Consider the following 57,671-nt stretch of genomic DNA (forward strand, 5'->3'; position numbering starts at 1 on the left):
GAACTCCCTATAATGCGCCTCCACTGACCGGGAACAACGACTGACAAGCCGCCGGGTCAGCGAGAAGAAAGCGAAATAAACGCTTGACTCTCCGGGCGAAAAGCGTAGTATACGCAGCCCGCGCCGATGAGTTTCTCGGCACTGCTCTTTAACAATTTATCAGACAATCTGTGTGGGCACTCCACAAGACGATATCCAGCATCTTCGGATGCAAAAAAATATCAAGTCTTGAAGAGTGACTAACTGAAGTAAAATTCATGCAGTAAATCTTTGAGCATCGCTTCTCGAGTGGAAGCAAATCAAGCTTTTAATTGAAGAGTTTGATCATGGCTCAGATTGAACGCTGGCGGCAGGCTTAACACATGCAAGTCGAGCGGTAGCACAGGGGAGCTTGCTCCCCGGGTGACGAGCGGCGGACGGGTGAGTAATGTCTGGGAAACTGCCTGATGGAGGGGGATAACTACTGGAAACGGTAGCTAATACCGCATAACGTCGCAAGACCAAAGAGGGGGACCTTCGGGCCTCTTGCCATCAGATGTGCCCAGATGGGATTAGCTAGTAGGTGGGGTAATGGCTCACCTAGGCGACGATCCCTAGCTGGTCTGAGAGGATGACCAGCCACACTGGAACTGAGACACGGTCCAGACTCCTACGGGAGGCAGCAGTGGGGAATATTGCACAATGGGCGCAAGCCTGATGCAGCCATGCCGCGTGTGTGAAGAAGGCCTTCGGGTTGTAAAGCACTTTCAGCGAGGAGGAAGGTGGTGAGCTTAATACGTTCATCAATTGACGTTACTCGCAGAAGAAGCACCGGCTAACTCCGTGCCAGCAGCCGCGGTAATACGGAGGGTGCAAGCGTTAATCGGAATTACTGGGCGTAAAGCGCACGCAGGCGGTTTGTTAAGTCAGATGTGAAATCCCCGGGCTCAACCTGGGAACTGCATTTGAAACTGGCAAGCTAGAGTCTCGTAGAGGGGGGTAGAATTCCAGGTGTAGCGGTGAAATGCGTAGAGATCTGGAGGAATACCGGTGGCGAAGGCGGCCCCCTGGACGAAGACTGACGCTCAGGTGCGAAAGCGTGGGGAGCAAACAGGATTAGATACCCTGGTAGTCCACGCTGTAAACGATGTCGATTTGGAGGTTGTGCCCTTGAGGCGTGGCTTCCGGAGCTAACGCGTTAAATCGACCGCCTGGGGAGTACGGCCGCAAGGTTAAAACTCAAATGAATTGACGGGGGCCCGCACAAGCGGTGGAGCATGTGGTTTAATTCGATGCAACGCGAAGAACCTTACCTACTCTTGACATCCAGAGAACTTTCCAGAGATGGATTGGTGCCTTCGGGAACTCTGAGACAGGTGCTGCATGGCTGTCGTCAGCTCGTGTTGTGAAATGTTGGGTTAAGTCCCGCAACGAGCGCAACCCTTATCCTTTGTTGCCAGCGGTTCGGCCGGGAACTCAAAGGAGACTGCCAGTGATAAACTGGAGGAAGGTGGGGATGACGTCAAGTCATCATGGCCCTTACGAGTAGGGCTACACACGTGCTACAATGGCATATACAAAGAGAAGCGACCTCGCGAGAGCAAGCGGACCTCATAAAGTATGTCGTAGTCCGGATTGGAGTCTGCAACTCGACTCCATGAAGTCGGAATCGCTAGTAATCGTAGATCAGAATGCTACGGTGAATACGTTCCCGGGCCTTGTACACACCGCCCGTCACACCATGGGAGTGGGTTGCAAAAGAAGTAGGTAGCTTAACCTTCGGGAGGGCGCTTACCACTTTGTGATTCATGACTGGGGTGAAGTCGTAACAAGGTAACCGTAGGGGAACCTGCGGTTGGATCACCTCCTTACCTAAAGATATTAGTTCGAGTGGCGTGCTCACACAGATTGTCTGATAGAAAGTAACGAGCAGAAATACCTTTATAGGCTTGTAGCTCAGGTGGTTAGAGCGCACCCCTGATAAGGGTGAGGTCGGTGGTTCAAGTCCACTCAGGCCTACCACTTCTCGGAAGTGGAAAAGGTACTGCGCGTGACTGTATGGGGCTATAGCTCAGCTGGGAGAGCGCCTGCCTTGCACGCAGGAGGTCAGCGGTTCGATCCCGCTTAGCTCCACCATATAGTCCGGTATTTCAATACTTCAGAGTATATTGGCGACAGTATGCTGCGAAGTATTTTGCTCTTTAACAATCTGGAACAAGCTGAAAATTGAAACATGACGGCTGAAATTTATCCCTCCGTAGAAGTACTGGGATGAAGAGTAACCTGTCATAGAGTCTCTCAAATGTTTGCAGCGCGAACGATGGAAACATCTTCGGGTTGTGAGGTTAAGTGACTAAGCGTACACGGTGGATGCCTAGGCAGTCAGAGGCGATGAAGGGCGTGCTAATCTGCGAAAAGCGTCGGTAAGGTGATATGAACCGTTACAACCGGCGATACCCGAATGGGGAAACCCAGTGTGTTTCGACACACTATCATGTCATGAATACATAGTGGCATGAGGCGAACCGGGGGAACTGAAACATCTAAGTACCCCGAGGAAAAGAAATCAACCGAGATTCCCCCAGTAGCGGCGAGCGAACGGGGAGGAGCCCAGAACCTGAATCGGCTTGTGTGTTAGTGGAAGCGTCTGGAAAGTCGCGCAGCAAAGGGTGATAGCCCCGTACACTAAAATGCACAGGTCGTGAGTTCGATGAGTAGGGCGGGACACGTGACATCCTGTCTGAATATGGGGGGACCATCCTCCAAGGCTAAATACTCCTGACTGACCGATAGTGAACCAGTACCGTGAGGGAAAGGCGAAAAGAACCCCGGCGAGGGGAGTGAAATAGAACCTGAAACCGTGTACGTACAAGCAGTGGGAGCACCTTCGTGGTGTGACTGCGTACCTTTTGTATAATGGGTCAGCGACTTATATTTTGTAGCAAGGTTAACCGTATAGGGGAGCCGTAGGGAAACCGAGTCTTAACTGGGCGATTAGTTGCAAGGTATAGACCCGAAACCCGGTGATCTAGCCATGGGCAGGTTGAAGGTTGGGTAACACTAACTGGAGGACCGAACCGACTAATGTTGAAAAATTAGCGGATGACTTGTGGCTGGGGGTGAAAGGCCAATCAAACCGGGAGATAGCTGGTTCTCCCCGAAAGCTATTTAGGTAGCGCCTCGTGAACTCATCTTCGGGGGTAGAGCACTGTTTCGGCTAGGGGGCCATCCCGGCTTACCAAACCGATGCAAACTCCGAATACCGAAGAATGTTATCACGGGAGACACACGGCGGGTGCTAACGTCCGTCGTGAAGAGGGAAACAACCCAGACCGCCAGCTAAGGTCCCAAAGTCATGGTTAAGTGGGAAACGATGTGGGAAGGCATAGACAGCCAGGATGTTGGCTTAGAAGCAGCCATCATTTAAAGAAAGCGTAATAGCTCACTGGTCGAGTCGGCCTGCGCGGAAGATGTAACGGGGCTAAACCATGCACCGAAGCTGCGGCAGCGACGCTTAGGCGTTGTTGGGTAGGGGAGCGTTCTGTAAGCCGTTGAAGGTGGCCTGTGAGGGTTGCTGGAGGTATCAGAAGTGCGAATGCTGACATAAGTAACGATAAAGCGGGTGAAAAGCCCGCTCGCCGGAAGACCAAGGGTTCCTGTCCAACGTTAATCGGGGCAGGGTGAGTCGACCCCTAAGGCGAGGCTGAAAAGCGTAGTCGATGGGAAACAGGTTAATATTCCTGTACTTGGTGTTACTGCGAAGGGGGGACGGAGAAGGCTAGGCTAGCCGGGCGACGGTTGTCCCGGTTTAAGCGTGTAGGGGGTGTGACCTGGTAAATCCGGTTGCATATCAACCCTGAGGCGTGATGACGATGCACTACGGTGCAGAAGTAGTTGATGCCCTGCTTCCAGGAAAATCCTCTAAGCATCAGGTAACATTAAATCGTACCCCAAACCGACACAGGTGGTCAGGTAGAGAATACCAAGGCGCTTGAGAGAACTCGGGTGAAGGAACTAGGCAAAATGGTGCCGTAACTTCGGGAGAAGGCACGCTGGCATGTAGGTGAAGTCCCTCGCGGATGGAGCTGAAGCCAGTCGAAGATACCAGCTGGCTGCAACTGTTTAATAAAAACACAGCACTGTGCAAACACGAAAGTGGACGTATACGGTGTGACGCCTGCCCGGTGCTGGAAGGTTAATTGATGGGGTCAGCCGCAAGGCGAAGCTCTTGATCGAAGCCCCAGTAAACGGCGGCCGTAACTATAACGGTCCTAAGGTAGCGAAATTCCTTGTCGGGTAAGTTCCGACCTGCACGAATGGCGTAATGATGGCCAGGCTGTCTCCACCCGAGACTCAGTGAAATTGAACTCGCTGTGAAGATGCAGTGTACCCGCGGCAAGACGGAAAGACCCCGTGAACCTTTACTATAGCTTGACACTGAACATTGAGCCTTGATGTGTAGGATAGGTGGGAGGCTTTGAAGCGTGGACGCCAGTCTGCGTGGAGCCATCCTTGAAATACCACCCTTTAATGTTTGATGTTCTAACTCGGCCCCGTGATCCGGGGTGAGGACAGTGTCTGGTGGGTAGTTTGACTGGGGCGGTCTCCTCCCAAAGAGTAACGGAGGAGCACGAAGGTTAGCTAATCACGGTCGGACATCGTGAGGTTAGTGCAAAGGCATAAGCTAGCTTGACTGCGAGAGTGACGGCTCGAGCAGGTACGAAAGTAGGTCTTAGTGATCCGGTGGTTCTGAATGGAAGGGCCATCGCTCAACGGATAAAAGGTACTCCGGGGATAACAGGCTGATACCGCCCAAGAGTTCATATCGACGGCGGTGTTTGGCACCTCGATGTCGGCTCATCACATCCTGGGGCTGAAGTAGGTCCCAAGGGTATGGCTGTTCGCCATTTAAAGTGGTACGCGAGCTGGGTTTAGAACGTCGTGAGACAGTTCGGTCCCTATCTGCCGTGGGCGTTGGAAGATTGAGAGGGGTTGCTCCTAGTACGAGAGGACCGGAGTGAACGCACCACTGGTGTTCGGGTTGTCATGCCAATGGCATTGCCCGGTAGCTAAGTGCGGAAAAGATAAGCGCTGAAAGCATCTAAGCGCGAAACTTGCCTCAAGATGAGTCTTCCCTGGGCCTTTAAGGCCCCTGAAGGAACGTTTAAGACTAAGACGTTGATAGGCTGGGTGTGTAAGTGCAGCGATGCATTGAGCTAACCAGTACTAATGATCCGTGAGGCTTAACCTTACAACACCGAAGGTGTTTTTAGAGAGATTTTCAGCGAAGTTCCGAGATTGGTTCTGATGGCGACACGAGAGTGAAGCGGTTGGAATGAAACAGAATTTGCCTGGCGGCAATAGCGCGGTGGTCCCACCTGACCCCATGCCGAACTCAGAAGTGAAACGCCGTAGCGCCGATGGTAGTGTGGGGTCTCCCCATGCGAGAGTAGGACACTGCCAGGCATCAAATAAACGTTATCAGTGTGACGACTGGTAATGCGCAAATCGCAGAATGCGATATTGCCGGCATCGAAAGATGCAACGTAAAAGAATCGGTGGAGCGGTAGTTCAGTTGGTTAGAATACCTGCCTGTCACGCAGGGGGTCGCGGGTTCGAGCCCCGTCCGTTCCGCCACTTATTTAATTATGCCTGCTTTATTAGCAGGCATAATGTTAAGCGAGATTTAGGGGCGTAGCTCAGTTGGTAGAGCACCGGTCTCCAAAACCGGGTGTCGCGAGTTCGAGTCTCTCCGCCCCTGCCATATTAAGAACCCTTTGCGAAAGCAAAGGGTTTTTTTTTGCCTATTATCCCGATCATTAAAGCGTTATCGTTTGGGAAAAGAGCGCATCGACTGCTCTATGCTGATGCTTATCTGATCCGAGTTGCTCCATAGCCTTTCGATCTTTACCCCCGCAGACCTCCTGATTCTCCTACCATTTTGCATTTTCTTCTCTCAGAAGGCGATGGGCGGCTTTTGGCATGATAGACAGCCAAGACCACGGTGGCGGCTTTTAAGGCCGCCATGGCGCTTTAGGCTGCGGTATTTAAAGGTATTTTAAGTAATTGCCGAATCAAAGGTTGTTGATCGCTGTTTTGCAACCAGACGGCATACAGTGGGCGGATAATCGGCGGGATCTCGGTGGCGGCCACCAGCTGTGGGTACTCTTTTTCCCAATGGCTGGGCAGGAAAGCGCATCCGCCCGTGGTTTCCAACAGCTGACGCGTCAGGTGAGCGGAGGTGGTGGTAAGCACCGGTACGTTATCACCTTCCAACATGCGGTTTTCTTGTTGGTGGAAGTCGGCTCCCCATTCCAGCTTGATGTAGGGCATTGGGGCCTGTTTGTCACGATAAGCGGATGAGAACAGGCGTAATGAGAAATTGCTCAGTTGCTGGCTGGCCAACTCATCCATCTTCGGCGGTTCAGTGGTGATCAGTAAATCGAGCTGCCTTTCATGCAGTTGTTTTACCAAAGAGTGCCTTAATGCCACCCTGGCTTCTAGCTGCAGCGCCTCGCGTTGTTGATAGAGTGCTTGCAACCAGGGAGTCAGATAGGCCTCCCACAACGAAGCGGTAGCGCCGATCGACAACTCGGTGTGTTGCAGCGAACGCACGACTTCCTTCTTCGCCAACTGCCAGGTGTTCATCAGGCTCTCGGCATAGGGCAGAAGCCGCTCGCCGGCAGGCGTCAGGCGGATGTTATTGCGATGACGGGTAAATAAATTGGCGCCCAACTGGTTTTCTAGCTGACGGATGCGGAAACTGACCGCGGACTGCGTTAAGTACAAAGATTCTGCGGCTCTGCCAAAGTGACGCGTTCTACTGACCTCCAAAAAGGTTTTCAGTAATTCGGTATCCACACCTATCTCCAAAAAAATTTGTCGTTAAGATTTAAATGTTTTGTTTTACACGCTGTCAAGCCTATCTAATACTCCGCGCCATAAACAGCACGGCCATAAGAGAATTAGGAGCGTGTCAGATGGCGGATAGCTTCACCACGACCAATCGTTTTTTTGATAATAAACATTACCCTCGCGGGTTCTCCCGTCACGGCGATTTCACCATTAAAGAGGCGCAATTGCTAGAGCGCTTCGGCTACGCGTTTAACGAGTTGGACTCGGGTAAACGCCAGCCGGCCACTGAAGAAGAACAGCTGTTCGTCGCAGTGTGCCGCGGTGAGCGCGAAGCGGCTACCGAGCAGGAAAAAGTATGGGCTAAATATCTGGCGCGCACACGTCGCCCGAAGAAATTCCATACTCTGTCCGGCGGTAAACCGCAGGCTGACGCAGTAGAAGATTACAGCGACAGCGAAGACTAAAGACGATGGGGCCTGCGGGCCCCATTTTCATTCCAGACTGCGATGCAGTTGTAACAGCAGACGGTCCATACTGCGATAGCCCAGCGCTTCGCTGAGGTGGCGCCTGTCGAGCTCAGCATCTCCCGCCAAATCCGCCAGCGTGCGCGCCACTTTCAAGATGCGCTGCCAGGCGCGGACCGATAACCCCAGCGTGTTTAATGTCGCTTCCAAAAACTCGGCGTCTGCCGCCTGCAAAACGCAATCTCGTTCCACTTCACGGTTGCTCAACAGCGCGTTGACTTTACCGGCGCGTTCGAGCTGCCGGGCGCGTGCCTGCTGCACCCTTTTCCGTACTTGTTCGCTGCTTTCTCCATGGGTTTTCCGATGACTGAGCGTACCCGGCGGCAACAATGGCACTTCGATAGACAGATCGAAACGGTCGAGAAAAGGCCCTGACAGCCGGGCCAGATAGCGCAACACCTGCTGCGGTGAGGCGCGATTGTGCAACCCCTGATAATGCCCTGTCGGACTGGGGTTCATTGCCGCGATCAGTTGCACCCTGGCGGGGAAACAGACCTTGGCGTTGGCACGTGAAATCACGATCTCGCCGGATTCCAACGGCTCACGCAGCGCATCCAGTACCTTACGCTCGAATTCCGGCAGTTCATCCAGAAACAGCACGCCGTTATGCGCCATCGAGATCTCGCCCGGTCGCGGCAGTGAGCCGCCGCCGACCAATGCCGCCATCGAGGCGCTGTGGTGCGGCGCGCGAAACGGCCTCTGGCGCCATGGTAGCGCGGCGGGAATGTGATGCTGCAAGCTGGCGATCGCCAGGCTTTCCAGCGCCTCAGCCTCCGTCAGCGGCGGCAGCAAGCCCGTGAGACGGCTGGCCAGCATGGTTTTACCGGTGCCCGGTGGCCCAATCAACAGCAGGTTATGCCCGCCGGCGGCGGCGATCTCTAATGCCCGCTTGGCCTGTTCCTGACCGATGATGTCGCGCAGGTCGGCGTTTTCGCACGCGTTGTCCGCATCGGGGGGCGTGGCCGCTACCGGCAGTTCGCCTTGGCCGAGCAAAAAAGCGCAGACTTCCAGCAGGTGTTGGGCGGTATGGGAGCGCGACTGCGCGATCAGGCCGACTTCGGCGGCGTTGTCCATCGAGAGGATCAGTTGCCGCCCGGCATCAGCCGCCGCCAGTGCCGCCGGGATCGCTCCCCTGACCGCGCGCAGTGAGCCAGACAGCGCGAGCTCGCCAAGAAACTCGTAGCGCGCCAACGGCGCGAGGGGCAATTGCTCGGAGGCGGCGAGGATCGCCAGCGCTATCGGCAGATCGTAACGCCCGCCTTCTTTTGGCAGATCGGCGGGCGCCAAATTGACGGTGATGCGCCGGGCGGGAAAGGTGAAACCGCTGTTGATCAGGGCGCTGCGCACCCGATCGCGCGCCTCTTTTACCGTGGTTTCCGGCAGGCCGACCAGCGTCAGGCCGGGCAGGCCATTGCTGATATGCACCTCCACCGTTACGGAAGGGGCCTGAACGCCGATGATGGCGCGGCTATAGATTAACGCCAGTGACATATCGCTCTCCTTGCTGAGGACGACATGATGCGAGGTTCATCCAGGCATTGCGCGGCGTTATTGGTAGTTTTTCTATGGGTTTCGCAGCGTAATTGCTCATTTTCATCGAAGTAAAGAGATTGTGCGAGCCGCCTCGCAACCTGCGGCAATACCCATTAACAATTCGCTGAAGGCTGCAACACATTAGCGGCCCATACGCATTGCAATCATAGGGTTAACGGGTGTATTTAACAATTGATTAAAAGAAAAATCACTTCTTTAACAAGCTCCGACCGCCGCCGCATTCTGCCCGGCAGCCGCTAAACCTCCTGACTTCGTACTCTACGGTAGGGATAACACTATGTTTGGTTGGACCCCGCTGCAACGCAACGCGGCAATCGCCAGCTTTTCAAGCTGGACGCTCGACGCTTTCGATTTTTTCGTGCTGGTATTCTTACTCAGCGACATCGCGCAATCCTTTCACGTCGGTCTGGAACAGGTCACGTTGGCGATTCTGCTCACGCTGGCGGTGCGCCCGATTGGCGCGCTGATCTTCGGGCGTGCGGCGGAAAAGTATGGCCGCAAACCGATCCTGATGTTGAATATCGTCTTTTTCTCGGTGTTTGAGCTGCTCTCCGCCGCCGCGCCCTCGCTGACGGTCTTCTTGCTGTTGCGGGTGTTGTACGGTATCGCGATGGGCGGCATCTGGGGCGTGGCGTCGTCGTTGGCGATGGAAACCATACCGGACCGCTCACGCGGCCTGATGTCGGGTATTTTCCAGGCCGGCTATCCGTTTGGTTATCTGCTGGCGGCGGTGGTGTACGGCTTGCTGTTCGAAACGGTCGGCTGGCGCGGCATGTTCGTCATCGGCGCGGCGCCGATCCTGCTGCTGCCGTTTATTTATTATTGCGTGCAGGAGTCGCCGGTGTGGCTGGCGGCGCGTGAACGCAAAGAGAGCACCGCCTTGCTGCCGGTGTTGAAGAGCCACTGGAAGCTGTGCTGCTATCTGGTGCTGCTGATGGCGGCGTTCAATTTCTTCTCCCACGGCACGCAGGATCTGTATCCGGTGTTTCTGAAAGTTCAGCACGGTTTCGACCCTAAAACCGTCAGTATCATCGCCATTAGCTACAATATCGCGTCAATTATCGGCGGTGTTTTCTTCGGTTCGTTGTCGGAAAAGATCGGCCGCAAAAAAGCGATCATCATTGCCGCGCTGCTGGCGCTGCCGGTGATCCCGCTGTGGGCGTTTTCCAGCGGTTCGCTGATGTTGGGGATCGGCGCTTTCCTGATGCAGTTCATGGTGCAGGGCGCCTGGGGCGTGGTGCCGACCTACCTGACCGAGTTGGTGCCGGCCAATACCCGCGCGGTGCTGCCGGGGTTTGTGTACCAACTGGGTAACCTGATCGCTTCGGTCAACGCCACGCTGCAAGCCACCATCGCCGAGCATCATGGGCATAATTACGGCCTGGCGATGGCGATCGTCGCCGGTACGGTGGCGGTGGCGATCGCCCTGTTGGTGTTCTTCGGCAAGGATACGCGCGGCAAGGCGATCACCGACGCGGTAGAAAATCCGGGTATGCGCGCCAACGTGTGAAAGATGGGCGATTCGCGTGAGGTATGACCAGATTGCGCCGAATAATAACGCAAAAAAAGTGTTGTCATGCCGCGCGCGACTATGATACCTCTGTAAGCATTAGTTCTGAATGAGCACAGTGAACAAACCCATTATGAAAGCCTTTGCCCAAGTGATTAGCCTAGTCGTGATTAGCGTGGTGGTGATTATTATCCCACCGTGCGGGGCTGCACTTGGACGAAGAAAGGCTTAGCAAACAAGCCGGAATCGCAAGAGAACCCCCGCACCGTCAGGTCCGGGGGTTTTTTATTGGCAAGAGAAAAGTGGAGCAAGGGGCAGAACATGAAAAACAGAACAAAATCCTGCAGTTGTCGAAGTAAGGCGGGGAAATAACCATGAATGGCGCTCAGTGGGTAGTTCAAGCGTTGCGTGCGCAGGGGGTGGATACCGTATTCGGCTATCCGGGCGGGGCAATCATGCCGGTGTACGATGCGTTGTATGACGGCGGCGTGGAACACCTGCTGTGCCGCCATGAACAGGGCGCCGCCATGGCCGCCATCGGCTACGCCCGCGCCACCGGCAAAGTCGGCGTTTGCATCGCCACTTCCGGCCCCGGCGCCACCAACCTGATCACCGGCCTGGCTGATGCGCTGCTCGATTCTGTTCCCGTTGTCGCCATCACCGGTCAGGTGGGTTCCGCGCTGATCGGCACCGATGCCTTTCAGGAGATCGATGTTCTCGGCCTGTCTCTGGCCTGCACCAAGCACAGCTTCCTGGTGGAGTCGCTGGACGCCTTGCCGGGCATCATGGCGGAAGCGTTCGCCATCGCCGCCGGCGGCCGTCCCGGTCCGGTGCTGATCGATATCCCGAAAGACATCCAGCTGGCGCAGGGCGACTTGCACCCGCATCTGATGCCGGTCGACGAAGCGCCGGCGTTCCCGGCGGCGGCGTTGGCCGAGGCGGCTGAGCTGCTGGCGCAGGCGCATAAACCGATGCTGTACGTCGGCGGCGGCGTGGGCATGGCGCAGGCGGTGCCGGCGCTGCGCGAGTTCATCGCCGTGACCCGCATGCCGAACGTCGCCACCCTGAAGGGGCTGGGCGCGCCGGATGCGCAAGATCCGCTGTACCTCGGCATGCTGGGCATGCACGGCACCAAGGCCGCTAACCTGGCGGTGCAGGAGTGCGATTTGCTGATCGCCGTCGGCGCGCGTTTCGATGACCGCGTGACCGGCAAACTGAACGCCTTCGCGCCGCACGCCAAAGTGATCCACATGGATATCGACCCGGCGGAAATGAGCAAGCTGCGCCAGGCGCATGTGGCCCTGCAGGGCGATTTGAAAACGTTGCTGCCGGCGTTGCAGCGCCCGCTGAACATCGCCGCCTGGCAGCAGCAGGTGACGGCGCTGAAAGCCGAGCACGCCTGCCGCTACGATCACCCCGGCCAGCCGATCTACGCGCCGCTGTTCTTGCGCCAGCTGTCCGCCCGCAAGCCGGCCAACAGCGTGGTGACCACCGACGTCGGTCAGCACCAGATGTGGAGCGCGCAACACATGACGTTCGAGCGCCCGGAGAATTTCATCACCTCCAGCGGTCTCGGCACCATGGGGTTCGGCGTGCCGGCGGCGGTAGGGGCCCAAATTGCCCGCCCGCAAGATACGGTGATCTGCGTCTCGGGCGATGGTTCCTTCATGATGAACGTGCAGGAACTGGGCACTATCAAGCGCAAACAGCTGCCGCTGAAGATCGTGCTGCTGGACAACCAGCGTCTCGGGATGGTGCGCCAATGGCAGCAGCTGTTCTTCGACGGCCGCTACAGCGAAACCAACCTGTCCGATAACCCCGACTTCCTGATGCTGGCCGCCGCCTTCGGCATTCCCGGCCAGCGCATCAGCCGCAAGGATCAGGTGGAGGGCGCGCTCGAGGCGCTGTTCAACACCGAAGGCCCTTATCTGCTGCAGGTCTCTATCGACGAACTCGAAAACGTCTGGCCGCTGGTGCCGCCGGGCGCCGGTAACGAAACCATGTTGGAGGAAATATCATGATGCAGCATCAACTCTCGATCCAGGCGCGTTTTCGCCCCGAAATGTTAGAGCGCGTATTGCGGGTCGTGCGTCATCGCGGCTTTCAGGTTTGTGCTATGAATATGGTTTCCCCGGCCAACGCCGACAGCATCAATATCGAATTGACCGTTGCCAGCCCGCGCCCGGTCGCCCTGTTGTCATCTCAATTAAGCAAACTGATGGACGTCTCCTGCGTCGAGATCCAGCAGCCAACATCACAACAAATACGCGCCTGAGGCGCCGAGAAGGATAAATAACAATGACAAAGAAAGCCGATTACATTTGGTTCAATGGTGAGATGGTTCCTTGGGCCGAGGCCAAAGTGCACGTGATGTCGCACGCGTTGCATTACGGCACGTCGGTGTTTGAAGGGGTGCGCTGCTACGACTCGCACTTGGGGCCGGTGGTATTCCGTCATCGCGAGCATATGCAGCGCCTGCACGATTCGGCGAAAATCTACCGCATGCCGGTGTCGCAAAGCGTCGACGAGCTGATGGAAGCTTGCCGCGCTACGCTGCGCAAGAACAACCTGGTCAGCGCGTACATTCGCCCGCTGGTGTTCGTCGGCGATGTCGGCATGGGCGTCAACCCGCCGGCCGGTTATAAAACGGACGTGATTATCGCGGCGTTTCCTTGGGGCGCTTACCTGGGTGAAGAAGCGCTGGATCAAGGCATCGATGCGATGGTCTCCTCCTGGCACCGCGTCGCACCAAACACGATCCCCACTGCGGCCAAGGCCGGCGGCAATTATCTTTCCTCCCTGCTGGTGGGCAGCGAAGCGCGTCGCCACGGCTATCAGGAAGGCATTGCGCTCGACGTGCACGGTTACATTTCCGAAGGGGCGGGCGAAAACCTGTTTGAAGTGAAAGACGGCGTGCTCTATACCCCGCCATTCACCTCTTCGGCGCTGCCGGGCATTACCCGCGACGCGATCATCAAGCTGGCGAAAGACATGGGCTTCGAGGTGCGCGAGCAGGTGCTGTCGCGCGAATCGCTGTACCTGGCCGACGAAGTGTTCATGTCCGGCACCGCGGCGGAGATCACGCCGGTGCGCAGCGTGGACGGCATTCAGGTCGGCATCGGCAAATGCGGCCCGGTGACCAAACAGATCCAACAGGCGTTCTTCGGCCTGTTCAGCGGCAAGACCGAAGACAAATACGGTTGGCTGGATCCGGTCAATCCGTAACGATAAGGTTCGCCGCGCAGCGTGGCGGACGACAAGACAGACAAGATAAGAATATCCAGGCGGTTCGTTCGCCGCCTGTCATAAATACATTTGGAGTGAAAAGAGCATGCCTAAGTACCGTTCCGCCACCACCACCCACGGCCGCAATATGGCGGGTGCCCGCGCATTGTGGCGCGCGACCGGGATGACCGACGCCGATTTCGGCAAGCCAATCATCGCAGTGGTCAACTCCTTTACCCAGTTCGTGCCTGGCCATGTGCATCTGCGCGATCTGGGCAAACTGGTCGCCGAACAGATCGAAGCCTCCGGCGGCGTGGCCAAAGAGTTCAACACCATTGCGGTGGATGACGGCATTGCCATGGGCCACGGCGGCATGCTCTATTCCCTGCCGTCGCGCGAACTGATCGCCGACTCGGTCGAATACATGGTGAACGCCCACTGCGCCGATGCGATGGTGTGCATCTCCAACTGTGACAAGATCACACCGGGCATGCTGATGGCGGCGTTGCGCCTGAATATTCCGGTGATCTTCGTCTCCGGCGGTCCGATGGAAGCCGGCAAGACCAAACTCTCCAACCAGATCATCAAGCTGGATCTGGTGGACGCGATGATCCAGGGCGCGAACCCGAACGTCAGCGACGCCGACAGCGAGCAGATCGAGCGTTCCGCCTGCCCGACCTGCGGCTCTTGCTCCGGCATGTTCACCGCCAACTCAATGAACTGCCTGACCGAAGCGCTGGGCCTGTCGCAGCCGGGCAACGGTTCGCTGCTGGCCACCCACGCCGATCGCAAGGAACTGTTCCTCAACGCCGGCAAGCGCATCGTCGAGCTGACCAAACGCTATTACGAGCAGGACGACGAGAGCGCGCTGCCGCGCAATATCGCCAACAAGGCGGCATTTGAAAACGCCATGACGCTGGACATCGCCATGGGCGGCTCGACCAACACCGTGCTGCACCTGCTGGCTTCGGCGCAGGAAGGCGAGGTGGACTTCACCATGGAGGACATCGATCGCCTGTCGCGCAAAGTGCCGCACCTGTGCAAGGTGGCACCGAGCACGCAGAAATATCACATGGAAGACGTGCACCGCGCCGGCGGCGTGATCGGCATCCTCGGCGAGCTGGATCGCGCCGGCTTGCTGAACCGCGAGGTGAACAACGTATTGGGGCTGACCCTGCCGCAGACGCTGGAAGCCTACGACGTGATGCTGACCCGCGACGAAAGCGTCAAGAAAATGTACTCCGCCGGGCCGGCCGGTATCCGCACCACGCAGGCATTCTCTCAGGATTGCCGTTGGGATTCGCTGGACACCGACCGCAAGGAAGGCTGCATCCGCACCCGTGAGCACGCCTACAGTCAGGACGGCGGGTTGGCGGTGCTGTACGGCAACCTGGCGGAAAACGGCTGCATCGTCAAAACCGCCGGCGTCGACAAGGAAATCCTCACCTTCCGCGGCCCGGCCAAAGTGTATGAAAGCCAGGACGACGCGGTAGAAGCGATCCTCGGCGGTAAAGTGGTAGCGGGCGACGTAGTGGTGATTCGCTACGAAGGGCCGAAAGGCGGGCCGGGCATGCAGGAAATGCTTTACCCAACCACCTACCTGAAATCGATGGGACTGGGCAAGGCGTGCGCGCTGATCACCGACGGGCGTTTCTCCGGCGGCACCTCCGGGTTGTCTATCGGCCACGCTTCGCCGGAAGCGGCCAGCGGCGGCCTGATCGCCCTGGTGCAGGACGGCGACATGATCGCGATCGACATTCCTCATCGCGGCATCCAGCTGGATGTCAGCGAGCAGGAGTTGGCGGCGCGGCATGAGGCGGAACTGGCGCGCGGCGACGCGGCCTGGACGCCGAAAAATCGTGAACGTCAGGTGTCCTTCGCGCTGCGCGCCTACGCCTCGTTGGCCACCAGCGCCGACAAAGGCGCGGTGCGCGACAAGAGCAAACTGGGGGGATAAGCAGCATGGCGGTCTCTCAACCCCTACCCAGCGCCCCCTGCGGCGCGGAATATCTGCGAGCGGTACTGCGCTCGCCGGTCTACGAGGTGGCGCAGGTCACCCCGTTGCAGGCCATGAGCAAAATCTCTTCGCGCCTCGGCAACACCATTTTGGTGAAGCGCGAAGATCGCCAACCGGTGCACAGCTTCAAGCTGCGCGGGGCCTATGCGATGATCGCCGGGCTGGACGAAGAGCAGAAGGCGCGCGGCGTCGTGACGGCTTCGGCCGGCAACCACGCGCAGGGCGTCGCCTTCTCCGGTAAACGGCTGGGCATCAAAACGCTGATCGTGATGCCGGTGTCCACCGCGGACATCAAGGTGGATGCGGTGCGCGGTTTCGGCGGCGAAGTGTTGCTGCACGGCGCCAATTTCGACGAGGCCAAGGCAAAGGCGATTGAACTTTCCCAACAGCAGGGCATGACCTTCGTGCCGCCGTTCGATCACCCGACGGTGATCGCCGGGCAGGGCACGCTGGCGATGGAGCTGCTGCAGCAAGACGCGCATCTGGATCGGGTCTTCGTGCCGGTCGGCGGCGGCGGCCTGGCCGCCGGGGTGGCGGTGCTGATCAAACAGCTGATGCCGCAGATCAAAGTGATCGGCGTCGAAGCGGAAGACTCCGCCTGCCTGCGCGCGGCGCTGGATGCCGGCCATCCGGTGGATCTGGCGCGCGTCGGGCTGTTCGCCGAAGGCGTGGCGGTGAAACGCATCGGCGACGAAACCTTCCGCCTGTGCCGTGAGTATCTGGACGACGTGATCACCGTGGACAGCGACGCCATCTGCGCGGCGGTCAAAGATCTGTTCGAGGACGTGCGCGCCATCGCCGAACCTTCCGGCGCGCTGGCGCTGGCGGGGCTGAAAAAGTACGTCCAGCAGCACAACATTCAGGGCGAGCGTCTGGCGCACGTGCTGTCCGGCGCCAACCTCAACTTCCATGGGCTGCGCTACGTTTCCGAGCGCTGCGAACTGGGCGAACAACGCGAAGCGCTGCTGGCGGTGACCATTCCGGAACAACAGGGCAGCTTCCTCAAGTTCTGCCAACTGCTGGGCGGGCGCTCGGTGACCGAATTCAACTACCGCTACGCCGATGCCGACAACGCCTGCATTTTCGTCGGCGTGCGTCTGACGCGCGGCCACGCCGAACGACGGGAGATCATCGACGAACTCAACGCCGGCGGTTATCAGGTGGTGGATCTGTCGGACGATGAGATGGCCAAGCTGCACGTGCGCTACATGGTGGGCGGGCGTCCGTCGAAGCCGCTGCGCGAACGGCTGTACAGCTTTGAGTTTCCGGAGTCGCCGGGCGCGCTGCTGAAGTTCCTGCAAACGCTGGGCACGCACTGGAACATCTCGTTGTTCCACTATCGCAGCCACGGCACCGACTTCGGCCGGGTGCTGGCGGCCTTTGAACTGGCGCAAAGCGAGCCGGAATTCGAGCGGCACCTGCAGGCGCTGGGCTACGATTGCCACGACGAAACCGACAACCCGGCGTTCCGCTTCTTTTTGCAGGGGTGAGCCGGATTGATAAGCAACCGTGACGCGTTAGTCAGTTTATAGGTTGCATGGTTGTGATTTTGTCGTGCATTTTTATACTGCCAAGACTTCTGACGTATAGGGATGCACGACAATGAAAACCGCTTTTTCTACGCCGTTCGGTTCTCCCGAAGACGATTTGACCAACGCCGAATTTGCCCGCTTGTTGGGCAATGCCGGGGTACAAGAGTTCTATCGCGATATTAATCTGCAAGCCTTGCAGGACTCGCTGGACTGCAGCCTCGCTTTTCATGGCGTGGGAATTATTTTTTCCGACGGGCAAAACTCATTTTTAGTCCGCCCGACGCAGCACACCGGTTATTCGAACGCTTCGCAGGTCACCCACGTGGTCATCAGCAAAACGGTGGCTCATACCTCGCGCGTTGCCGCGACCAATACGCTGTCGGAAGCGTTGAGCAAACCCAGCGTCAGCAAAGAGTTGGCCTCGGCCGCGCTGTCGTGCGGAACGCTGCTGGTATCGGTATTTTTACTGGCGTCGGGCAGCGTCGCCGTGCCGTTTACCGGCGGCACCAGCTCAGCGGTGGCTTATCTGGGCTATGCCGGCATGGCCGCCAGCGCGCTGCAGTGCGGCAATGGGCTATACCGCGTCAACAAGCTTTATGACGGAAAAGGCGATGAATTGGCTCAGCTCGACTCTGAGCAGTGGTATATCGCCACCAGCACCGTACTCGATGTGATCTCGCTGGCCAGCGCGGGGGCCGCCCTGAAGGAAGCGACGATGACCTACCGCGCCATGCGCCGCATTTCGGCGCGCAAGGCGACGGAATGGCTGAAAAGCATGCCCCGCAGCGAAAGGAAGCGGCTGACCGAAAACATCATTCGGGCGGAAAACCCGGGGATTTCCAATAACGTCTTGAAAGAGATGGTGAAGAACGGCTTATACCCGAAGCGCTATCCGACGGAAGCGATCCAAAACGGGCTGCGTCAGCAACTGCATTCGGCGCTCAATAACTCATTGACGTTCGTGGGCAGCGGCATCAGCGGCACCCTGTCTGCGCCGGTGAATGTGAAAACCACCGGGCAGTATTTTGTGGGCATTATGCAGAAATTGCCGCAGATGGTGAGGTAATGGCGGATTGGATGATTAAACGCCTGATCGTGCAGGGCCGGGAGATGGAAAGCCAAATCGCGGCGCGCGATCGTGCGCTTTTCGCCGGCGTGGATGCGCAGCTTGAGCAGCATTTCCTGACGCCGGGCCAGCGGCTGTCGCCGCCGGGCGTCGGCAATGTCATGTTGCTGATGGTATGCCTGACGCTGGGGCTGGCGGGCGTGATGGGCCTGGCCACGGACGTGGCGGCCGCCTGGAGCGGCAAGACTTCTGCCGCCGTTCTAATGGGCAGCGGCGCGATCGTGGCGGTGTGGATGACGCTGATCCTGTTCCAACTGGTGCAGGGTAAAAACAGCGGGGTGGTATTGCTGCAATATTACCTTGGCATGCTCGGTCTGTGTTGCCTCGGCGCCGCGGCGGCGTGGGCGGCGGGCATGACCGGCATCGCCACCGGCGCCCTGCTGCTGGGGGGCGCGGTTGGCGGGGCGCTGTTCAGCAACCGGGCGGCGTTCTACCTGTATGTCGCTTATTTCCGCACGCGTCGGCGCGTGTTTATCAAACGCCGTTGGCAGAGGGAAGATCTGCGCAACACCCGATAAACCGTCAGAACGGAAAAACTTATGACGCAACCTTTCTCCGGCTTTAGCCAGCAGGGCCTGAATTTCCTGCAGCAGGTGCGGATCGAGAACGATAAGGCGTGGTTCGACGGCAACCGCGACATCTACGATCGCGAGCTGCTGGCGCCGTTTCGCGCGCTGGTGGAGCAGTTGGCTCCCGGCATGCTGGCGATCGATCCGCAGTTCGAGACTCGCCCGGCGATCGGCAAAACGCTGTCGCGCATTCATCGCGATACGCGGTTTTCTCACGACAAGTCGCGCTACCGCAGCCGCATGTGGCTGACGTTCAAGCGCCCGAGCAAAGACTGGAAAGATGCGCCGGTCTACTTTTTCGAACTGGGGCCGGACATGCTGCGCTATGGGCTCGGCTACTACAGCGCCAACAAGCCGACCATGGATCTGTTCCGCCATACGCTGAAACAACGGCCGCAGCCTTTCCTGGAGGTGGCCGCCTGCTGCCGGACGCCGTTCGAGCTGGTGGGCGAAAGCTACAAGCGCCCGCTGGTGAAGGAGCAGGCGGCGGAGATCGCCACCTGGTACAACCGCAAGTCGTTTGCGGTGATGGTGACGGACAGCGAAGTGGAAAAGCTGTTCAACGCCGATCTGGCGCCGCTGCTGGCCGGGGCGTTTTTGCAGCTTGAGCCGCTCTACCACTGGCTGATGCAGGTAGAGGCGATGAAGCAGATCGATCCGGCAGACCTTTGAAACCCCGCGTCAGCGGGGATGCAGCAACCGCCAAAAGGCGTCGATCAACGGATCGCTGAGGCGTTTTTTCTGAACGCAGACCCCCAGTTCGAAGGGTTCGACCATCGAGATGTTATCCAGCTGCGAGATGCGGTTGCGCACCGGCTCCGGGCTGTTGTCCACCACCACGCTTGGGATCAGCGCGATGCCGCAGCCCAGGGCCACCATCGACACGATGGCCTCGTGGCCGCCGACGGTAGCGTAAATCAGCGGATTGCTGATGCGGTGGCGGCGGAACCACAGTTCGATACGTTTTCGCGAAGGGCCGTGCTCCGGCAAGATGAACGGGATCTCGGCCCAGTCGGGCTTGTCGGCGAACGCCTGGCTGCGCACCGCGCAGGGCAGCGCCGGCGCGATCAGCACCAGCGGAATTTCGCCGATTTTGGTGAACGCCACGCTGGCGGGCAGCGTTTCCGGCCGGCCGGCGATGCCGAGATCGGCCTCGTTGGATTGCACCTTGTCGACCGCGTCGGCGGCATCGCCGGTGGTCAGCTTGATCTCTACCAGCGGGTGCTGCGCACGGAAGCGATCGAGGATCGGCGGCAGGTGGCTGTACGCCGCGGTCACCGAGCAGAACAGCCGCAGTTCGCCGCTCAGCGAAGGGCCGTGCTGGCCGAGCGAGTGTTTCAGCTGCTGATACTGCAGCAACGTCTGTTGGGCGAATTCTTTCAGCTGTTCACCGGCGTCGGTGAGCTGCACGGTGCGGTTATCGCGCAGGAACAGCGGCTGCCCGAGGATCTCTTCCAGCCGCTGGATCTGGCGGGAGAGCGTCGACGGGCTGACGTGCATCGCCTTGGCGGTGCGCCCGAAGTGATGGCTTTCGGCCAGATGCAGGAACAGCTTTAAATCACGTAAATCCATATCGATACGCTCGCAGTGAGAGTGTTGCAAAAATTGCAATGTCACGTTCTCAATATATCAATTTAAGCAACGCATTTCCTGTTATACATTGAGTTTAACGAATCTCCGCACAGACAGGGCGGGGAATGAAAATAACAATGCAAGACAACATCAAACCGGAGTACCACCATGGCTAACTATTTCAACACATTGAACCTGCGTCAGCAGTTGGCGCAATTGGGTAAATGCCGCTTTATGGCGCGCGACGAATTTGCTGACGAAGCCGGCTACCTGAAAGGTAAAAAAGTGGTGATTGTCGGCTGTGGCGCCCAGGGGCTGAACCAGGGGCTGAACATGCGCGATTCCGGTCTGGATGTCGCCTATGCCCTGCGCAAAGAAGCGATTGACGAGAAGCGCGCTTCCTGGCGCAAGGCGACCGAAAACGGCTTTAAGGTCGGCACCTACGAAGATTTGATCCCGCAGGCGGATCTGGTGGTTAACCTGACCCCGGACAAGCAGCACTCTTCCGTGGTGCGTGCGGTGCAGCCGCTGATGAAAGACGGCGCGGCGCTGGGTTACTCCCACGGCTTCAACATCGTTGAAGTGGGCGAGCAGGTGCGCAAAGACCTCACCGTGGTGATGGTCGCGCCGAAGTGCCCGGGCACCGAAGTGCGCGAAGAGTACAAGCGCGGCTTCGGCGTGCCGACCCTGATTGCGGTTCACCCGGAAAACGATCCGAAAGGCGAAGGCATGGCGATCGCCAAGGCCTGGGCGGCGGCGACCGGCGGCCACCGCGCCGGCGTGCTGGAATCCTCCTTCGTCGCTGAAGTGAAATCTGACCTGATGGGCGAGCAGACCATTCTGTGCGGCATGCTGCAGGCGGGTTCTCTGCTGTGCTTCGACAAGCTGGTTGCTGAAGGCGCCGATCCGGCTTACGCCGAGAAACTGATTCAGTTCGGCTGGGAAACCATCACCGAAGCGCTGAAGCAGGGCGGCATCACGCTGATGATGGATCGCCTGTCCAACCCGGCCAAGCTGCGCGCCTATGCGCTGTCCGAACAGCTGAAAACCATCATGGCGCCGCTGTTCCAGAAGCACATGGACGACATCATCTCCGGCGCTTTCTCCAGCGGCATGATGGCCGACTGGGCGGAAGACGACGTGAAACTGCTGACCTGGCGCGAAGAGACCGGCAAAACCGCGTTCGAGAATGCGCCGCAGTTTGAAGGCAAAATCAGCGAGCAAGAGTACTTCGATCACGGCGTGCTGATGGTGGCGATGGTGAAAGCGGGCGTTGAGCTGGCGTTCGAAACCATGGTCGATGCCGGCATCATCGAAGAATCGGCTTACTACGAGTCGCTGCACGAGCTGCCGTTGATCGCCAACACCATTGCGCGTAAGCGTCTGTATGAAATGAACGTGGTCATCTCCGATACCGCGGAGTACGGCAACTACCTGTTTGCCAACGCGGCGGTGCCGTTGCTGAAGGATTTCATGACCACCCTGCAGGCGGGCGATTTGGGCAAAGCCGTGGCGGGTACGGCGGTGGACAACGCGCAGCTGCGCGACGTGAACGAAGCGGTGCGCAGCCATCCAATCGAAACCGTCGGCCGCAAACTGCGCGGCTACATGACCGACATGAAACGTATCGCCGTTGCGGGCTGATTTTCCGCAAGATAAAAAACAAAAAGCCGGCTGCAATGCCGGCTTTTTTATGCCTGAGGCGGCGCGATCAGTTGCCGTTCAAGGCCGCGCCGGATCGCGTGTTTGGCGTTGGCGACCCCCAGCTTCCGCACCGCATTGCCGATGTGAAACTTCACCGTGCCGGTTTTGATCCCCAGGATCAGCGCGATCTCATTATAGGTTTTGCCCTGGCTGGCCCAATAGAGAATTTCCCCTTCGCGCGGCGAGAGCCGATCCTTTCGGCTCGCCTCGGCGCTGGCCAACGCAAGCGCGTGCTGGTGGGTATCGACCAAGACGATCTGCAGGCTGGCCCTTTCTTCCTCCATTAGCTGCCGCAGTTCGGCGTCATCGGCCGCCGTCGCGCTGATCGACAAGATCGCCAGATTGTTGTCGTGATCGTGCAAAACAAAGCTGCAACCGTGCACGATGTCGTACTCCCGCGCCTGGCTGAAGATCTTCCGGTAATGCCGATCCTCAGTGGTGAGGGCGGTGTCGTGCCACATAAAGGGCGCACAGCGGTTATGGGCGGCGCGCACGACGGGATCGATGTGCTGATAGCGATTGGCACTGTAGATGTCCAGCCATTCTTGCGGATAGCTCGATACCAGCAGATGGCGGTCGGGATGGTGTTTATTGAAGGTCAAGTAAGCGTATTTGAATTGGCTGAAGGCCTGTAGCCGGCCATCAAGATGCAGTCTTGCGGCGACGGCGTTGGCGAATGTGACGGCCATCGGTAACCTCCCTGTCGTTCGGCGGCTCAGCCCGACCTGCACCAAAGTCCAGCTAGTCAGTGCGGCGGATTGAAATTTATACTCGGCTAATAAATTCAAAAAGACGGCAATGCCAAGACCCGAGCTTAGCAGCTCTGGGCGGAAATAAGCCAACGCCAGGGAAATTCTTTCAATCATCCTCCGATCAATGCTTCTGGGATCCATTGCGTGGGCGGCGGGGCGACTTCGCCGCCGCCTTATTGATTATGCGGGCATCGCCGCTGCGGGAATGATGGCGCCGCGATGTTGGATCACCGTCGCAGCAAGCTGATGGCCGCGCTGCGCCGCCTGCCGGGCGCCGCCGCCGTTCAGGCGCACCGCCAGGTAGCCGGCGCTGAAAGAATCGCCCGCCGCAGTGGTATCCACCACGCGCTCCGGCGGCAGTGCGATCGCCGGCACTTCAAGCCGCTCCCCCTCCACATTGAACACCAGACAGGCATCCGCGCCGCGTTTGATAACGATCTCGCCGACGCCGAGCGCCTGCGTGCGCGTCACTATCTGTTCAACCGGCTGCGCTCCCCACAGCAATTCTTCGTCATCCAGCGTCAAAAAGGCGATGTCGGTGCAGGCCAGCACCTCGCGGTAGGCCTGCTGCGTTTCCTCACGGCTTGGCCACAGACGCGGGCGGTAGTTGTTGTCGAAGATCACCTGGCCGCCGTTGGCGCGACAGCGGCGCAGCAACGTCAGCAGCTTCGTGCGGTCGGCAGGCGCGAGGATCGCCAGGCTAATGCCGCTGAGGTACAGGTAATCGAACTGCGCCAGCCGCGCGCACAGTGCGTCGGCCTGCGGTCCAGCAAGCCAATAGCGGGCGGCGGCGTCATTGCGCCAATAGTAGAAAGTGCGTTCGCCGGCGGCGTCGGTTTCGATCACGTACAGGCCCGGCAGCTTGTTGTCGAACTGCTGAATCAACCCGGTCTCGATCTTCTCCTGCCGCCAGGCCTGCAGCATCTCGCCGCTGAAGCTGTCGGTGCCGAGCGCAGTGACGTAATGCACCTGCAACGTCTGTTTCGGCATTTGGCGGGCGAGGTAGACGGCGGTGTTGAGGGTATCGCCGCCAAAGCCGCGCGTCAGCTGTGCGCCCTGCTGTGACAGCTCGATCATGCATTCGCCGATCACGGCGAGGTTTCGGATAGTCATCGTCAATAAGCCCTGGCTAAAGAAGAAGCAACAGCCACCAGTCTCCACGCAAGGCGGTAAGGGAGTCAATAAATTAAAACGGTGTTTTAATTTTTTATGATCGCGATCGGCCAACGCCGACAGGGTGAAGAGGAAAGCGTGCGGCAATTCGTGCTTAAAGTTTTACGTGGCGTGGCCGATAAGTTGGGTAAAGAAACAGCGGCAGCGCTCTCACTTCCCCGCCACGGCGATAGTACCGATGATAACCAATCTGATCTCGGGTCTGCTGGCGCCCTGTTTTGCCCTCTATGCCTGCGCCAAATCGCGGCGCTACTGGCGGCAATGCCGGCGCTTGTATACCTTCCAGCCGATTTATCGCACCAGCGGCGCGCTGTTGGCGGTGGAACTGCTGACGGCGGTGCATCACCCGAATGAGCCGGACAAGCGGCAATCCCCGGAACAGTATTTTGCCTCGCTCGGCGTCGCCCAGCGTTTGCGGGTGGTTCAGGAACAGCTGGCGCTGTTGCAGCGCTGGCAGGCGTTGTTCATCCGCCACGCGGTGATGGTATCGGTCAATATCGACGGCATCGCGCTGCAAGCATTGCAGCGTCATCGCGCGTTGCAACGGCAGATCGCCGAGATGCCCTATCTGCGCTTCGAGCTGGTGGAGCACGCCGCAACGGCATCAAACCGCCCGCTGCAGCAGATTGTCGGCGGCGAGCGGCTGTGGCTGGACGATTTCGGCAGCGGGCTGGCCAACTTCTCCGCCGTCGGTGCCTGGCGGTATCAATACATCAAGGTGGCGCGCGAATTGTTCACCTTGCTCAAACAGTCGGAAGAGGGGGTGCAGCTGCTCGGCACCCTGATCAAGATGATGAACCAGCACAGCGACGGGGTGATCGTCGAGGGGGTGGAAACCGAGCAGGAGTGGCGCCTGGTGCAGCGCTCCGGCGCGTTGGCCGCACAGGGCTACTACCTTTCCCGTCCGGCGTGCTTTGAAACGCTGCACAGCGTGCCGACGTTGTTTGCCGCGCCCGGCGCGCCGGCGTGAACTCCGGCCTATCCTCAGCTAGGCTTAAACGGGGCTGCTAATTCCTTTTCCTTTTATTCGGCAGCCTGGCTTATGCGCTGAGGGAGCCGCTATGACAAGAACAGGAAAGGTTTTCAGCTGGCTGGGCGGCATTGTGCTGCTGGCGATCGCCGCACTGGCGATCTTCATCGCTACCTTCGACTGGAATCGACTCAAGCCCACCATCAACGACAAAGTGTCGGCCGAACTGCGGCGGCCGTTCGCCATCCGCGGCGATCTGGGCGTCGACTGGTCACGTAATCCGGATGAGGGCGGCTGGCGCGCCTGGGTGCCCTGGCCGCATATTCATGCCGAAGACGTGTGGCTGGGTAATCCGAAAAACATGCCCGGCGACAGCATGGTGACGCTGCAGCGCATCGACGCCAGCATCGCACCGCTGGCGCTGCTGGGTAAAGAGCTGCTGATCCCGCGCATCTGGCTGAAGCGGCCGAATGCGTCGTTGCAACGCCTGGCCAACGGCGACAACAACTGGACGTTTGACCTGGCCGGCGGCCAGGATCCCAAGCAGCCGCCTTCCGACTGGTCGTTCACCGTTCACGATATCGTGTTCGACAAGGGACAGATTGCCTTTAAAGACGCCACGCTAAAGGCGGATTTCCGCGCCGTTATCGATCCGCTCGGCAAACCGCTGCCGTTCAGTGAAGTGACCGGCAAACAGAGCGGCGGCAAGAGCGCTACACCCGATTATGTTTTCGGCTGGCAGGTGAAAGGCAAATATAACGGCGAACCGCTGAGCGGCAGCGGCAAGATCGGCGGCATGCTGTCGCTGCAGAGCGCCGATCTGCCGTTCCCGCTGCAGGCCGACGTGCGTTCCGGCAGCACCCGGGTGGCGGTGGCGGGCACCTTGTCCGATCCGCTGAATCTCGGCGGCCTGGACGTGCAGCTGAAATTTTCCGGCGACAGCCTGGGCAACCTCTATGGCCTGACCGGCGTGCTGTTGCCGAACACGCCGCCGTATGCGACCGATGGCCATCTGATGGCTCGTCTGCATCAGCCGGGCGGCGCCGTGTTCGAGTATCAGAAATTTGACGGCAAAATCGGCGACAGCGACATTCACGGCAGCTTGAAGTACGTCGCCGGTAAACCGCGGCCCACGCTGAGCGGCGCGGTGAGCTCCCGGCAGCTGAGGTTGGCGGATCTGGCGCCGCTGATCGGCGCGGACTCCAACGCCGCCAAAGCCGGGCGCGGCGAGAAGAGCCGCCAGCCGGCGGATAAGGTGCTGCCGGTCGAACAGTTCGATACGCAAAGCTGGCGCAAGATGGATGCGGACGTGAAGTTTGCCGCCGCGCGCATTGAACGCGGCAGCGATTTGCCGCTGAGCGATCTGGCCACGCACCTGAAACTGAACAATGGCGAACTGCGCCTGGATCCGCTGCGCTTCGGCATGGCGGGCGGCAGCCTGAGCGCCGTCGTGCGCCTCGATGGCGGCAAAAAGCCGATGCGCGGTCAGGTAGATATGCACGCGCGCAAACTCCAGCTCAAACAGCTGTTGCCGAACGTGGCGGCGATGAAGCGCAGCCTCGGGCAGATGAACGGCGACGCCAGACTGACGGGCAGCGGCAATTCGGTGGCCGAACTGCTGGCGACCAGCAACGGCGACCTGCGCCTGTTGATCAATAACGGGGTGATCAGCCGTAGCCTGATGGAGATCCTCGGTCTGAACGTCGGCAACTATCTGGTGGCGCAGCTGTTCGGTGACGACGTGGTGGGCATCAACTGCGCGGCGGCGGACGTCGGCATCCGCAGCGGCGTCGCCGCGCCGCGGCTGTTCGTGTTCGACACCGAAAACGCGGTGATCAACATCACCGGCAACACCAACCTCGCCACCGAACGGCTGGATTTGTCCATCGATCCGGAAAGCAAGGGGATGCGCGTGCTGACCCTGCGCTCGCCGCTGTACGTGAAAGGCACCTTCAAGCATCCGGACGCCGGGGTCAAAGCCGGGCCGCTGATCGCGCGCGGCGCGGCGGCGGTGGCGTTGGGGGCGGTGCTGACGCCGGCGGCGGCGCTGCTGGCGCTGGTCTCGCCCAGTGAGGGCGGCGAGGAGAACCCGTGCGGGCAGATCCTGCGGGAGATGAAAGGCAAAAAATAATCAGGCGTGCGGCGGCGGCGTGAGCAGCCGGCAGTCGTGATCCTGGATCTCTTCCGCCGAGGCCAGGGTAAACGGCAGCAGGCTGCGCTCGGTCGCCAGCAGCAGGAAATCGCCGTCCGGCAGCGCGGTCATCGCCAGGCCGAAGCTGCCCATGCGCCCGTCGGCGCGCGGCAGGCCGGAGGCCAGCAGGCGGAAGGCGCCCTGTTGTTCCAGTTCGGCGGGGGTCACCCGCCGCCCCAGATAGTCATGCCCCAACAGGCCGCCGGGCAGCGGTTGCCATTGCTCGATGAAATCGGGACCAATCTGCGCCAGCCGCTGTTTTACCGCCGGCGACAGACAGGAGATATGAATGTGCAGCTGGTTTTGCGTGCGGCCATATTCCGAGTTGATCGCCAGTGAAATATCGCCGTCGTCGATGGGTTTGCCATAACGCTCCGCCATCACGTGGCGCGCGCGCCAGGCCTGCGCGAAGAAATTCGGCGTGGCGGCGTCCAGCAGCGCCGGGCTTTCGATACCGGTGATTTTGGCGCTGGGCATCAGCAGGTATTGCAACGGCCCGTTGCGATCTTTAAACACCACGAAACCGGCCGGCACATCCACCTGCGCGCAGGGCGCCGGGTTGTCATGCGCTTGCTGATTGGGCAGACATTGCTGGCTGACGATGCGCCATAGCGCATCGGGATGGTCAGGCTTCAACCCGTAATAGAGCGCGATGGCGAGAGCCGCCAGCAGCGCCACGCAGACAAATACCCCACGACGCAAAGACATCGGCCGATCCTGTTACCGAGAGAAACATTCAGCATAGCCCGGTTTTATGACAGGAAACGAACAACGCGTGCGGCCCCCCGCAGTGAGGGGGCCGCAGAGGATCACAGCGACTGGTGGCGGGTTTCTTTCATCAGCAGCAACGCCAGCAGCGTCAGCCCGGCCATCGCCGCCAGGTACATGCCGACGTAGAACAGCCCGTAGTGGGCCGCCAGCCAGGTGGCGATATAGGGCGCCACGGACGCGCCGAGGATCGATGCGACGTTGTAGGAGAACGACGCGCCGGTATAGCGCACTTCGGTAGGGAACAACTCCGGCAGCAGCGCGCCCATCGGGCCAAAGGTCAGCCCCATGATGCTCAGGCCGCACAGCAGGAAGCCCATCACCAGCGCCTGGTTGCCGGAACCCAGCAGGGTCGGGAACAGGAACGCGAAGCCGATCATCAGCAGGGTAATGGCGATCATGGTCTTGCGGCGGCCGAACGCGTCCGCCAGCAGACCGGCGATCGGCACCATCACGCCGAAACCAATCACCGCCACCATCAGCATCCACAGGAAGCTGTTGCGGGAGTAACCGAGGCCCAACGGCTGCGGCGCGGTGCCGTAGGTCATCGAATACACCGTCATCAGATAAAACAGCGTGTAGGTCGCCAGCATGATGAAGGTGCCGAGGATGGTGGCTTTCAGATGCTTGCTCAGCAGCGTGCCGAGCGGCACTTTCACCTGTTTGCCGGCCTTGGCCGCTTTGGCGAACACCGGCGTTTCATGCAGCGATACCCGCACATACAGGCCAATCAGCACCAGCGCCGCGGAGAGGATGAACGGCACGCGCCAGCCCCATTCCATAAATTGCTGGTCGCTCAGCAGCCATGAGAGCAGCAGGAAGGTGCCGTTGGCGAAGAAGAAACCGATAGGCGCCCCCAACTGGGGGAAAGAACCGTACAGCGCGCGCTTTTTGGCCGGCGCGTTTTCCGTCGCCAGCAGGGCTGCGCCGCCCCATTCGCCGCCCAGCCCCAGGCCCTGGCCAAAGCGCGCCAGCGCCAGCAGGATAGGGGCGAAGATGCCGATGGTTTCATAGCTCGGCAGCAGGCCGATCAGCACGGTGGAAATCCCCATGGTCAGCAGCGAGGCGACCAGCGTGACCTTGCGCCCGACGCGATCGCCGAAGTGGCCGAACAGCGCAGAGCCGATAGGGCGCGCGACAAAGGCGACGGCGAAGGTGGCCAGCGACTGCAGCGTCGCGGTGGTCGGGTCGCCCTGCGGGAAGAAGATGTGTGGGAACACGATCACCGCGGCGGTGGCGTAGATGTAGAAGTCGAAGAACTCGATGGCGGTGCCGACCAGCGAGGCGACGATGACTTTCCCGCGGGAATTCACCGGTGTAGACGCGTCGTCGGCGTCGAGTGGGGGTGCGATGGTGGCTTGCATATCTATTTCTTATTGTTGGAGGGGGTAAAAATCCATCTTAGTGACAGCATTCCGCCTTTTCAACGCTGTAACTTTGGGCAACGCCGCCGCTAACCGGTTAAAAAGACTAATGTTTTACCGGGCTTCTTTTCTGTAGCGTTAAACGTTGAGAAATGGGTTTCATACAGAGGGAATGGCTGTAAAAACGGGAAAGAAAAGTGAATGGGTAGTTTGTTATGCTGGTTTTCCGAATGTCATGCCGCATGATTTAGAGGGATTGACTGGGTTTTTGCTTATTAACCAGAGGAAAGTGCCGGCGTGTGCGATAACACCGGCACGATTGCATGGCTTCAGGGGGCCGGCGGCTCGCGTTCCGGCAAGGCTTTGTCGCCTTGGTAGTCGGCGGTAGCGATCCAGGCGGCACAAAACAGCGTCAAACGGGCGAAGAAGTAGAAGAACGCCATCAGCCCGATCACCGAGCCGAAGGCCGCGCCGGAAGGCGACTTCGCCACCTGCGGCAGCGTCATCGTCATCACGAACTTGATCACCTCAAAGCCGATAGCCGCGAGCAAGGTGCCGCGCAGCAGCGCTTTTTTCTTCGGTTTGTGGCGCGGCAGCATCCAGAAAATCCACAGGAACAGCAGATAGTTGGCGAAGATCGAGATCGACAGCGCGATCAGCGTCAGCGCCGGCCGCAGCCATTCGATGCCGTCCAGCCCCAACGCGTTGACGATCGCCGCCTGCGCCGACCCGGCGACCGAGGTCAGCGACAGCGTAATAATGAGCGCGACCACCAGGCCGGTCAGCGAGATGAAGTCGCGGGTGTACTTGAAATAGATTTTCTCCTGATCCTGCGGATTGCGCTCCCAGACATCGCGTGACTGCGCGCGGATCGCCTCGCGCAGGTTGCCCATCCAACTGATGCCGGAATAGAGCGCCAGCGCCAGACCGGTCAATCCCACGGTGGTGCGCTGCTGAATGGCGGTGTTGACGGTATTCTTCAGCGTGCTGGCCAACGTCGGATCGCTGATGCTGCCGACGATCCGGTTGATCAAGCGGGCCAGCAGATCCGGGTTGGAAGCCAGCACGAAACCGGCGGCGGCGAACGACACCATCAGGATCGGGATCAGCGAGAGGAATGAAAAGTAGGTGATGGCGGCGCCAAACTGGCTGCCCAGCCGATCGTTAAAGCGTTCGGCGGCGCGCAGCAGGTGCGCCACGCTCGGCCAGGCTTTGATGCGTTCAATCAGACGTGAAAAACCGCTGATGCGGCGGTCGAGCGTCTCATGGCCGGTCTTGATGGCGATAAGCGGCTTCGGCGGCGTGTCTTGTGTGGGCTGGCGGCGTTCCTGGTCTGGTCCTGTAGGCATTACTTCACGATTTCCTTAACGTTAAACGGCATGTATCAGCGTTGATTATAGCCAAAGCCCTGCGGCGTTTTGAGCGCCGGGGCGGCAAACGGTCAATTTGCGAGCTTAACGCGTTAGCGCCCGGCATGAAATGCCGGGGATGGCGCGATAGGTAAAATTCCTATGAAAACCCCGTGGCGCCTCGGTTTTTTTCACTTCTCTACCTCCAATTTTTATCTGTTTCGTCGGCGAGAAAGCGTTTACTCATGATGTGGCGTCGCGCTTTGCCGCTCGCCGCCCCGCTGCAGCCGTAGGGGCTGGAACGGTCTCATCCGTCATCAACAGAAAAACTGGAAGGTCTTATGAAATTGCTTAATCACCCCACCTGTCGTCCGTTTACCGAAGCGGGCAATCTGTCGCAGATCTCCGCCTACTATGAAGAGGGGCGGCACATCATGTGGATGCTGCTGCGCGCCGCGCCGCGCCCCTGCTTCAACCAGGCGTTGATTGAAGACATCATGACGCTGGCGCAGGCGGCGAAGGAGTCTTCGCTGCGGTTCGACTTCTGGGTCACCGGCTCGCTGGTGCCGAACATGTTCAACGTCGGCGGCGATCTGCAGTTCTTCGCCGAAGCGATCAAAAACCGCAAGCGCGAGGCGATGATGGCCTACGCGCGCGCCTGCATCGACTGCGTGCATGCGGCGGCACGCGGTTTCGACACCGGCGCGATCAGCATTGCGATGGTTGAAGGCAGTGCGCTGGGCGGCGGTTTTGAAGCGGCGCTGGCGCACCATTTCGTATTGGCGCAAAACAATGCGCGCATGGGGTTCCCGGAGATTGCGTTCAACCTGTTTCCCGGTATGGGCGGTTACTCGCTGGTGGCGCGCAAGGCGGGCATGCGCTTGGCCGAGGAGCTGATTTGGGGCGGCGAGTCGCACACCGCAGAGTGGTTCGAGAGCCGCGGGCTGGTAGACCAGCTGTTCCAGCCCGGCGACGCCTACCTGGCGACGCGCACCTTCATCGATACCATCCGGCCGAAGCTCAACGGCATGCGCGCCATGCTGCGGGCGCGTCAGCGCGTGTTGCAGCTGACGCGTTCCGAGCTGATGGACATTACCGAAGATTGGGTGCACTCGGCCTTTACCATTGAGGAAAAAGACCGTGCCTACATCGAGCGGCTGGTGATGTTACAGGATCGCCATACCCTGAACCTGCGTCGTGCCGGCTAACGTTAACGCGCCCGCCTCATGCGGAGGGTGAGCGCGGGCGATAGGACTGCAGCCAATGCTCCAGCTGTTCCGGGAGCATTGGCCGCGCGAACAGAAAGCCCTGTTTTTCGTCCACGCCGACCTCGTCGAGGAAGTGGTTTTCGCTCTCGGTCTCCACCCCTTCGGCGATCACGCGGAAGGCCAACGCCTCCGCCGCCGCGACGATCGCGCGTACCAGCGATTGCGATACCGGATTGAAATTCACCCCGCGCACGAAGCTTTTATCCAGCTTGATGGCGTCCAGAGGAATGCGTGCCAGCTGCGCCAGCGACGAATAGCCGGTGCCAAAGTCGTCGAGATGCACCTGCGCGCCCAGTTCGCGCAGCCGGGTGATCAGCGCGCGCGCGCGGTTCTCGTCTTCAATCAGGCTGCTTTCGGTCAACTCGAAGTCCAGCAGACAGGGGGCCATGCGGTGACGGTGCAGCACCCCGAGCAGGTCGTTGACGATGCCGTCGTCGGCCAGCTGACGGGCAGAGAGGTTGACCGCCACCCGCAGATTCAATCCCTGCTCTTGCCATTGCGCCGCCTGCCCGGCGGCGGTTTGCAGCACCCATTGGCCCAACGGGCCGATCAGGCCGGACTCCTCGGCATAGGAGATGAACTGCAGCGGCGGGATCAGGCCGCGCTCCGGCGAATCCCAGCGCACCAGCGCTTCCACGCTGTGCACTTCGCCGCTGTGCGCGTCGATTTTAGGCTGGTAATACAGCACCAGCTGATTTTGTTCCAACCCTTTGCGCAGATTGGTGTCCAGCCACATGTATTCGGCGACGCGTTTGTTCATCTCCGGCGAGAAGACGGTATAGGTGCGTTTTCCGTGCTCCTTGGCGACGTACATGGCGGTATCGGCGCTGCGGATCAGGCTGTCGAGATCGTTGCCGTGCTCCGGGCACAGCGCGATGCCGATCGAACAGCCGGTATACACCTCAATCAGACCGATGCGAAAAGGGGTCTTCAGCCTGTCGATAATGCGCTGCGCCAGCGTTTGCAGGCGCTCGCGATCGCTTTGCGGCGCCAGCACCAAGAATTCGTCGCCGCCGAGGCGGGCGAGCACTTGATCCGGGCTCAGGCAGCCGAGGATCGCCAGCGCGACCTCGACCAGCAGCCGATCGCCGAACATATGGCCGTAGGCGTCGTTGACCTTTTTGAAGTTGTCGAGATCGAGGTACACCAGGCCGAAACTCTCTTCGCCGCGCGTGGCGATGGCGTGATTGATCTTGTCCTGGATGGCGTTGCGGTTCGGCAGGCCGGTGATGAGATCGGTGTTGGCCAGCACCCGTAGCCGCTCTTGCGCGCGGCGTTCTTCGGTGATGTCGGTACCGGAACAGATCAGAAAGACTTCGTTTTTGCCGCTGCCGCTGTGCACGAATTTGTTGCGGAACAGGAACAGCCGTTCGCTCTTGACAGTCTTCACCCAGCGTTCCACCTCATAGGACGAACCGTTGCGGAAGAAGCCGGCGATGTTGCGCCGCGAAGCGGCGGCTTCTTCCGGGCTCATAAACAGCTGGAAAACGTTTTTGCCGATCACCTCGTGTTCGTGCAGTCCGGTGTACTCCTCGCTCAGTCGGTTGAAGCGCTGTATGCGGCCGTGCTGATCGACGATCACGATCACCGAGTTGGCTTCGGACACCACCTGCTCGGCGAAGGAGAGGCCGTGCACCAGGTCGCGCGCCACCGATTGGGTGTCGCTGAAGGCGGAAGCGGTGCCCGCCCATTCGAGGTTGTTGACGCGGCGCCCGACCAGATGCAGATGCAGCGGTTCACCGGCCAGCGTAATGGTCAGATCAAGGCTGGCGGTCACGCCGGTCAGACGGCGGATTTTCGCCGCTTCCATGGCGCTGAGCGCCACCGCGATATGAGCTTTGCCCTTAACGGCGGACAGCTCCAGGGCATTGCTGTCAAACGCCAGCCGCCAGTGGGGGCTTTGGGTGCCGAAGTGAGCGCTAAGAAGCTCAGGGCCTTGGTCTGCGGGCATGACGATTCCTCAAAAGAGCACGGGCGGGCGGGCGGCACAGCTCCGGGCAGCCTGTTGGCCCGAAAGCGATCGCCGTACGCATCTGTGCATCATATAACAGGTTTTCACAGGCGGGGCGGGTGATGGAAACTATTATATAAGCAATGATTAGTTTTGCGGTGTAAACGTCGCCCGGCGCTGCTTGTCTTAAAGTGTAGGAGAACATCGGATCGTGTGATGCTTACTGATTTCCCCTGCTATCGGAAAACGGTTGATGCAAGGTTGCCGTGCAGGTGAGTAAATTATAGCGATGAGGGGAAAGCGGAAAAATAACTCCACCGGGGGGATTTTTGCCGAGAAATTAAAATTTCCATCAAATAAACGCCATCTTCATAGTTTTCTCATAATTGGTGAATAAATCCGAGACGGGTTTTAAAAAGTTTACACACCCTCGCATTACTTGAAATTTATCAGCCTATTATTATCTCCGACAACGAATGAGCCTGTTAACGTACAGCGCTCCTGATGAAGAAAATTTTTAAGGAAATGATTATGCGTAAATTGACGGCTTTATTTATTGCTTCCACGCTGGCTCTGGGTTCTGCTTCCGCGGCGTTCGCCGCCGATACGGCGACGGCTCCGGCGGCGGATGCGGCGCCGATGAAAATGATGCATCACAAGGGTGAAGGCAAAGGCGGCCCGTTCGCCGGGCTGAACCTGACCGAGCAGCAGCGCCAGCAGATGCGCGATATCATGAAAGAGTCGCACCAGAAGCGCGGGCCGGGCATGAAAGAGGAGCGCCAAGCGCTGCACAATCTGGTCGCTTCCGACAGCTTTGACGAAGCGAAGGCGAAGGCGCAAATTGACGCGATCGGTAAAGCGCAATCCGAACGCATGCTGGCACGCGCCAAAGCGGAAAATAAAATGTATAACCTGCTGACGCCTGAGCAGAAAAAACAATACAATGAGAATTATCAGAAACGCGAGCAAAAGATGATGGACCACATGAATAAAATGAAGGAGCAGATGCCCGCCGGTCAGTAATATCCGCTCGCGGTAAATAATAAAGGGCCAGACTATTTGTCTGGCCCTTTTTCTATTTGGCGTTATCACCGGCAGGCTTTGCCATGGGTGATCATCATTCTCCGCCGACAATGTGCCGAAACTGTTCGGCAACGGCCTGCGCAAAGCGCGGGTCGTTAATATGATAAGGCGTTTTTATCAACCGGCGTTTGCCGGTGGCGTGCACCGTTTCTTCCAGCGCTTGCGTAAAGGCGGCCAGCGCCGCCGGATCCCAGAACGGTTGGCCGGGCGCATCCAAAGCCGATACGCCGCCCGCCGGGATAACGAAACGCACTTCGCCCGCGCAGGCGTTGATTTTTTCGCCCATCCAACGCCCCATTAACGCATTCTCCCGCGCGCTGGTGCGCACCAGCGTCACTTGCGGGTTGTGATGGTGACGCAGACGGTTGGCATAGTGAGCCGGCACCGTATTCGGCGCGCCGAAGTTGATCATGTCTATCGCGCCGCAGGAGAGCACGCACGGGATGCCGGTACGCGCGATGGCACCAAAACGATCCGCATTGCAGGGCAGCATGCCGCCAAACAGGTAATCGGCCACTTCGGTCGTGGTCAAATCGATGGCGCCGTGCAGTTGGCGGTTATCGATCAGTTTTTCCAACGATCTGCCGCCGCTGCCGGTCGCATGAAACGTCAGACAATCCCATTGCGATCCCAGCTCGGCAACCAACGCCTGAACGCAGGGCGTGGTGACGCCAAACGTCGTCAGGCCGATCGCGGGATTGTTGTCGTGATAGTCGACGGCGGCGAAGTGCACTGCGCCGGCTATCTGGCGCGCCGCGTTGCCCAGCACCCGTCGCGAGATGCGATTCAGGCCGGCGAGATCGGTGACCGAATACAGCATGTTGATATCGCTGGCGCCGACATAGGCGGAAACGTCTCCCGCCGCCATGCTCGAGACCATCACTTTCGGCAGGCCGATCGGCAGCTGCTGCATGGCCGGCGTGATGATGGCGGTGCCGCCGGAACCGCCCAGGCCAAGCAAGGCGGCGATATCGCGGCGCGTCAGGATAAAACGTTCGAAAGCGGTCGCCATGGCGGCGATCGCCTGGCCGCGACTGGCGCAGAAGACCGCGTCGGCGCCTGCCGGATGGTGGCGTGCGACGTCTTCTGGACCGATATCGGCCGGGGAGTCAAACGGCAAGCGACGAGTGGAAAGATCGACGGTTCGCGTGGGTAAATTCAGGGCAGCGATCAGCCGCCGTACATACTCCAGCTCTTGTCCTTTCGTATCTGCTGTGGTAGCAATATAGACAAAATTTGAAGTGTCTTTCATGTATCTTCCTGGGGTGTTTCTAATTTTTATTTAAAAATCATTTTGTTATATTTTTATAGGGTGCCCTGGTGTTGGCGTTTAAATTAAATTGATTAATGTATTTATATAATGAGACGGCAGTATCATTTTTGCAAGGGCAGCTCAGTGCAAAATGGGACTCCTGTCTCATTTTTGAGCTTTTCAACGTGGCCGGCGCTTTGCCGGCAGCCAGTCGACAGAGGCGCATCCTCTGTTGCGCAAGCGTGTGCAGATGCATGAGGTTTATGTGCCGATAGATGCCTTTCCCACCCCGTTTGATCCTTCACTGACTTCCACCCGGGCAAAAACCTACCGTTTGTTGCTGGCCAGCGCGATGACGCTGTATGACGAAGGGGCGTTTCCTTCGATCACCGAACTGGCGGCGCATGCGCAGGTATCGCGTGCGACGGCCTACCGCTATTTTCCGACCCAGAGTGCGCTGATTAGCGCCGTGGTGGCGGAAAGCCTGGGGCCTATTCTGGAATGGCGCCCGCAAGACGATGACGCCCTGAAACGCATCCGGCAGTTGCTGACTTTCGCCTATCCTCAGATGGAGCGGCACGAGGGAGCATTGCGCGCGGCGCTGCAACTCTCTTTGCAACAGTGGGCGCACGCGACGCCGGGCGAGAAATTCGTGCGCGGCAACCGCAAGCGTCTGTTGGCGCTGGCGGTGGAACCGCTGCAGGGCAAACTGCCGCCGGACTCTCTGCAGAGAGTGATTCATGCTTTCTCGCTGATTTACGGCTCGGAGGTGTTCCTGGTGCTGAAAGATATCTGGGGGCTGGAGCTTGAGAGCATTCAGGACGTCACGCAATGGATGGCCAAAGCCATTCTGCGTCAGGCGGAAGAGGACGCGACGAACTGCAAAAAAACATCAGCAGGATAATCCAATTTTTGCCGATGACCGAGTGAAAAACCAGCATAATTCACTGAGTGAATATTGGCAAAATTTATAATTAAAAGTGATAAAAGACGCCTGTTAAGCACTTTTCAGGCGGCCGCATCCTTTATGTCTCCCTAGATTATATTTTTATTTATCAGCAAATTATAATTTATCCCTTCACGTGTTATCGCCATTTTGATACTGGCAAACGTCATTGTCATTTCTTATCGGCACTGGCCTGATTCACCCCTGAAACATTCTCTCCTCCCGTTGAGCTGCCGGATGACACATTAAGCGCACTTGAGATTGTTGTGCTTTATTTATTTGGTGTTACCAAACTGTTACACAAAAAATCTTATAAAACATTTGCAAACAACAACGGATGGTATCTGGGATGGAGAAGAAACTTAGAGGAGTCAAATCCGCTCGGGCGGCCTTCGGCTGGCCTGAAATCGGAGTTCATCGCGCACAATGGAGCGCGATGCTGATCTGCCTGACGGCGATTGGCGGGGCGCAGGCCTCCAGCTATATAGAGAACGGCAAAGCGGGCGATCCGGCCAGCTGGCGCAGCAGTGAGTTCAATGCGGAATGGGGGCTGGGGGCGATCCACGCCGACCAGGCCTACGCCGCCGGTTATACCGGAAAAGGCATCAAACTTGGCATTTTCGATCAGCCAGTCTACGCCAAGCACCCGGAGTTCGCCGGTGAGAATAAGGTGATCAATCTGGTTACCGAAGGCATCCGCGAATATACCGACCCCTATATTCCGGTGAAAAAAGGCGACGCTTTCCGCTATGACGGCACGCCGAGCGTGGATTCCGATGGCACGCTCGGTTCGCACGGCACCCACGTGGGCGGCATCGCCGCCGGCAGCCGAGACGGCGGCGCCATGCACGGCGTGGCGTTCAACGCGCAGATCATCAGCGCGGAAAACGGCGATCCCGGCCCGGAGGACGGCATCATCCTCGGCAACGACGGCGCGGTGTACCAGGCCGGTTGGGATGCGCTGGTGGCCAGCGGCGCGCGCATCATCAACAACAGCTGGGGCATCGGCATCACCGAAAAGTTTGATGAGGGCGGTTATGACCCGGCTTATCCGCATTTCACAGTAAACGATGCGCAAAAGCAGTTCGATCAGATCAAACAGATCCTCGGCACCAAGCCCGGCGGCGCCTATCAGGGCGCGATCGACGCGGCCCGCAGCGGCGTGGTCACCATCTTCGCCGCCGGTAACGACGGCAATCTGAATAACCCCGATGCCATGGCCGGTCTGGCTTATTTTGTGCCGGACATTGCGCCGAACTGGCTCTCGGTCGCCAGCCTGCAGGATCCGACCAATACCGGCGATTACAGCATCAGCACCTTCTCTTCTCGCTGCGGTTACACCGCCAGCCTCTGCGTCTCGGCGCCGGGCACCCGGGTATACAGCTCGATAATCGAAGGCACCAGCGTGGAAAATCTGACGACCGGTTACGCCAAATACAGCGGCACTTCGATGGCGGCGCCGCACGTGGCCGGCAGCGTTGCCGTGCTGATGGAGCGTTTCCCGTATCTGAATGGCGCGCAGGTGGCGGAAGTGCTGAAAACCACCGCCACCGACATGGGCGCGCCGGGCATCGACGCGCTCTACGGCTGGGGGATGATCAACCTGGGCAAGGCCATCAACGGTCCGGGCATGTTGGTGACCGCCGAGGATATTCCCGAAGAATTCCGCATTCCGGATCCGACGGGCGTGGCCTACGGCCCGACCCAGTTTGTAGTGGATCTGCCGGGCGTCGGCGCGGTGCTGGACAAGGGCAAACCGACCGAGCGCGTCTGCAGCGATGTGTTGTGCGGCCTGGATTTCTGGAGCAACGACATCTCCGGCCATGGCGGCCTGACCAAACAGGGCATCGGCACGTTGGTGCTGACCGGTAACAACACCTATTCCGGCCCGACGCTGGTCAATCAGGGGCGGCTGGCGATCAACGGCTCGGTCACCTCGGCCGTCAGCGTGCAGAGCGGCGGCATCGTCGGCGGCAGCGGCACGGTCGGTTCGCTGACCGCCCGCCGCGGCGGCACCGTGGCGCCGGGCAACTCGATCGGCACCCTGAACGTGGCCGGCGACGTCAGCTTCGAGCCGGGTTCGCGCTATGCGGTGGAAGTGGGGCCGAACGGCCAGAGCGATCGGATCCAGAGCGGCGGAGCGGCGACGATCGGCGGCGGCGAGGTGGCGGTCACGCTGGAGAACAGCAGCAACCTGCTGACGCAAAGCGAGGTGCGCAGCCTGCTGGGCCAGCAGTACACCATCCTGAGCGCGCAGCAGGGGGTGAGCGGGCAGTTTGACGCGGTGGCGCCGAACTACCTGTTCCTCGGCACCGGGCTGAGCTACCAGCCGACCGGGGTAACGCTGAGCGTCGGGCGCAACGGCACGAGCTTCGCCAGCGTGGCGCAGACGCCGAACGAACGGGCGGTGGCGGCGGCGGCGGATGCGCTGGCGGCGGGCAACCCGGTGTACGAGAGCCTGCTCAACAGCGGCACGGCGGGCGAGGCGCGGCAGGCGTTCCGTCAGCTGTCGGGGCAAATCCATGCGGACATCGCGTCGGCGCTGGTGAACGACAGCCGCTACCTGCGTGAGGCGCTGAACGGGCGTCTGCGTCAGGCGGAAGGGCTGGCGAGCTCGTCGGCCATCAAGGCGGACGAGGACGGCGCCTGGGCGCAGCTGCTGGGAGCGTGGGACCATGCGTCGGGCGACGCCAACGCCACCGGCTATCAGGCCTCGACCTACGGGGTGCTGGTGGGGCTGGACTCGGCGGCGGCGGCCGACTGGCGGCTGGGGGTGGCGACCGGCTACACCCGCACCTCGCTGCACGGCGGGTATGGGTCGAAGGCGGACAGCGACAACTACCACCTGGCGGCGTACGGCGACAAGCAGTTCGGGGCGTTGGCGCTGCGGGGCGGGGCGGGCTACACCTGGCACCGCATCGACACCAAGCGGTCGGTGAACTACGGGATGCAGTCGGACCGCGACACGGCGAAGTACAGCGCGCGCACCGAGCAGCTGTTCGCGGAAGCGGGCTACAGCGTGAAGGGCGAGTGGCTGAACCTGGAGCCGTTCGTCAACCTGGCGTACGTGAACTTCGAAAACAACGGCATCGCGGAAAGCGGCGGCGCAGCGGCGCTGCGCGGCGACAAGCAGCACACCGACGCGACGGTGTCGACGCTGGGACTGCGCGCGGACACTGAGTGGCAGGTGAGCCCGGGCACGACGGTGGCGCTGCGCAGCGAGCTGGGGTGGCAACACCAGTACGGCGGGCTGGAGCGTGGCACCGGGCTGCGGTTCAACGGCGGCAACGCGCCGTTCGTGGTGGACAGCGTGCCGGTGTCGCGCGACGGGATGGTGCTGAAGGCGGGTGCGGAAGTGGCGGTGAACGAGAACGCCTCGCTGTCGCTGGGCTACGGCGGGCTGCTGTCGCAGAACCATCAGGACAACAGCGTCAACGCCGGCTTCACCTGGCGCTTCTAAGCAACATCGACTCAATCCTTGTACGGGAACCGCCTGCGGGCGGTTCCTTTTTCACATCCTGCTAATGAGAACCCGGCGCACCTGGGGCGTCGGCCAATAACAAGCAAAAGGTAAGGAAATGACAACAACAATGGGTTTTGATAGCAAAGGAAACGCTCGCCGCTCGCCGTGGCGGCTGAACGCGCTGGTCTGCTGCATGGCGCTGGCGGGGTATGCGCAGGCGGCGCCGCACGAGGTGAGCGGCCAAGCCGGCGATCCGGCCAGCTGGCGCAGCGCCGAATTCAACGCCAACTGGGGGCTGGGGGCGATCCACGCCGATGAGGCCTATGCCGCCGGCTACACCGGCAAAGGGCAGAAGGTGGGCATTTTCGATACCCCGGTCAACCGCCATCCCGAGTTCGCCGGCGACGGCAAACTGATCAACGTGGTCACCGAAGGCTATCGCGCCTATACCGATCCGCACCGGCCGGGGATTAACGCCGGCGATCGCTTTTACTTCGACGGCACCTTCCACTTCTACAGCGGTTCACAGGGCATGCTGAGCAATCACGGGGTGCACGTCGCGGGCATCAGCGCGGCGAACCGCGACGGCGTCGGCATGCACGGCGTGGCCTTCGATTCGCAGGTGATCAGCGTCGATAACGACAACGACGGCCCGGCCTACGGCGAATTCCTTGGCCTGGACGGCGCCGTCACCAATGCCGGCTGGCAGGCGATGATCAAGAGCGGCGTGCGGGTGATCAACAACAGCTGGGGCGTCAGTATTCCCGATTTCCTGTCCGACGGCGGCCGCGATCCCAACGCGCTGCACTTTGAGCTGAAGGATGCGCAGGAACAGTTCGATCAGGTCAAACCGCTGCTCGGCAGTTTGGCCGGCGCAGGCTATCAGGGCGCCATCGACGCGGCGCGCAAAAATATTCTGGTGCTGTTCGCCGCCGGTAACGACGGCAACTACAACCAGCCGGATGTGATCAGCGGCCTGGCCTATTTCGTGCCGGACATCGCGCCGAACTGGCTGTCGGTCGCCAGCGTGGCGCAGGATGCGACATCGACCAACAGCGTGCCTTACACCATCAGCAGCTTCTCTTCCCGTTGCGGCTATACCGCCAGCTTCTGCGTCTCGTCGCCGGGCAGCAAAATCTACAGCACCGTGGCCAACGGTTCCGATCCGGCCAACCTGGTGTCGGACTACGGCAATAAAAACGGCACCTCGATGGCGACGCCGCACGTCACCGGCGCGGTGGCGGTGTTGCTGCAGCGCTTCCCGTACATGAGCTCGGCGCAGATTGCCGACGTGCTGAAAACCACCGCCACCGACATGGGCGCGCCGGGCATCGACGCGCTCTACGGCTGGGGAATGATCAACCTGGGCAAGGCCATCAACGGCCCGGGCATGTTCTATACCGTCGAAGATATTCCTGCGGAGTTCCGCATTCCGGATCCGACGGGCGTGGCTTACGGCCCGACCCAGTTTGTCGCCAATATTCCGGGTCTGGGCGCCGAGGTGGATGCCGGCACGCTGCACGCCAGAAAGTGTGACGACATCAGTTGCGAACTGGAAGTCTACTCCAACAACATCTCCGGCCATGGCGGCCTGACTAAAGAAGGGAGGGGCACGCTGGTCATGATCGGCGCCAACACCTATTCCGGGCCGACGCTGGTCAATCAGGGGCGGCTGGCGATCAACGGCTCGGTCACCTCGGCCGTCAGCGTGCAGAGCGGCGGCATCGTCGGCGGCAGCGGCACGGTCGGTTCGCTGACCGCCCGCCGCGGCGGCACCGTGGCGCCGGGCAACTCGATCGGCACCCTGAACGTGGCCGGCGACGTCAGCTTCGAGACGGGTTCGCGCTATGCGGTGGAAGTGGGGCCGAACGGCCGGAGCGATCGGATCCAGAGCGGCGGAGCGGCGACGATCGGCGGCGGCGAGGTGGCGGTCACGCTGGAGAACAGCAGCAACCTGCTGACGCAAAGCGAGGTGCGCAGCCTGCTGGGCCAGCAGTACACCATCCTGAGCGCGCAGCAGGGGGTCAGCGGACAGTTTGACGCGGTGGCGCCGAACTACCTGTTCCTCGGCACCGGGCTGAGCTACCAGCCGACCGGGGTAACGCTGAGCGTCGGGCGCAACGGCACGAGCTTCGCCAGCGTGGCGCAGACGCCGAACGAACGGGCGGTGGCGGCGGCGGCGGATGCGCTGGCGGCGGGCAACCCGGTGTACGAGAGCCTGCTCAACAGCGGCACGGCGGGCGAGGCGAGGCAGGCGTTCCGTCAGCTGTCGGGGCAAATCCATGCGGACATCGCGTCGGCGCTGGTGAACGACAGCCGCTACCTGCGTGAGGCGCTGAACGGGCGTCTGCGTCAGGCGGAAGGGCTGGCGAGCTCGTCGGCCATCAAGGCGGACGAGGACGGCGCCTGGGCGCAGCTGCTGGGAGCGTGGGACCATGCGTCGGGCGACGCCAACGCCACCGGCTATCAGGCCTCGACCTACGGGGTGCTGGTGGGGCTGGACTCGGCGGCGGCGGCCGACTGGCGGCTGGGGGTGGCGACCGGCTACACCCGCACCTCGCTGCACGGCGGGTATGGGTCGAAGGCGGACAGCGACAACTACCACCTGGCGGCGTACGGCGACAAGCAGTTCGGGGCGTTGGCGCTGCGGGGCGGGGCGGGCTACACCTGGCACCGCATCGACACCAAGCGGTCGGTGAACTACGGGATGCAGTCGGACCGCGACACGGCGAAGTACAGCGCGCGCACCGAGCAGCTGTTCGCGGAAGCGGGCTACAGCGTGAAGGGCGAGTGGCTGAACCTGGAGCCGTTCGTCAACCTGGCGTACGTGAACTTCGAAAACAACGGCATCGCGGAAAGCGGCGGCGCAGCGGCGCTGCGCGGCGACAAGCAGCACACCGATGCGACGGTGTCGACGCTGGGACTGCGCGCGGACACTGAGTGGCAGGTGAGCCCGGGCACGACGGTGGCGCTGCGCAGCGAGCTGGGGTGGCAACACCAGTACGGCGGGCTGGAGCGTGGCACCGGGCTGCGGTTCAACGGCGGCAACGCGCCGTTCGTGGTGGACAGCGTGCCGGTGTCGCGCGACGGGATGGTGCTGAAGGCGGGTGCGGAAGTGGCGGTGAACGAGAACGCCTCGCTGTCGCTGGGCTACGGCGGGCTGCTGTCGCAGAACCACCAGGACAACAGCGTCAACGCCGGTTTCACCTGGCGTTTCTAAGCCAAGCGGTCATTACAGGGTCAACGGAGCCGGCATGCCGGCTCCGTTTTTATTTGCGGCTGCGGGGTGAGTCCGTATGATGGCGCGGCACCAGGGCAATAAAAAACCGGGACCCTGACGGATCCCGGCTTAAAAGTGGGTAAAACAGATTAGCGCTAAAGGCTCAAGCCCCGTTTTGCTTATGCAGTCCAAGCGATGTGAGCATCGTCTCAGTAGCGGCAACGGAACAAATTTTCCCTGGTGTTACTATGGTTATTATTAAAAATCGTGCTGGTGTTATTTTTTATAGTGTATTGCTGTATGTCTCTTTTGATACCATGTTTGACGATACAACATGGTATGTCAAGCAACGTTTTTAACGCATAATTGCATGGGATGCTAGTTTTAGGTGTGGCTTTTTCAGCAGAAATAATCAAAACGACTGATAAATCAGTAAAAAAAATCGAAGGAACAAATGGATAACAATCATCAAAAATTCGATTCACAGTCGATTGCCAATCGGGTCAGGGAGCTGTTTTTACATTACGGGATTGGAAAACGTCAGCATGCCCGCGAACTCAGCCGCATCTTGGATCTGAGTTTTTCACATGCGCACCGCAAATTGAAAGGGCAAAGCCCCTGGACGCTGGAACAGATCAACAGCGTCGCGGCCGCGTTGGGAGAAACGCCGGCGGCGATCGCCGATTTGAGCGCCGAACATGAGACGACCGAGCCAAACATGGCGCGTGATGCCATCTTTTTCGTGGCGGGGGTGGCGATGCCCTGCGTCGGGCACATTGGCGACGAACTTCCTGCCGGGCGGCCGGCGGAATTTGTGGCGCTGCGCGTGGAGGGGCAATGGCATATCTATCGCGCCGATGAGGCGCCGGCAGGCACGCGTTACGGCGTTGAACTGATAGAAATTCGGCCCGGTTACGGCGATGACGAGCGGTTGAGCATCGCGGTATTGGACGATTCGCATCAGGCGGCCGATGAGCTGGCCAAGTACCTCGGCGGCTGCGGTTTCAACGCAGTGGCGTTTTACGATGTCGACAGCTTCTGCCAAGCGCTGCAGCAAAGCCTGTTCGACGGTTACGTGGTGGACTGGCTGATCGGTGAGGAAACGGCGGATCGCTGTATCGCCACCATCCGCGCCTCCGACAACCCGGACGCGCCGGTACTGGTGCTGACCGGCGAACTGGGCACTGACCGACGCGAGTCGGAGATCGCTCAGGCGATGCGCGAGTACGATGTGCTCGGTCCTTATGAAAAACCGGTGCGGCTCCATGTGATCGAAGCCGCACTGCAACGCTGTTTTAATCTTTAGCGGGGAACACCTCGGCCAGCGCGCTCGACAGCGCATCCAGCCGAACCGGTTTCATCAGGTAGTTATCGAACAGGGCGCGCTGATCCGCCGTCAGCTGCTCCGGCGTATAGGCGCTGATGCCGATGATTGGCACATGGCGGTTGGGGCCGCGACGATTGCGCAGCTGCCTGGCCAGGGCGGCGCCGTCGATGCCCGGCATCTGCAGATCCAGCAACAGCGCGTCGTAAGGGCGTCTGAGCAGTTTCTGCAACGCGCGCTCCGGCGAGTCGCACAGTTCGTGCTGGTAGCCCAGCTTGTCCAGCAGCGCCGCAAAGGCATCCCCCACCGACTTGTTGTCATCCACCACCAGCACCTGCTGCGGCTTTTGCTGCAGGGGGGCATTGGCGGCGGCGGGCTCGTCGGCGCGCTCTTCTTCACTGATCTGCACCGGAATGCTGACGATAAAGGTGCTGCCTTTCTTGATTTCGCTGTATACCGTGATGGTGCCGTTGAGCAGCGTCACCAGGCCGTGCACGATCGCCAGCCCCATTCCCACGCCGGCATACTGTTTGGTATGCGACTGATCCAACTGGGTAAAGGGTTTGAAGATCTGATCGAGCTGGTCTTTTTCAATACCGATGCCGGTGTCGGTCACTTCGATGATCAACGAATTGCCGCCCGGCTGGCGGCGCAGGCAGCTGTGCAGCGTAATGCTGCCGCTTTCGGTGTATTTGTAGGCGTTGGTCAGCAGGTTGACGATAATCTGCCGGATGCGCAGCGGATCGGAGTGCACCAACAGGTGGCTGCACTCCACTTCGCAGCTCAGTTTGACCTGCTCTTTGCGGGTCAGGGTGGCGATTTCGTTGGCGGTTTCCGCGATCAGCTTCTGCGCGTCGAACGGCACGATGCGCAATTCCATCATGCCGCTGTCGAGGTGCGCGTAGTCGGTCAGATCCTTCATCTGGCTTTCGATTTGCTGCGCGGCGGTCTCCAGCCGCTGGAAAGTGTCCGCATGCTCCGCCGACACTCGGGTGTTCACCAGCACGTCGATGGCCGACATCACGCTCTGCAATGAGGTGCGCAGCTCGTGGCCGATGGCACCGAGGAAGGCGTTTTTGGTGCGCGTCGCTTTCTCCGCCTCAATGGCTTTGGCCTGCTGGCGAATGGTCAGCCGCTGCTGGCGGAACACGATCAGGGTGATGGCGATCAGCGCGATCACCGAGAACATGACGATCACCAGCCCATAGAAAATAATGTGCCGTTTCTCGATGTAATCCTCATAGGCTGCGGTGCGCTGCTTCACCTCGGCGTGGTCGGTCAGGTTGGCCATTTCGATAGCGTAAGGCTTGATGGCCTTCATGGCCGCGAAAACCTGGCTGAAGTCGATTTTCGGGTTATCCAGCAGTTTATCGATGCGATCCATCTGCAGGCGCATCTGCTTGACCACTTCCGGGTAGCCCGGCTCGGCGTACAGCGGTTGCGTGGATTCGGAGACGGTTTCCAGCACGTAAAAGCGCGAATAGAGGATTTCGAACCGCAGTCGCAGATTGTCGCTGTCCACCTGCGCGGCATGGCTTTGCTGCTCGACCAGCGTGTCGAACTCCGCCAGCTTGATGGAGAACTTGGCGATAGACCAGGAGTAATTCTCTTGCGTGCCGGCGATGGCATACAGCCCTTTTTTCGACAGGGTGGCGCTGTAGTAATAGAGCGTGACGGTCGAAGCCACTAAAAACAGCGCGGCAAAGATGGCCGGGATCGCCAGCCTGCTGCCGTTCTTAAAGGTCGTCAGCTTCATTTGATCACGATCCTGTCGACTTGCCAGATAAAGCGTGAATTGTACAACGGCGAGTTCAGTTCAGGCCCGGCGGCGTCGCGCGGGTAAACCAGGAACAGCGGGCCGAAGTTTCTGAGCTTCAGCATTTCCCCGTCCATCCTGTAGGCCAGGATCATGTTGTATTTCTTGACGTCGGACAGCGGCACGTCGATGTAATAATCGTTCAGCGCGTAGAAAGTCAGCGTCTCGCCCTTGGCGCCGACGCGCTCCAGGATATCGGCCACCGAAATCCCTTCAAATTTTCTCTGCGGCGTCCAGGAAGTGGAGGTGGTGATGCTGCGCACCGGCATCGCCAACAGCTGCTTATCGGTGAACAGATAGCTTTTTTTGACCGGGTCGGTCACGTTGTCGATCTTGCCCGCCACTTCCAGGGTAAAGCTGAGCGCGCTGCTCTGGGCGATAATCAGGGCCACGCAGGCCATCGCAAGGGTTTTGCATAGTTTGAACAGCATCGGTGTTCTCCAGAGGCGCGGGGAGGTTGTATCAGTCCCGCTAATTTATCAGGCAGAATAATGGCAGAAAAAGCAGGCGGGTGCGAAGGGAATAGTAAACCGCACAAAAAGAACAGTCCTGAGCCGGTCGGCCCGTGCGCGTAACCTTTCTCTTCCGTTTGTCAGCCGTTCCGATGCTCTTTCAACAGCTGTGCCAGCTGCGTCAGGCCTGCCGTTAGCTCGTCCGGCGAGGGGGAGCCCAGGCACAGGCGAATGCCCGTCGCACGTTCGTCGCGGGCCACCATCACGGTGTCCGGCGGTGTCACCTTTACGTTGACCAATGCGGCGGCGGCGGCCACAGACTCGGCGGTTTCGCGCGGCATCGGCAGCCAGACATGATAAGCGTCGGGATGCGATACGCAGTCGTCGGCATCAAATATCGAGGTGGCCAGATGCACTCTTCGCTGAGCCTCATGGCGCAACGCTTGCGGTATCGTCTCGATTGCGCCGCTGGACAGCCACTCCTCCACCACAGCGCAAGACAGTGGCGAAGGCGCGAAAGGAATATCTTGCAAGGCTTCTTCCGCCGCAGTTTGCATGCCGGGCGGCAGAGTCAGCATGCCAATCCGCAACCCCGGGCCGAGCGTTTTCGACAGGCCATTGACATGGAACGCCCGCTCGGGCGCCAAAGCCGCGAGCGCAGGCGCCGCAGAGTGACCCAGCGCGTAGACGCCATCCTCGATGATCCAGACATTCGCCTGCCGACATATCTCGACGATAGCCTGCCTGCGCTCGGCGCTCATGGTGGCGGTCGTCGGGTTATGCAGCGTCGGCGTCAGATAGACCGCGGTATGGCCGGAGGAGACTCGCTCGAGCGCGCTCGCCAGCGCCTGCGGCACCATGCCTTGCGCATCGATCTCCACGCCGATCAGGCGATGGCCTTTACGTCGGGCCAGCGCGATCGCGCCGGGGTAGGTGAGTCTCTCCGTCAGTATCGTGCCGCGTGACCCGCAGGCCAGGTCAAACGCCAGCGAAATCGCCTGACGGGCATTGCTGGTCAGCGCCAGGTGCGACGGATCGATCGTGACGCCGGCGTTTTCCAGCCAGCGGGCCAACAAACGCCGGTGCTCCAGATGTCCGGTCGGAGGGGAATAGAAGTTCAGATGGTCCGCATCCATTTTCCGCGCAATGCCGGCCAGCGTGCGCGCCAGCAAACGATCGGTAAGCATCGCCGGCGGCGCATTGGATGAAAGATCGATTTCGTGTTTTTCACGGGCGCGGCGAATCGCCACGAACATCCCGCGGCCTTTCACGCTGCGAACCAGCCCGCGTCGTTCCAGGATGGCGTAGGCTTTGGTCACCGTGCCCAGACCGATCGCCAATTGCCAGGCGAGGGGACGGTGAGCCGGCAAACGATCGCCCCCTTGCAGCTTGCCCTCGATAATGTCGTCAGCCAACGCCAGCACCAGCCGTTCGAAGGTAGTGGCTTCCACGTTGGCCAGGCGGGGTTGCCAGGGGGATTGAAGCCGCATGGTCGCTCTCCGGAGAAAGAATATAGTGTCACGTGACACTATTTAAATAGGCGAAAAGTGTAACACATACTATGTTGGTGAGGAGTCCCGGCGTTTTCAACAACGGCTCGGCCGTAAGGCGGGTCAGCGGAGTTTTTCCATGATGGTCAGTCAGCTTGCGTTGGTTTACGGCGCCTATCTCCTCGCAACCGCCAGCCCCGGCCCCAGCAACATGGCGATCATGGGCGTGGCGATGCGTGACGGCCGCAGGCCCGCATTGGTGCTGGCCGCCGGCGTGATGACCGGATCGCTGTGCTGGGCGATGTTGGCCGCGACCGGCCTTTCCGCCGTGTTGGCCACGTATGCGCAGGCGCTGTGGACCATCAAGATCGTTGGCGGCGTGTATATGCTGTATCTGGCGCTGCGCGCCGGAAAGTCCGCGTTACGCACGTCCGCCGCGACGTCGGGCATGGCCGCGGAGCGCGATGCGCGGCCTTATCGGGCGCTTTATCGGCAGGGCGTGCTGATGCATCTCGGCAATCCCAAGGCCATCATGTCCTGGATGGCGATCATGTCGCTGGGATTGCGGCAAGGCGCGCCTGAGCAGGTTTTACCGGCAATTATTGGCGGTTGCGCGCTGCTCGGCGTGACGATTTTCGGGGGGTATGCCCTGTTGTTCTCAACGGCGCCGATGATCGCGTTTTACACCCGGGTGAGGCGCTGGATTGAAGGAACGCTTGCGCTGCTGTTCGCTTTGGCGGGCCTGGAGCTGTTGATATCGCGGGGGTAATGAACGCCCGGCGTTAACCTGAGGAGAGAAGCGATGGTTTTTGGCATGCAGATGGTGGATGTCTTTGGCTCCGGGCCGCTCGCCGGCAATCCGTTGGCGGTGATCACGGGCGCCGAAACGTTGTCGACGGAGGACATGCAGCGTTTGACGCGTTGGTTCAACCTGTCGGAGACGGCCTTTTTGCTGCCGCCGACGCACCCCCAGGCGGATTACCGGGTGCGGATATTCACGCTGGATCGTGAAATGCCGTTTGCCGGGCACCCGACGCTCGGCAGTTGTCATGCCTGGCTCACTGCGGAGGGTATGCCGCGCAATGATGCGGAGATCATCCAGGAGTGCGGGGCGGGCTTGGTGAGCATTCGCCGCGAGGCCGGACGGCTGTGTTTTGCCGCGCCGCCGTTGATTCGCTCCGGGGCGCCTTCAGAAGCGGCGTTGGCCGACGCGCTGCGGTTTTTGGGGATCGCGCCTGAGGAGGCGCTCGATGCCGCCTGGATCGATAACGGTCCGGGGTGGCTGGGGATCCGGCTGGCCAGCGCCGAACGGGTGCTTTCCCTGACGCCGGCGAGAAGCTGGCCGCGCAGGGTCGACATTGGCGTCGTCGGTCCACATGCCGATGGTGACGCAGCCTTCGAAGTTCGCGCCTTTTTGAGCGATCATCTTGGCGCTATCGTCGAAGATCCGGTCACCGGCAGCCTCAATGCCTCCCTGGCCCAGTGGTTGTTCGCAAGCGGCGTGGTCAGCGGCGGCTATATCGCCGCTCAGGGGCGCTGCCGTGGGCGCAACGGACGCGTGCATGTCACCCGCGACGCGAGCGGCCGGATTTGGGTGGGCGGCGATACGCGCACTCAGGTCGAAGGGCGGCTGCAAGGGATTGGCACGGCGTAGAACGCGCCGCCGCACCGCGTGCGGCTGAGCTGAATATCGATTTTCATCCGATAAGGAGTGAGCAGTATGTCTGCAACGGCCATCGATACCTTGAAAATGCTGGTGCGTTACAAAGCCTGGGCGAACGCCTTGACCTTTGACTGTGTGGCGGCCTTGCCGGAAGGCGAAGCGCTGCGGCCGCGCCCGACCCGTTTCGGCAATATGGTGCATACCTTGAATCATGTGTATGTGGTGGACGATATCTTCAGGCACCATCTGCAAGGCCGCAAGCATGGCTACCTCGCGCGCAACACCGAGCAAACGCCTGCGCTTGACGACTTGCGGTGCGCGGTGGAGGAAATGGACCGCTGGTATATCGAACAGGTGGACAGCTGGTCGCCGGAGGCGCTGGCGCAAGCGGTGCATTTCGCGTTCGTCGGCGGGGGGGAAGGCCGCATGACGCGGCAGGAAATCGTGCTGCATGTCGTCAACCACGCTACCTATCATCGCGGTTTTGTCGGCGATATGCTCTATCAGGTGCCCTTTGCTTCACCGGCGAACGATTTGCCGGTGTTTCTTCGCGATCATTACCGCCGGGCGCCGTGAGGCGAGCGAGATAAATAAAAAAAGCCAGACGCTTTCGCGCCTGGCCTGTTACGCGCCGGAACCCGGCGAGGTTGCGCCTCAGCGCATGGTGACGAACTCTTCCGCCGCGGTCGGGTGGATCGCCACGGTGTTGTCGAAGTCCTTCTTGGTGGCGCCCATCTTCACCGCCACCGCGAAGCCCTGCAGGATTTCATCCATGCCGAAGCCGATGCCGTGCAGGCCGACGATCTTCTCTTCTTTACCTGCGCACACCAGCTTCATGCGGCACGGCTGACGGTGCTGCGTCACGGCGCTGTACATGGCGGTGAAGGAGGATTTGTACACCTTCACGTTGTCCGCGCCGAACTTCTCGATGGCTTCCGGCTCGGTCAGACCGACGGTGCCGATCGGCGGGTGGCTGAACACCACGGTGGCGATGTTGCTGTAATCCAGGTGTTCGTCCGGCTTGTTGTTGAACAGGCGCTCGGACAGACGGCGGCCGGCGGCCACGGCGACCGGGGTCAGCTCTACCGCGCCGGTGTTGTCGCCCACCGCATAGATGCCTTTGACGTTGGTGTTCTGGAACTTATCGACGTCGATGTAGCCTTGTTCGTTGGTTTTCACCCCGGTGACGCCGAGGTTCAGGTTGTCGGTCGCCGGTTCGCGGCCGATGGCCCAAATCAGGCAGTCGACGGTGAATGCCTTGCCGTTTTCCAGCTGCAGCGTCAGGCTGCCGTCGGCGTTCTTGACGATCGCTTTCGGCACGGATTCGGTGTGCAGGCTTGGTCCTTCGGTGTTCATCACTTCCACCAGGGTTTCGACGATCATCGGATCGAAGGTGCGCAGCGGCGCGTGCTTGCGCACGAACAGATGCGTTTCCGCGCCCAGCGCGTTCAGCACGCCGGCGATCTCTACGGCGATATAGCCGGCGCCGACGACGGCGACGCGTTTCGGCAGGGCGTCCAGCTCAAAGAAGCCGTCGGAGTCGATGCCGTATTCCGCGCCCGGAATAGCCGGATGGCTCGGGCGGCCGCCGGTGGCGATCAGGATGTGGTCGGCGGTGATGGTTTCGCCGTTCACTTCCACGGTGTGCGCATCCACGAAGCGCGCGAAGCCTTTGATCACGTCGACCTTGTTCTTGCCCAGCACGTTGTCGTAGGAATTGTGGATGCGGTCGATATAGGCGGTGCGGTTGGCGACCAGCTTTTTCCAGTCGAAGGCGTTGACGGTGGTGTCGAAGCCGTAGTCCGGGCCGTACTGATGGATGGCCTCGGCGATCTGCGCCGCGTGCCACATGACTTTTTTCGGTACACAACCCACGTTTACACAGGTGCCGCCCAGCTCTTTGGCTTCAATCAGCGCACACTTTTGGCCGTACATGGCTGCCCGGTTGATCGATGCGATACCGCCGCTGCCGCCGCCAATTGCTAGATAATCGTAATGTTTCGTCATCTGGGATTTCCATGAGTTGTGAATTTGAAGAGGGTAAGAGTTTAACGCCTGACCGGGGTTTGTCGCAAAGATTGCGTCGATGGCTGCGATAGGCGGACGCAGGGCGCGGCAAACCGCGCCCTGATGGGGATTATTCCGGTACCACCCAGTTCACCAGATGGTGACCGATGCCCGACGGCACCAGCACCTTGTGCAGCCACGGCAGCACGTTCTTCATCTGCTGTTCCAGCTTCCACGGCGGGTTGATGACGATCATGCCGGAGGCGGTCATGCCGCGCTGATCGCTGTCGGGTTTCACCGCCAGCTCGATCTGCAGGATGCGGCGAATGCCGGTGGCTTCCAGATCGCGCAGCATGCGTTTGATCTGCTGGCGCATCACCACCGGGTACCACAGCGCGTAGGTGCCGGTGGCGAAACGCTTGTAGCCTTCCTGAATGCCTTTGACCACATCCTGGTAATCGGTCTTCATTTCATACGGCGGGTCCATCAGGATCAGGCCGCGGCGCGACAGTGGCGGCAGCTGGGATTTCAGCTGCTGATAGCCGTCGGCGCGCTGCACTTTGGCGCGCTCGTCTTTCTGGAACTCGCTGCGCAGCAGCGGGTAATCGCTCGGGTGCAGCTCGGTCAGGTGGATTTTGTCCTGCGGGCGCAGCAGCTGGCGGGCGATCAGCGGCGAGCCGGGATAGTAGCGCAGCGTGCCGGAACGGTTGAAGTTGTGCACCACGCTCATGTAGGCCGCCAGCTCTTCCGGCAGATCGTCGCGTTGCCACAGCAAGCCGATGCCTTCCAGGTATTCGCCGGTGCGCTCGGCGTGTTCGCCGCTGAGCTGATAACGGCCCGCGCCCGAGTGGGTATCCAGATACAGGAACGGCTTCTCTTTTTCCTTCAGCGACTCGATGATCAGGCTCTGAACGGTGTGTTTGAGCACGTCGGCGTGGTTGCCGGCGTGGAAACTGTGGCGATAACTTAACATGACGGGTGGCGGTTCCTTGTGCTCCGCAGACGGAGCATTCAATGCAATAAGGCTTATAATCTGCACAGTATAAACTGTCTGGCCGGGAAAAACCGGACTCCGTTGCCGCAGACGTTAACAGAAAGGGACAGGACGATGAGCAAACAGGCGATTTTGGCGAATTACCCCGACGCGGCGCGCTGGGCATTCGGCGACGGCCCCGCGTTAGCCGACGAACTGCTGGGATTGGTGCTGAGCGGGGATAAAACCGCCACCTGCAGTTCCTATGCGAGCTATCGTCGGGAACAAACCCCGCGGATCGGCGATTACAGCATCGTTCTCGATGGCCGCGGCGAACCGGCCTGCGTGATCAGAACCCTGGCGCTGCGCCTGGTGCGCTACGATCGGGTGACCGCCGAGATGGCGGCCAAAGAGGGTGAAGGCGACAAAAGCCTGGCATTTTGGCGCGAGGGGCATCAGGCATTCTTTACCCGCGAGGGGAGCTTTGCGCCGGACATGTGGCTGGTATTCGAAGAATTCGAACGGGTTGAAACGCTGTGAATCACAAGGAGAAAAGATGAGCTGCATTTTTTGCGACATCGTGGCGGGCAAGGCGCCGTGCCATAAAATCTGGGAAGACGACGACCATTTGGCGTTCCTGTCCATCTTTCCCAACACCGACGGTTTCAGCGTGGTGATCCCCAAGGCGCACCACCCGAGCTACGCGTTTGATCTGCCGGACGAGGTGCTGAGCGCGTTGATGCTGGCGACCAAGCGGGTGGCGCGGCAGCTGGATCGCGCGTTCGAGGATGTCGGCCGCTGCGGCATGGTGTTCGAGGGCTACGGCGTCGACCACGTGCACGCCAAATTGATCCCGCTGCACGGCACCGCGTCGCTGGAACAGTGGCGGCCGATCGAAGCGACCTCGCCGAAGTTTTTCACGCGTTACGAGGGCTATATCTCCTCCCACGATGCGGCGCGCGCCGACGACGAACAGCTGGCGGCGCTGGCTGCCCGCATCCGCCAAAGCGCCATTTAAGGCACGAACGATCAACGCCGGGCATTGATTTTCCTGCTGCCTGGCTCCATGTTAGAGATTCATACGCATTTTAAGGCTCGCCCGTGCGGCGGGCCCCAACGCTAATCAGGACTGCCCTATGACAAATCCGTTGCTGACCCCGTTTTCCCTGCCGCCTTTCTCGGCGATCCGCCCTGAAGATATCGTGCCAGCGGTGCAATCCGCGCTGGCGGACTGCCGCGCTGCGGTAGAGCGCGTGGTCGCGCAGCCGGGCCCGTTCACCTGGGACAATCTGTGTCAGCCGTTGGCGGAGTCGGACGATCGCCTGTCGCGCATCTGGTCGCCGATCGGGCACCTGAACTCGGTGAAAAACAGCCCGGAGCTGCGCGCCGCCTATGAGCAAGCGCTGCCGCTGCTGTCCGAGTACGGCACCTGGGTCGGCCAGCACGAAGGGTTGTATCAGGCCTACCGCAGCCTGAAAGAGGGCGCGGCGTTCGAGGCGCTGAGCGTGCCGCAGCGCAAGGCGGTGGACAACGCGCTGCGCGACTTCGAACTGTCGGGCATCGGCCTGTCGGCGGACAAACAGCAGCGCTATGGCGAGATCGTTGCGCGCCTGTCCGAACTGGGCTCCACCTACAGCAACAACGTGCTCGACGCCACCATGGGCTGGAGCAAACTGATTACCGACGAAGCCGAGCTGAGCGGCCTGCCGGAAAGCGCCCTGGCGCAAGCGCAGGCGATGGCGCAGGCCAAAGAGCAAGACGGCTGGCTGCTGACGCTGGACATGCCGAGCTACCTGCCGGTGCTGACCTACGCCGACAACCGCGCGTTGCGTGAAGAGATGTACCGCGCCTTCGCCACCCGCGCCTCTGACCAGGGGCCGAACGCCGGCAAATGGGACAACAGCGAAGTGATGGCGGAAACGCTGGCGCTGCGCCACGAGCTGGCTCAGCTGCTGGGCTTCGCCACCTACGCCGACAAGTCGCTGGCGACCAAAATGGCGGAAAGCCCGGAGCAGGTGATCGGCTTCCTGAGCGATCTGGCCAAACGCGCCCGCCCGCAGGCCGAGCAAGAGCTGGCGCAGCTGCGCGCCTTCGCCAAACAGCACTATGGCGTGGACGAGCTCGACGCCTGGGACATCACCTACTACGGCGAAAAACAGAAGCAGCACCTGTTCTCCATCAGCGACGAGCAGCTGCGCCCATATTTCCCGGAGCAGCGGGTGGTGGAAGGGCTGTTCGAAGTGGTGAAACGCATTTACGGCATCACCGCCAAAGAGCGTAAAGACGTGGAAACCTGGCATCCGGACGTGCGCTTCTTCGATCTGTTCGACGCCGACGGCGAGCTGCGCGGCAGCTTCTACCTCGATCTGTACGCCCGCGAGAACAAACGCGGCGGCGCCTGGATGGACGACTGCGTCGGCAGCCTGCGCAAGGCCGACGGCACGCTGCAAAAACCGGTCGCTTACCTGACCTGCAATTTCAACCGTCCGCTGGGCGACCAGCCGGCGCTGTTCACCCATAACGAAGTGACCACGCTGTTCCACGAATTCGGCCACGGTCTGCATCACATGCTGACGCAGATCGATACCGCCGGCGTCTCCGGCATCAACGGGGTGCCGTGGGATGCGGTCGAACTGCCGAGCCAGTTTATGGAAAACTGGTGCTGGGAGCCGGAAGCGCTGGCGTTTATCTCCGGCCACTACCAGAGCGGCGAGCCGCTGCCGAAGGCCATGCTCGACAAGCTGCTGGCGGCCAAGAATTACCAGGCGGCGCTGTTTATCCTGCGCCAGCTGGAGTTCGGTCTGTTCGATTTCCGCATGCACTTCGAATACAGCCCGGAGAAAGGCGCGCAGATCCTGCCGACGCTGGCGGAAGTCAAGAAAATGGTGGCGGTGGTGCCTTCGCCGAGCTGGGGTCGCTTCCCGCACGCCTTCAGCCACATCTTCGCCGGCGGCTACGCGGCGGGTTACTACAGCTACCTGTGGGCGGAAGTGCTGTCGGCCGACGCCTACTCGCGCTTCGAAGAGGAGGGGATTTTCAACGCCGAAACCGGCAAATCCTTCCTCGACAACATCCTGTCGCGCGGCGGGTCGGAAGAGCCGATGGCGCTGTTCAAACGCTTCCGTGGCCGCGAGCCGCAGCTGGATGCTATGCTGCGCCATTACGGCATTAAAGGATAACCCGACACGTGAGCGTGTGTTTATTGTGTGAAGCAGGCGCCGATCCCGGCGCCTTGTCTGTTTTGGCGCAGCGCTGGCGGCTGACGTCCGACGACGACGCGCCGATGGCGCTGGTATTGACCCCGCAGCGGCTGGAACTGCGCAAGCGCGACGAGCCTAAGCTGGGCGGGATCTACGTCGATTTCGTCTCTGGCGCCATGGCGCATCGGCGCCGCTTCGGCGGCGGCCGCGGCGAGGCGGTAGCCAAGGCGGTCGGCATCAAGGGCAGCTACCTGCCGGACGTGGTGGACGCCACCGCCGGGCTGGGGCGCGACGCCTTCGTGCTGGCGGCGCTGGGCTGCCGGGTGCGGATGCTGGAGCGCAATCCGGTGGTGGCGGCGTTGCTGGACGACGGTCTGCAGCGCGGCTATCAGGATGCGGAAATCGGCCCGTGGCTGCGCGAGCGTCTGACGCTGCTGCACGCCTCCAGCCTGACGGCGCTGGCGGATCTCAGCCCGCGCCCCGAGGTGGTGTATCTCGATCCGATGTTCCCGCACAAGCAGAAAAGCGCGTTGGTGAAGAAAGAAATGCGGGTGTTTCAATCGCTGGTGGGCAGCGACGATGACGCCGACGGCCTGCTGGAACCGGCGCGCCGTTTGGCGACCAAGCGCGTGGTGGTGAAACGCCCGGACTACGCGCCGCCGCTGGCCGACGTGCCGGCGCACGCCGCCACGCTGACCAAAAGCCACCGTTTCGATATCTACATGCCGCTGTAATGTCAGCCGGGCCCGCCGTGTCGGGCCCTCAGTTTTCCTCCCGCAAACTTTTCCCCACGCCGCCGCCCGGATGCACCGCCAGCAAGGCGCTCTTG

At 60.3% G+C, this 57,671-nt stretch carries 43 protein-coding genes, 4 tRNA genes and 3 rRNA genes (1 of these 50 running past the window's edge); 34 read left to right on the forward strand and 16 right to left on the reverse strand.

The annotated features are described in order from the left end of the window. Positions 1 to 308: 308 nt before the first annotated feature. From ACMGGK_RS00005 to ACMGGK_RS00035, 7 genes are all read left to right on the forward strand, one after another. Positions 309 to 1,850: ribosomal RNA gene (locus tag ACMGGK_RS00005) — 16S ribosomal RNA — on the forward strand. 74 nt (positions 1,851 to 1,924) lie between these two features. Then, positions 1,925 to 2,001: transfer RNA gene (locus ACMGGK_RS00010), tRNA-Ile, on the forward strand. A gap of 38 nt (positions 2,002 to 2,039) precedes the next feature. Further along, positions 2,040 to 2,115, forward strand: a tRNA-Ala gene (locus ACMGGK_RS00015). Between the two features lie 207 nt (positions 2,116 to 2,322). Continuing rightward, positions 2,323 to 5,230: ribosomal RNA gene (locus ACMGGK_RS00020) — 23S ribosomal RNA — on the forward strand. 99 nt (positions 5,231 to 5,329) lie between these two features. After that, positions 5,330 to 5,445: ribosomal RNA gene (rrf, locus tag ACMGGK_RS00025) — 5S ribosomal RNA — on the forward strand. The 16S, 23S and 5S rRNA genes sit together here with 4 tRNA genes alongside, the layout of an rRNA operon. Positions 5,446 to 5,539: 94 nt before the next feature. After that, positions 5,540 to 5,616 (forward strand) — tRNA-Asp (locus ACMGGK_RS00030). A 51-nt stretch (positions 5,617 to 5,667) separates the two neighbouring features. Then, positions 5,668 to 5,743 (forward strand) — tRNA-Trp (locus ACMGGK_RS00035). Between the two features lie 269 nt (positions 5,744 to 6,012). Here ACMGGK_RS00035 and hdfR read toward each other — a convergent pair. Continuing rightward, on the reverse strand, positions 6,013 to 6,840 hold the full coding sequence (gene hdfR / locus ACMGGK_RS00040) for an HTH-type transcriptional regulator HdfR (RefSeq protein WP_028128092.1): 828 nt from the start codon (positions 6,838 to 6,840) through the stop codon (positions 6,013 to 6,015). 119 nt (positions 6,841 to 6,959) lie between these two features. Between hdfR and ACMGGK_RS00045 the strand changes: the two genes are divergently transcribed. Then, a complete protein-coding gene (locus ACMGGK_RS00045; RefSeq protein ID WP_004929946.1) occupies positions 6,960 to 7,298 on the forward strand; it encodes a DUF413 domain-containing protein in 339 nt (112 codons plus the stop codon). A 27-nt stretch (positions 7,299 to 7,325) separates the two neighbouring features. Here the strand turns inward: ACMGGK_RS00045 and ACMGGK_RS00050 are convergent, their stop codons facing one another. Continuing rightward, positions 7,326 to 8,849, reverse strand: a complete 1,524-nt coding sequence (locus ACMGGK_RS00050; protein ID WP_143778601.1) for a YifB family Mg chelatase-like AAA ATPase — start codon at positions 8,847 to 8,849, stop codon at positions 7,326 to 7,328. Positions 8,850 to 9,189: 340 nt separating this feature from the next. On the opposite strand from ACMGGK_RS00050, the gene ACMGGK_RS00055 reads away from it, so the two are divergent. The 10 genes from ACMGGK_RS00055 to ACMGGK_RS00100 all read left to right on the forward strand — a co-directional run bounded on the left by ACMGGK_RS00055 (position 9,190) and on the right by ACMGGK_RS00100 (position 19,563). After that, positions 9,190 to 10,422 carry an MFS transporter gene (locus tag ACMGGK_RS00055; RefSeq protein ID WP_049300868.1) on the forward strand — a complete coding sequence of 411 codons (1,233 nt, stop codon included), beginning with the start codon at positions 9,190 to 9,192 and terminating at the stop codon, positions 10,420 to 10,422. Positions 10,423 to 10,555: 133 nt separating this feature from the next. Continuing rightward, entirely contained in the window at positions 10,556 to 10,654 is a 99-nt protein-coding gene (gene ilvL / locus ACMGGK_RS00060; RefSeq protein WP_013814970.1) for an ilv operon leader peptide, read from the forward strand. A 142-nt stretch (positions 10,655 to 10,796) separates the two neighbouring features. Further along, a complete protein-coding gene (gene ilvG / locus ACMGGK_RS00065; RefSeq protein WP_033639153.1) occupies positions 10,797 to 12,443 on the forward strand; it encodes an acetolactate synthase 2 catalytic subunit in 1,647 nt (548 codons plus the stop codon). After that, positions 12,440 to 12,697 carry an acetolactate synthase 2 small subunit gene (gene ilvM / locus ACMGGK_RS00070; protein WP_004929955.1) on the forward strand — a complete coding sequence of 86 codons (258 nt, stop codon included), beginning with the start codon at positions 12,440 to 12,442 and terminating at the stop codon, positions 12,695 to 12,697. Before ilvG ends, ilvM begins: the two co-directional genes overlap by 4 nt. Before the next feature lie 23 nt (positions 12,698 to 12,720). Next, a complete protein-coding gene (locus tag ACMGGK_RS00075; RefSeq protein WP_016930475.1) occupies positions 12,721 to 13,647 on the forward strand; it encodes a branched-chain amino acid transaminase in 927 nt (308 codons plus the stop codon). 106 nt (positions 13,648 to 13,753) lie between these two features. Beyond that, complete coding sequence (gene ilvD / locus ACMGGK_RS00080) at positions 13,754 to 15,604, forward strand: dihydroxy-acid dehydratase (protein ID WP_033645377.1); 1,851 nt, start codon at positions 13,754 to 13,756, stop codon at positions 15,602 to 15,604. Positions 15,605 to 15,609: 5 nt separating this feature from the next. Then, positions 15,610 to 17,154: a threonine ammonia-lyase, biosynthetic gene (gene ilvA, locus ACMGGK_RS00085; RefSeq protein ID WP_016930473.1), complete on the forward strand. Its 1,545-nt coding sequence runs from the start codon at positions 15,610 to 15,612 to the stop codon at positions 17,152 to 17,154. A gap of 112 nt (positions 17,155 to 17,266) precedes the next feature. Next, positions 17,267 to 18,262: a hypothetical protein gene (locus ACMGGK_RS00090; RefSeq protein ID WP_016930472.1), complete on the forward strand. Its 996-nt coding sequence runs from the start codon at positions 17,267 to 17,269 to the stop codon at positions 18,260 to 18,262. Further along, on the forward strand, positions 18,262 to 18,840 hold the full coding sequence (locus ACMGGK_RS00095) for a hypothetical protein (protein ID WP_016930471.1): 579 nt from the start codon (positions 18,262 to 18,264) through the stop codon (positions 18,838 to 18,840). Before ACMGGK_RS00090 ends, ACMGGK_RS00095 begins: the two co-directional genes overlap by 1 nt. A 21-nt stretch (positions 18,841 to 18,861) precedes the next feature. Continuing rightward, positions 18,862 to 19,563 (forward strand): DUF2461 domain-containing protein, encoded by a 702-nt coding sequence (locus ACMGGK_RS00100; RefSeq protein ID WP_420276598.1) that lies wholly within the window; start codon positions 18,862 to 18,864, stop codon positions 19,561 to 19,563. Between the two features lie 9 nt (positions 19,564 to 19,572). Here the strand turns inward: ACMGGK_RS00100 and ilvY are convergent, their stop codons facing one another. Then, positions 19,573 to 20,463 carry an HTH-type transcriptional activator IlvY gene (ilvY, locus tag ACMGGK_RS00105; RefSeq protein ID WP_004929971.1) on the reverse strand — a complete coding sequence of 297 codons (891 nt, stop codon included), beginning with the start codon at positions 20,461 to 20,463 and terminating at the stop codon, positions 19,573 to 19,575. A gap of 168 nt (positions 20,464 to 20,631) precedes the next feature. Here ilvY and ilvC point away from each other — a divergent pair, with 168 nt between their 5' ends. Continuing rightward, positions 20,632 to 22,107: a ketol-acid reductoisomerase gene (gene ilvC, locus ACMGGK_RS00110; protein WP_016930469.1), complete on the forward strand. Its 1,476-nt coding sequence runs from the start codon at positions 20,632 to 20,634 to the stop codon at positions 22,105 to 22,107. A gap of 47 nt (positions 22,108 to 22,154) precedes the next feature. On the opposite strand, the gene ACMGGK_RS00115 is transcribed toward ilvC, so the two are convergent. Beyond that, entirely contained in the window at positions 22,155 to 22,856 is a 702-nt protein-coding gene (locus tag ACMGGK_RS00115; RefSeq protein WP_049300871.1) for a LuxR family transcriptional regulator, read from the reverse strand. Between the two features lie 243 nt (positions 22,857 to 23,099). Further along, the gene (locus ACMGGK_RS00120) at positions 23,100 to 24,032 is read right to left on the reverse strand and encodes a sugar kinase (protein WP_028128093.1); all 933 of its coding nucleotides are present in this window, start codon (positions 24,030 to 24,032) and stop codon (positions 23,100 to 23,102) included. A gap of 238 nt (positions 24,033 to 24,270) precedes the next feature. Between ACMGGK_RS00120 and pdeH the strand changes: the two genes are divergently transcribed. After that, positions 24,271 to 25,062 carry a cyclic-guanylate-specific phosphodiesterase gene (pdeH, locus tag ACMGGK_RS00125; RefSeq protein WP_016930466.1) on the forward strand — a complete coding sequence of 264 codons (792 nt, stop codon included), beginning with the start codon at positions 24,271 to 24,273 and terminating at the stop codon, positions 25,060 to 25,062. 91 nt (positions 25,063 to 25,153) lie between these two features. Beyond that, positions 25,154 to 27,193, forward strand: a complete 2,040-nt coding sequence (locus ACMGGK_RS00130; RefSeq protein WP_123867988.1) for an AsmA family protein — start codon at positions 25,154 to 25,156, stop codon at positions 27,191 to 27,193. Here the strand turns inward: ACMGGK_RS00130 and ACMGGK_RS00135 are convergent, their stop codons facing one another. The 3 genes from ACMGGK_RS00135 to yhjD all read right to left on the reverse strand — a co-directional run bounded on the left by ACMGGK_RS00135 (position 27,194) and on the right by yhjD (position 30,734). Then, positions 27,194 to 27,961 (reverse strand): CDP-diacylglycerol diphosphatase, encoded by a 768-nt coding sequence (locus tag ACMGGK_RS00135; protein WP_016930464.1) that lies wholly within the window; start codon positions 27,959 to 27,961, stop codon positions 27,194 to 27,196. A gap of 101 nt (positions 27,962 to 28,062) precedes the next feature. Then, the gene (locus tag ACMGGK_RS00140; protein WP_016930463.1) at positions 28,063 to 29,385 is read right to left on the reverse strand and encodes an MFS transporter; all 1,323 of its coding nucleotides are present in this window, start codon (positions 29,383 to 29,385) and stop codon (positions 28,063 to 28,065) included. 329 nt (positions 29,386 to 29,714) lie between these two features. Further along, complete coding sequence (yhjD, locus tag ACMGGK_RS00145; protein ID WP_016930462.1) at positions 29,715 to 30,734, reverse strand: inner membrane protein YhjD; 1,020 nt, start codon at positions 30,732 to 30,734, stop codon at positions 29,715 to 29,717. A gap of 341 nt (positions 30,735 to 31,075) precedes the next feature. Here yhjD and ACMGGK_RS00150 point away from each other — a divergent pair, with 341 nt between their 5' ends. After that, a complete protein-coding gene (locus ACMGGK_RS00150) occupies positions 31,076 to 31,942 on the forward strand; it encodes a crotonase/enoyl-CoA hydratase family protein (protein WP_016930461.1) in 867 nt (288 codons plus the stop codon). 16 nt (positions 31,943 to 31,958) lie between these two features. Here the strand turns inward: ACMGGK_RS00150 and pdeR are convergent, their stop codons facing one another. Further along, a complete protein-coding gene (gene pdeR, locus ACMGGK_RS00155; protein WP_420276599.1) occupies positions 31,959 to 33,953 on the reverse strand; it encodes a cyclic di-GMP phosphodiesterase in 1,995 nt (664 codons plus the stop codon). 531 nt (positions 33,954 to 34,484) lie between these two features. Here pdeR and spy point away from each other — a divergent pair. Continuing rightward, positions 34,485 to 34,976 carry an ATP-independent periplasmic protein-refolding chaperone Spy gene (spy, locus tag ACMGGK_RS00160; RefSeq protein WP_028128096.1) on the forward strand — a complete coding sequence of 164 codons (492 nt, stop codon included), beginning with the start codon at positions 34,485 to 34,487 and terminating at the stop codon, positions 34,974 to 34,976. 94 nt (positions 34,977 to 35,070) lie between these two features. Here spy and ACMGGK_RS00165 read toward each other — a convergent pair whose 3' ends face one another. Further along, positions 35,071 to 36,288 carry a Tm-1-like ATP-binding domain-containing protein gene (locus ACMGGK_RS00165; protein WP_028128097.1) on the reverse strand — a complete coding sequence of 406 codons (1,218 nt, stop codon included), beginning with the start codon at positions 36,286 to 36,288 and terminating at the stop codon, positions 35,071 to 35,073. A 250-nt stretch (positions 36,289 to 36,538) separates the two neighbouring features. On the opposite strand from ACMGGK_RS00165, the gene ACMGGK_RS00170 reads away from it, so the two are divergent. The 4 genes from ACMGGK_RS00170 to ACMGGK_RS00185 all read left to right on the forward strand — a co-directional run bounded on the left by ACMGGK_RS00170 (position 36,539) and on the right by ACMGGK_RS00185 (position 45,223). After that, complete coding sequence (locus ACMGGK_RS00170) at positions 36,539 to 37,192, forward strand: TetR/AcrR family transcriptional regulator (RefSeq protein WP_042706136.1); 654 nt, start codon at positions 36,539 to 36,541, stop codon at positions 37,190 to 37,192. A gap of 478 nt (positions 37,193 to 37,670) precedes the next feature. Next, positions 37,671 to 40,694 carry an autotransporter serine protease gene (locus ACMGGK_RS00175; RefSeq protein WP_097101220.1) on the forward strand — a complete coding sequence of 1,008 codons (3,024 nt, stop codon included), beginning with the start codon at positions 37,671 to 37,673 and terminating at the stop codon, positions 40,692 to 40,694. 118 nt (positions 40,695 to 40,812) lie between these two features. Beyond that, positions 40,813 to 43,917 (forward strand): autotransporter outer membrane beta-barrel domain-containing protein, encoded by a 3,105-nt coding sequence (locus ACMGGK_RS00180; protein ID WP_420276600.1) that lies wholly within the window; start codon positions 40,813 to 40,815, stop codon positions 43,915 to 43,917. A 454-nt stretch (positions 43,918 to 44,371) separates the two neighbouring features. Beyond that, entirely contained in the window at positions 44,372 to 45,223 is an 852-nt protein-coding gene (locus tag ACMGGK_RS00185; RefSeq protein WP_049300425.1) for a helix-turn-helix domain-containing protein, read from the forward strand. Here ACMGGK_RS00185 and ACMGGK_RS00190 read toward each other — a convergent pair. The 3 genes from ACMGGK_RS00190 to ACMGGK_RS00200 form a co-directional block, all read right to left on the reverse strand. Then, positions 45,213 to 46,997: a hybrid sensor histidine kinase/response regulator gene (locus ACMGGK_RS00190; protein ID WP_016930453.1), complete on the reverse strand. Its 1,785-nt coding sequence runs from the start codon at positions 46,995 to 46,997 to the stop codon at positions 45,213 to 45,215. The genes ACMGGK_RS00185 and ACMGGK_RS00190 overlap by 11 nt on opposite strands. After that, on the reverse strand, positions 46,994 to 47,488 hold the full coding sequence (locus ACMGGK_RS00195) for a molybdopterin-dependent oxidoreductase (protein ID WP_004931017.1): 495 nt from the start codon (positions 47,486 to 47,488) through the stop codon (positions 46,994 to 46,996). Before ACMGGK_RS00195 ends, ACMGGK_RS00190 begins: the two co-directional genes overlap by 4 nt. Before the next feature lie 161 nt (positions 47,489 to 47,649). Next, on the reverse strand, positions 47,650 to 48,999 hold the full coding sequence (locus tag ACMGGK_RS00200; protein WP_151254290.1) for a PLP-dependent aminotransferase family protein: 1,350 nt from the start codon (positions 48,997 to 48,999) through the stop codon (positions 47,650 to 47,652). A gap of 139 nt (positions 49,000 to 49,138) precedes the next feature. Here ACMGGK_RS00200 and ACMGGK_RS00205 point away from each other — a divergent pair, with 139 nt between their 5' ends. The 3 genes from ACMGGK_RS00205 (at position 49,139) to ACMGGK_RS00215 (ending at position 51,238) form a co-directional block, all read left to right on the forward strand. Further along, positions 49,139 to 49,768: a LysE family translocator gene (locus ACMGGK_RS00205; RefSeq protein WP_016930451.1), complete on the forward strand. Its 630-nt coding sequence runs from the start codon at positions 49,139 to 49,141 to the stop codon at positions 49,766 to 49,768. A 33-nt stretch (positions 49,769 to 49,801) separates the two neighbouring features. Then, positions 49,802 to 50,653, forward strand: a complete 852-nt coding sequence (locus tag ACMGGK_RS00210; protein WP_420276601.1) for a PhzF family phenazine biosynthesis protein — start codon at positions 49,802 to 49,804, stop codon at positions 50,651 to 50,653. 66 nt (positions 50,654 to 50,719) lie between these two features. Beyond that, positions 50,720 to 51,238 carry a DinB family protein gene (locus ACMGGK_RS00215; protein ID WP_193843148.1) on the forward strand — a complete coding sequence of 173 codons (519 nt, stop codon included), beginning with the start codon at positions 50,720 to 50,722 and terminating at the stop codon, positions 51,236 to 51,238. Between the two features lie 78 nt (positions 51,239 to 51,316). Here the strand turns inward: ACMGGK_RS00215 and gorA are convergent, their stop codons facing one another. Both gorA and ACMGGK_RS00225 read right to left on the reverse strand, forming a co-directional pair. Continuing rightward, positions 51,317 to 52,669, reverse strand: a complete 1,353-nt coding sequence (gene gorA / locus ACMGGK_RS00220) for a glutathione-disulfide reductase (protein WP_117287496.1) — start codon at positions 52,667 to 52,669, stop codon at positions 51,317 to 51,319. A gap of 130 nt (positions 52,670 to 52,799) precedes the next feature. After that, on the reverse strand, positions 52,800 to 53,642 hold the full coding sequence (locus ACMGGK_RS00225; RefSeq protein ID WP_004931012.1) for a 23S rRNA (adenine(2030)-N(6))-methyltransferase RlmJ: 843 nt from the start codon (positions 53,640 to 53,642) through the stop codon (positions 52,800 to 52,802). A 135-nt stretch (positions 53,643 to 53,777) separates the two neighbouring features. Here ACMGGK_RS00225 and ACMGGK_RS00230 point away from each other — a divergent pair, with 135 nt between their 5' ends. The 4 genes from ACMGGK_RS00230 (at position 53,778) to rsmJ (ending at position 57,576) form a co-directional block, all read left to right on the forward strand. Next, the gene (locus ACMGGK_RS00230) at positions 53,778 to 54,182 is read left to right on the forward strand and encodes an ASCH domain-containing protein (RefSeq protein WP_033631853.1); all 405 of its coding nucleotides are present in this window, start codon (positions 53,778 to 53,780) and stop codon (positions 54,180 to 54,182) included. A gap of 16 nt (positions 54,183 to 54,198) precedes the next feature. After that, the gene (locus tag ACMGGK_RS00235; RefSeq protein ID WP_049300429.1) at positions 54,199 to 54,660 is read left to right on the forward strand and encodes an HIT family protein; all 462 of its coding nucleotides are present in this window, start codon (positions 54,199 to 54,201) and stop codon (positions 54,658 to 54,660) included. A gap of 118 nt (positions 54,661 to 54,778) precedes the next feature. Beyond that, positions 54,779 to 56,821, forward strand: a complete 2,043-nt coding sequence (gene prlC / locus ACMGGK_RS00240; protein WP_016930445.1) for an oligopeptidase A — start codon at positions 54,779 to 54,781, stop codon at positions 56,819 to 56,821. A gap of 8 nt (positions 56,822 to 56,829) precedes the next feature. Then, positions 56,830 to 57,576, forward strand: a complete 747-nt coding sequence (gene rsmJ / locus ACMGGK_RS00245) for a 16S rRNA (guanine(1516)-N(2))-methyltransferase RsmJ (protein ID WP_028128290.1) — start codon at positions 56,830 to 56,832, stop codon at positions 57,574 to 57,576. Positions 57,577 to 57,604: 28 nt separating this feature from the next. On the opposite strand, the gene ACMGGK_RS00250 is transcribed toward rsmJ, so the two are convergent. Beyond that, on the reverse strand, positions 57,605 to 57,671 hold the final stretch of the coding sequence (locus ACMGGK_RS00250) for a KpsF/GutQ family sugar-phosphate isomerase (protein WP_164053900.1). The gene runs 533 nt beyond the window's last position; the window shows 67 of its 600 coding nt (coding positions 534-600); its start codon lies off the right edge, out of view; its stop codon occupies positions 57,605 to 57,607.

Source organism: Serratia sp. BNK-33-b (assembly GCF_048684565.1).
Taxonomy (GTDB): Bacteria; Pseudomonadota; Gammaproteobacteria; order Enterobacterales; family Enterobacteriaceae; genus Serratia; species Serratia marcescens.

Coding starts and splice junctions, on each gene's coding strand:
- ACMGGK_RS00095 (WP_016930471.1), top strand. CDS start 18,262: ATGGCGGATTGGATGATTAAACGCCTGATCGTGCAGGGCCGGGAGATG.
- ACMGGK_RS00235 (WP_049300429.1), top strand. CDS start 54,199: ATGAGCTGCATTTTTTGCGACATCGTGGCGGGCAAGGCGCCGTGCCAT.
- prlC (WP_016930445.1), top strand. CDS start 54,779: ATGACAAATCCGTTGCTGACCCCGTTTTCCCTGCCGCCTTTCTCGGCG.
- ACMGGK_RS00190 (WP_016930453.1), bottom strand. CDS start 46,997: ATGAAGCTGACGACCTTTAAGAACGGCAGCAGGCTGGCGATCCCGGCC.
- ACMGGK_RS00055 (WP_049300868.1), top strand. CDS start 9,190: ATGTTTGGTTGGACCCCGCTGCAACGCAACGCGGCAATCGCCAGCTTT.
- ACMGGK_RS00050 (WP_143778601.1), bottom strand. CDS start 8,849: ATGTCACTGGCGTTAATCTATAGCCGCGCCATCATCGGCGTTCAGGCC.
- ACMGGK_RS00115 (WP_049300871.1), bottom strand. CDS start 22,856: ATGGCCGTCACATTCGCCAACGCCGTCGCCGCAAGACTGCATCTTGAT.
- gorA (WP_117287496.1), bottom strand. CDS start 52,669: ATGACGAAACATTACGATTATCTAGCAATTGGCGGCGGCAGCGGCGGT.
- ACMGGK_RS00130 (WP_123867988.1), top strand. CDS start 25,154: ATGACAAGAACAGGAAAGGTTTTCAGCTGGCTGGGCGGCATTGTGCTG.
- ACMGGK_RS00170 (WP_042706136.1), top strand. CDS start 36,539: ATGCATGAGGTTTATGTGCCGATAGATGCCTTTCCCACCCCGTTTGAT.
- ACMGGK_RS00165 (WP_028128097.1), bottom strand. CDS start 36,288: ATGAAAGACACTTCAAATTTTGTCTATATTGCTACCACAGCAGATACG.
- ACMGGK_RS00075 (WP_016930475.1), top strand. CDS start 12,721: ATGACAAAGAAAGCCGATTACATTTGGTTCAATGGTGAGATGGTTCCT.
- ACMGGK_RS00230 (WP_033631853.1), top strand. CDS start 53,778: ATGAGCAAACAGGCGATTTTGGCGAATTACCCCGACGCGGCGCGCTGG.
- ilvA (WP_016930473.1), top strand. CDS start 15,610: ATGGCGGTCTCTCAACCCCTACCCAGCGCCCCCTGCGGCGCGGAATAT.
- ilvC (WP_016930469.1), top strand. CDS start 20,632: ATGGCTAACTATTTCAACACATTGAACCTGCGTCAGCAGTTGGCGCAA.
- ACMGGK_RS00150 (WP_016930461.1), top strand. CDS start 31,076: ATGAAATTGCTTAATCACCCCACCTGTCGTCCGTTTACCGAAGCGGGC.
- ACMGGK_RS00045 (WP_004929946.1), top strand. CDS start 6,960: ATGGCGGATAGCTTCACCACGACCAATCGTTTTTTTGATAATAAACAT.
- ACMGGK_RS00175 (WP_097101220.1), top strand. CDS start 37,671: ATGCTGATCTGCCTGACGGCGATTGGCGGGGCGCAGGCCTCCAGCTAT.
- ACMGGK_RS00140 (WP_016930463.1), bottom strand. CDS start 29,385: ATGCAAGCCACCATCGCACCCCCACTCGACGCCGACGACGCGTCTACA.
- ACMGGK_RS00215 (WP_193843148.1), top strand. CDS start 50,720: ATGTCTGCAACGGCCATCGATACCTTGAAAATGCTGGTGCGTTACAAA.
- spy (WP_028128096.1), top strand. CDS start 34,485: ATGCGTAAATTGACGGCTTTATTTATTGCTTCCACGCTGGCTCTGGGT.
- ACMGGK_RS00205 (WP_016930451.1), top strand. CDS start 49,139: ATGATGGTCAGTCAGCTTGCGTTGGTTTACGGCGCCTATCTCCTCGCA.
- yhjD (WP_016930462.1), bottom strand. CDS start 30,734: ATGCCTACAGGACCAGACCAGGAACGCCGCCAGCCCACACAAGACACG.
- ACMGGK_RS00200 (WP_151254290.1), bottom strand. CDS start 48,999: ATGCGGCTTCAATCCCCCTGGCAACCCCGCCTGGCCAACGTGGAAGCC.
- ACMGGK_RS00185 (WP_049300425.1), top strand. CDS start 44,372: ATGGATAACAATCATCAAAAATTCGATTCACAGTCGATTGCCAATCGG.
- ACMGGK_RS00120 (WP_028128093.1), bottom strand. CDS start 24,032: ATGACTATCCGAAACCTCGCCGTGATCGGCGAATGCATGATCGAGCTG.
- ACMGGK_RS00090 (WP_016930472.1), top strand. CDS start 17,267: ATGAAAACCGCTTTTTCTACGCCGTTCGGTTCTCCCGAAGACGATTTG.
- ilvY (WP_004929971.1), bottom strand. CDS start 20,463: ATGGATTTACGTGATTTAAAGCTGTTCCTGCATCTGGCCGAAAGCCAT.
- ACMGGK_RS00180 (WP_420276600.1), top strand. CDS start 40,813: ATGACAACAACAATGGGTTTTGATAGCAAAGGAAACGCTCGCCGCTCG.
- ilvD (WP_033645377.1), top strand. CDS start 13,754: ATGCCTAAGTACCGTTCCGCCACCACCACCCACGGCCGCAATATGGCG.
- pdeH (WP_016930466.1), top strand. CDS start 24,271: ATGATAACCAATCTGATCTCGGGTCTGCTGGCGCCCTGTTTTGCCCTC.
- ACMGGK_RS00135 (WP_016930464.1), bottom strand. CDS start 27,961: ATGTCTTTGCGTCGTGGGGTATTTGTCTGCGTGGCGCTGCTGGCGGCT.
- ACMGGK_RS00210 (WP_420276601.1), top strand. CDS start 49,802: ATGGTTTTTGGCATGCAGATGGTGGATGTCTTTGGCTCCGGGCCGCTC.
- pdeR (WP_420276599.1), bottom strand. CDS start 33,953: ATGCCCGCAGACCAAGGCCCTGAGCTTCTTAGCGCTCACTTCGGCACC.
- ilvM (WP_004929955.1), top strand. CDS start 12,440: ATGATGCAGCATCAACTCTCGATCCAGGCGCGTTTTCGCCCCGAAATG.
- ACMGGK_RS00100 (WP_420276598.1), top strand. CDS start 18,862: ATGACGCAACCTTTCTCCGGCTTTAGCCAGCAGGGCCTGAATTTCCTG.
- ilvG (WP_033639153.1), top strand. CDS start 10,797: ATGAATGGCGCTCAGTGGGTAGTTCAAGCGTTGCGTGCGCAGGGGGTG.
- ilvL (WP_013814970.1), top strand. CDS start 10,556: ATGAAAGCCTTTGCCCAAGTGATTAGCCTAGTCGTGATTAGCGTGGTG.
- ACMGGK_RS00225 (WP_004931012.1), bottom strand. CDS start 53,642: ATGTTAAGTTATCGCCACAGTTTCCACGCCGGCAACCACGCCGACGTG.
- ACMGGK_RS00195 (WP_004931017.1), bottom strand. CDS start 47,488: ATGCTGTTCAAACTATGCAAAACCCTTGCGATGGCCTGCGTGGCCCTG.